At 62.9% G+C, this 55274-nt stretch carries 56 protein-coding genes, 3 tRNA genes and 1 other RNA gene (2 of these 60 cut by a window edge); 34 read left to right on the plus strand and 26 right to left on the minus strand.

What is annotated here, in order from left to right; genetic code table 11:
• Positions 1-289, minus strand: the beginning of a protein-coding gene (locus HQR01_RS06960; protein ID WP_173213808.1) for a LysR family transcriptional regulator. Its footprint begins 584 nt before the window's first position; 289 of the gene's 873 nt are visible here — the first part of the coding sequence; the start codon lies at positions 287-289; the stop codon falls past the left edge of the window.
• Positions 290-394: 105 nt separating this feature from the next.
• On the opposite strand from HQR01_RS06960, the gene HQR01_RS06965 reads away from it, so the two are divergent.
• On the plus strand, positions 395-829 hold the full coding sequence (locus HQR01_RS06965) for a PaaI family thioesterase (RefSeq protein ID WP_173213810.1): 435 nt from the start codon (positions 395-397) through the stop codon (positions 827-829).
• Between the two features lie 22 nt (positions 830-851).
• On the opposite strand, the gene ettA is transcribed toward HQR01_RS06965, so the two are convergent.
• Positions 852-2525: an energy-dependent translational throttle protein EttA gene (gene ettA, locus HQR01_RS06970; RefSeq protein ID WP_173213812.1), complete on the minus strand. Its 1674-nt coding sequence runs from the start codon at positions 2523-2525 to the stop codon at positions 852-854.
• Positions 2526-2673: 148 nt separating this feature from the next.
• Here ettA and HQR01_RS06975 point away from each other — a divergent pair, with 148 nt between their 5' ends.
• Together HQR01_RS06975 and HQR01_RS06980 are read left to right on the plus strand one after the other, a co-directional pair.
• Positions 2674-4053 carry a M20/M25/M40 family metallo-hydrolase gene (locus HQR01_RS06975; protein WP_173213814.1) on the plus strand — a complete coding sequence of 460 codons (1380 nt, stop codon included), beginning with the start codon at positions 2674-2676 and terminating at the stop codon, positions 4051-4053.
• Between the two features lie 117 nt (positions 4054-4170).
• Positions 4171-5340 carry a GGDEF domain-containing protein gene (locus HQR01_RS06980; RefSeq protein WP_173213815.1) on the plus strand — a complete coding sequence of 390 codons (1170 nt, stop codon included), beginning with the start codon at positions 4171-4173 and terminating at the stop codon, positions 5338-5340.
• Here the strand turns inward: HQR01_RS06980 and HQR01_RS06985 are convergent, their stop codons facing one another.
• The 3 genes from HQR01_RS06985 to HQR01_RS06995 are packed head-to-tail and all read right to left on the minus strand — an operon-like array spanning position 5341 to position 7710.
• Complete coding sequence (locus tag HQR01_RS06985) at positions 5341-6666, minus strand: MATE family efflux transporter (protein WP_173213817.1); 1326 nt, start codon at positions 6664-6666, stop codon at positions 5341-5343.
• A gap of 39 nt (positions 6667-6705) precedes the next feature.
• Complete coding sequence (locus HQR01_RS06990) at positions 6706-7074, minus strand: ArsR/SmtB family transcription factor (RefSeq protein ID WP_173213819.1); 369 nt, start codon at positions 7072-7074, stop codon at positions 6706-6708.
• A 15-nt stretch (positions 7075-7089) separates the two neighbouring features.
• Positions 7090-7710: a peroxiredoxin gene (locus tag HQR01_RS06995; RefSeq protein WP_173213821.1), complete on the minus strand. Its 621-nt coding sequence runs from the start codon at positions 7708-7710 to the stop codon at positions 7090-7092.
• 107 nt (positions 7711-7817) lie between these two features.
• On the opposite strand from HQR01_RS06995, the gene HQR01_RS07000 reads away from it, so the two are divergent.
• The 8 genes from HQR01_RS07000 (at position 7818) to HQR01_RS07035 (ending at position 14308) form a co-directional block, all read left to right on the plus strand.
• Positions 7818-8744 (plus strand): MBL fold metallo-hydrolase, encoded by a 927-nt coding sequence (locus HQR01_RS07000; protein WP_173213823.1) that lies wholly within the window; start codon positions 7818-7820, stop codon positions 8742-8744.
• A complete protein-coding gene (locus HQR01_RS07005; protein ID WP_173213825.1) occupies positions 8741-9184 on the plus strand; it encodes a YeeE/YedE family protein in 444 nt (147 codons plus the stop codon). Before HQR01_RS07000 ends, HQR01_RS07005 begins: the two co-directional genes overlap by 4 nt.
• A gap of 2 nt (positions 9185-9186) precedes the next feature.
• Complete coding sequence (locus HQR01_RS07010) at positions 9187-9597, plus strand: DUF6691 family protein (protein WP_173213827.1); 411 nt, start codon at positions 9187-9189, stop codon at positions 9595-9597.
• A 25-nt stretch (positions 9598-9622) separates the two neighbouring features.
• A complete protein-coding gene (locus tag HQR01_RS07015) occupies positions 9623-10846 on the plus strand; it encodes an NAD(P)/FAD-dependent oxidoreductase (RefSeq protein ID WP_173213829.1) in 1224 nt (407 codons plus the stop codon).
• A 12-nt stretch (positions 10847-10858) separates the two neighbouring features.
• Positions 10859-11632 (plus strand): sulfite exporter TauE/SafE family protein, encoded by a 774-nt coding sequence (locus HQR01_RS07020; RefSeq protein ID WP_173213830.1) that lies wholly within the window; start codon positions 10859-10861, stop codon positions 11630-11632.
• Positions 11633-11716: 84 nt separating this feature from the next.
• Positions 11717-13174: a cytochrome ubiquinol oxidase subunit I gene (locus HQR01_RS07025; protein ID WP_173213832.1), complete on the plus strand. Its 1458-nt coding sequence runs from the start codon at positions 11717-11719 to the stop codon at positions 13172-13174.
• The gene (gene cydB / locus HQR01_RS07030; protein WP_173213834.1) at positions 13164-14165 is read left to right on the plus strand and encodes a cytochrome d ubiquinol oxidase subunit II; all 1002 of its coding nucleotides are present in this window, start codon (positions 13164-13166) and stop codon (positions 14163-14165) included. The genes HQR01_RS07025 and cydB overlap by 11 nt, the downstream gene beginning before the upstream one ends.
• Positions 14165-14308, plus strand: a complete 144-nt coding sequence (locus HQR01_RS07035; RefSeq protein ID WP_173213836.1) for a DUF2474 domain-containing protein — start codon at positions 14165-14167, stop codon at positions 14306-14308. The genes cydB and HQR01_RS07035 overlap by 1 nt, the downstream gene beginning before the upstream one ends.
• A 74-nt stretch (positions 14309-14382) precedes the next feature.
• Here HQR01_RS07035 and HQR01_RS07040 read toward each other — a convergent pair whose 3' ends face one another.
• The 6 genes from HQR01_RS07040 to HQR01_RS15365 all read right to left on the minus strand — a co-directional run bounded on the left by HQR01_RS07040 (position 14383) and on the right by HQR01_RS15365 (position 17945).
• Positions 14383-15087 carry a hypothetical protein gene (locus HQR01_RS07040; RefSeq protein WP_173213838.1) on the minus strand — a complete coding sequence of 235 codons (705 nt, stop codon included), beginning with the start codon at positions 15085-15087 and terminating at the stop codon, positions 14383-14385.
• Positions 15088-15214: 127 nt separating this feature from the next.
• On the minus strand, positions 15215-15880 hold the full coding sequence (locus HQR01_RS07045; protein ID WP_173213840.1) for a DUF6680 family protein: 666 nt from the start codon (positions 15878-15880) through the stop codon (positions 15215-15217).
• Positions 15877-16929: a type I restriction endonuclease gene (locus tag HQR01_RS07050; protein ID WP_173213841.1), complete on the minus strand. Its 1053-nt coding sequence runs from the start codon at positions 16927-16929 to the stop codon at positions 15877-15879. The genes HQR01_RS07045 and HQR01_RS07050 overlap by 4 nt, the downstream gene beginning before the upstream one ends.
• Before the next feature lie 194 nt (positions 16930-17123).
• A tRNA-Pro gene (locus tag HQR01_RS07055) sits at positions 17124-17200 on the minus strand.
• 24 nt (positions 17201-17224) lie between these two features.
• A tRNA-Ile gene (locus tag HQR01_RS07060) sits at positions 17225-17301 on the minus strand.
• Positions 17302-17357: 56 nt separating this feature from the next.
• Positions 17358-17945 carry a polysaccharide deacetylase family protein gene (locus tag HQR01_RS15365; protein ID WP_325064544.1) on the minus strand — a complete coding sequence of 196 codons (588 nt, stop codon included), beginning with the start codon at positions 17943-17945 and terminating at the stop codon, positions 17358-17360.
• A gap of 105 nt (positions 17946-18050) precedes the next feature.
• On the opposite strand from HQR01_RS15365, the gene HQR01_RS15370 reads away from it, so the two are divergent.
• Entirely contained in the window at positions 18051-18281 is a 231-nt protein-coding gene (locus HQR01_RS15370; protein WP_325064545.1) for a hypothetical protein, read from the plus strand.
• Between the two features lie 99 nt (positions 18282-18380).
• Here HQR01_RS15370 and HQR01_RS07070 read toward each other — a convergent pair whose 3' ends face one another.
• The gene (locus HQR01_RS07070; RefSeq protein ID WP_173213843.1) at positions 18381-20153 is read right to left on the minus strand and encodes a sensor histidine kinase; all 1773 of its coding nucleotides are present in this window, start codon (positions 20151-20153) and stop codon (positions 18381-18383) included.
• 227 nt (positions 20154-20380) lie between these two features.
• Here HQR01_RS07070 and HQR01_RS07075 point away from each other — a divergent pair, with 227 nt between their 5' ends.
• Together HQR01_RS07075 and HQR01_RS07080 are read left to right on the plus strand one after the other, a co-directional pair.
• A complete protein-coding gene (locus HQR01_RS07075; RefSeq protein WP_173213845.1) occupies positions 20381-20845 on the plus strand; it encodes an Lrp/AsnC family transcriptional regulator in 465 nt (154 codons plus the stop codon).
• A gap of 7 nt (positions 20846-20852) precedes the next feature.
• Positions 20853-21287: a GFA family protein gene (locus HQR01_RS07080; protein WP_173213847.1), complete on the plus strand. Its 435-nt coding sequence runs from the start codon at positions 20853-20855 to the stop codon at positions 21285-21287.
• Between the two features lie 14 nt (positions 21288-21301).
• Here the strand turns inward: HQR01_RS07080 and HQR01_RS07085 are convergent, their stop codons facing one another.
• The 5 genes from HQR01_RS07085 to HQR01_RS07105 all read right to left on the minus strand — a co-directional run bounded on the left by HQR01_RS07085 (position 21302) and on the right by HQR01_RS07105 (position 24921).
• Positions 21302-22105, minus strand: coding sequence for an alpha/beta fold hydrolase (locus tag HQR01_RS07085; RefSeq protein WP_173213849.1), 804 nt, complete (start codon positions 22103-22105; stop codon positions 21302-21304).
• 131 nt (positions 22106-22236) lie between these two features.
• Positions 22237-23586: an acetyl-CoA carboxylase biotin carboxylase subunit gene (gene accC / locus HQR01_RS07090; protein WP_173213851.1), complete on the minus strand. Its 1350-nt coding sequence runs from the start codon at positions 23584-23586 to the stop codon at positions 22237-22239.
• A gap of 8 nt (positions 23587-23594) precedes the next feature.
• Positions 23595-24086, minus strand: a complete 492-nt coding sequence (accB, locus tag HQR01_RS07095; RefSeq protein ID WP_173213853.1) for an acetyl-CoA carboxylase biotin carboxyl carrier protein — start codon at positions 24084-24086, stop codon at positions 23595-23597.
• Positions 24087-24159: 73 nt separating this feature from the next.
• The gene (locus HQR01_RS07100; RefSeq protein ID WP_173213855.1) at positions 24160-24591 is read right to left on the minus strand and encodes a type II 3-dehydroquinate dehydratase; all 432 of its coding nucleotides are present in this window, start codon (positions 24589-24591) and stop codon (positions 24160-24162) included.
• 57 nt (positions 24592-24648) lie between these two features.
• Entirely contained in the window at positions 24649-24921 is a 273-nt protein-coding gene (locus HQR01_RS07105; RefSeq protein WP_173213857.1) for a metal-sensitive transcriptional regulator, read from the minus strand.
• Between the two features lie 78 nt (positions 24922-24999).
• Between HQR01_RS07105 and HQR01_RS07110 the strand changes: the two genes are divergently transcribed.
• Positions 25000-26700, plus strand: a complete 1701-nt coding sequence (locus tag HQR01_RS07110; protein WP_173213858.1) for a copper resistance system multicopper oxidase — start codon at positions 25000-25002, stop codon at positions 26698-26700.
• The gene (locus HQR01_RS07115) at positions 26700-27773 is read left to right on the plus strand and encodes a copper resistance protein B (RefSeq protein WP_173213860.1); all 1074 of its coding nucleotides are present in this window, start codon (positions 26700-26702) and stop codon (positions 27771-27773) included. The genes HQR01_RS07110 and HQR01_RS07115 overlap by 1 nt, the downstream gene beginning before the upstream one ends.
• Before the next feature lie 21 nt (positions 27774-27794).
• Here HQR01_RS07115 and HQR01_RS07120 read toward each other — a convergent pair whose 3' ends face one another.
• The 3 genes from HQR01_RS07120 to moaA form a co-directional block, all read right to left on the minus strand.
• On the minus strand, positions 27795-28208 hold the full coding sequence (locus HQR01_RS07120; protein WP_173213861.1) for a holin family protein: 414 nt from the start codon (positions 28206-28208) through the stop codon (positions 27795-27797).
• Between the two features lie 69 nt (positions 28209-28277).
• Positions 28278-29462 (minus strand): molybdopterin molybdotransferase MoeA, encoded by a 1185-nt coding sequence (locus tag HQR01_RS07125; protein WP_173213862.1) that lies wholly within the window; start codon positions 29460-29462, stop codon positions 28278-28280.
• On the minus strand, positions 29463-30491 hold the full coding sequence (gene moaA / locus HQR01_RS07130) for a GTP 3',8-cyclase MoaA (RefSeq protein ID WP_173213863.1): 1029 nt from the start codon (positions 30489-30491) through the stop codon (positions 29463-29465).
• Positions 30492-30763: 272 nt separating this feature from the next.
• Here moaA and HQR01_RS07135 point away from each other — a divergent pair, with 272 nt between their 5' ends.
• Positions 30764-32794: a TonB-dependent receptor plug domain-containing protein gene (locus HQR01_RS07135; RefSeq protein WP_173213864.1), complete on the plus strand. Its 2031-nt coding sequence runs from the start codon at positions 30764-30766 to the stop codon at positions 32792-32794.
• Positions 32795-32837: 43 nt separating this feature from the next.
• Here the strand turns inward: HQR01_RS07135 and HQR01_RS07140 are convergent.
• Positions 32838-32914, minus strand: a tRNA-Pro gene (locus tag HQR01_RS07140).
• Between the two features lie 199 nt (positions 32915-33113).
• Between HQR01_RS07140 and yajC the strand changes: the two genes are divergently transcribed.
• Genes yajC through secF form a run of 3 tightly spaced genes read left to right on the plus strand, consistent with a single transcriptional unit; the run spans position 33114 to position 36048 of the window.
• Entirely contained in the window at positions 33114-33440 is a 327-nt protein-coding gene (yajC, locus tag HQR01_RS07145; RefSeq protein WP_173213865.1) for a preprotein translocase subunit YajC, read from the plus strand.
• 18 nt (positions 33441-33458) lie between these two features.
• Positions 33459-35057, plus strand: a complete 1599-nt coding sequence (gene secD, locus HQR01_RS07150; RefSeq protein WP_173213866.1) for a protein translocase subunit SecD — start codon at positions 33459-33461, stop codon at positions 35055-35057.
• A gap of 13 nt (positions 35058-35070) precedes the next feature.
• Positions 35071-36048 (plus strand): protein translocase subunit SecF, encoded by a 978-nt coding sequence (secF, locus tag HQR01_RS07155; RefSeq protein ID WP_173213867.1) that lies wholly within the window; start codon positions 35071-35073, stop codon positions 36046-36048.
• Between the two features lie 6 nt (positions 36049-36054).
• On the opposite strand, the gene HQR01_RS07160 is transcribed toward secF, so the two are convergent.
• Both HQR01_RS07160 and HQR01_RS07165 read right to left on the minus strand, forming a co-directional pair.
• Positions 36055-37248, minus strand: a complete 1194-nt coding sequence (locus HQR01_RS07160) for a glycosyltransferase (RefSeq protein ID WP_234030282.1) — start codon at positions 37246-37248, stop codon at positions 36055-36057.
• Positions 37245-37817, minus strand: a complete 573-nt coding sequence (locus HQR01_RS07165) for a helix-turn-helix domain-containing protein (RefSeq protein ID WP_173213870.1) — start codon at positions 37815-37817, stop codon at positions 37245-37247. The genes HQR01_RS07160 and HQR01_RS07165 overlap by 4 nt, the downstream gene beginning before the upstream one ends.
• Positions 37818-37906: 89 nt before the next feature.
• Between HQR01_RS07165 and HQR01_RS07170 the strand changes: the two genes are divergently transcribed.
• Positions 37907-38386 (plus strand): DUF6456 domain-containing protein, encoded by a 480-nt coding sequence (locus HQR01_RS07170; protein WP_173213872.1) that lies wholly within the window; start codon positions 37907-37909, stop codon positions 38384-38386.
• Between the two features lie 87 nt (positions 38387-38473).
• Here the strand turns inward: HQR01_RS07170 and HQR01_RS07175 are convergent, their stop codons facing one another.
• Positions 38474-40279 (minus strand): ABC-F family ATP-binding cassette domain-containing protein, encoded by a 1806-nt coding sequence (locus HQR01_RS07175; protein ID WP_173213874.1) that lies wholly within the window; start codon positions 40277-40279, stop codon positions 38474-38476.
• Positions 40280-40321: 42 nt separating this feature from the next.
• Complete coding sequence (locus HQR01_RS07180; protein ID WP_173213876.1) at positions 40322-41890, minus strand: amidohydrolase family protein; 1569 nt, start codon at positions 41888-41890, stop codon at positions 40322-40324.
• Positions 41891-42012: 122 nt separating this feature from the next.
• On the opposite strand from HQR01_RS07180, the gene HQR01_RS07185 reads away from it, so the two are divergent.
• The 5 genes from HQR01_RS07185 to HQR01_RS07205 all read left to right on the plus strand — a co-directional run bounded on the left by HQR01_RS07185 (position 42013) and on the right by HQR01_RS07205 (position 45976).
• Positions 42013-42732 carry an SIMPL domain-containing protein gene (locus HQR01_RS07185; protein ID WP_173213878.1) on the plus strand — a complete coding sequence of 240 codons (720 nt, stop codon included), beginning with the start codon at positions 42013-42015 and terminating at the stop codon, positions 42730-42732.
• 71 nt (positions 42733-42803) lie between these two features.
• Positions 42804-43109 (plus strand): PepSY domain-containing protein, encoded by a 306-nt coding sequence (locus HQR01_RS07190; protein WP_173213880.1) that lies wholly within the window; start codon positions 42804-42806, stop codon positions 43107-43109.
• 86 nt (positions 43110-43195) lie between these two features.
• Positions 43196-43873, plus strand: a complete 678-nt coding sequence (locus HQR01_RS07195) for a response regulator transcription factor (protein ID WP_173213882.1) — start codon at positions 43196-43198, stop codon at positions 43871-43873.
• 118 nt (positions 43874-43991) lie between these two features.
• A complete protein-coding gene (locus tag HQR01_RS07200; protein WP_173216207.1) occupies positions 43992-45332 on the plus strand; it encodes a sensor histidine kinase in 1341 nt (446 codons plus the stop codon).
• Positions 45329-45976: a hypothetical protein gene (locus HQR01_RS07205; protein WP_173213884.1), complete on the plus strand. Its 648-nt coding sequence runs from the start codon at positions 45329-45331 to the stop codon at positions 45974-45976. Before HQR01_RS07200 ends, HQR01_RS07205 begins: the two co-directional genes overlap by 4 nt.
• 7 nt (positions 45977-45983) lie before the next feature.
• On the opposite strand, the gene HQR01_RS07210 is transcribed toward HQR01_RS07205, so the two are convergent.
• The gene (locus HQR01_RS07210) at positions 45984-46286 is read right to left on the minus strand and encodes a chorismate mutase (protein ID WP_173213886.1); all 303 of its coding nucleotides are present in this window, start codon (positions 46284-46286) and stop codon (positions 45984-45986) included.
• A 67-nt stretch (positions 46287-46353) separates the two neighbouring features.
• Between HQR01_RS07210 and HQR01_RS07215 the strand changes: the two genes are divergently transcribed.
• The 8 genes from HQR01_RS07215 to lon all read left to right on the plus strand — a co-directional run.
• A complete protein-coding gene (locus HQR01_RS07215) occupies positions 46354-47370 on the plus strand; it encodes a polyprenyl synthetase family protein (RefSeq protein ID WP_173213888.1) in 1017 nt (338 codons plus the stop codon).
• A gap of 48 nt (positions 47371-47418) precedes the next feature.
• Positions 47419-48435, plus strand: a complete 1017-nt coding sequence (locus tag HQR01_RS07220; RefSeq protein ID WP_173213889.1) for an aldo/keto reductase — start codon at positions 47419-47421, stop codon at positions 48433-48435.
• A gap of 31 nt (positions 48436-48466) precedes the next feature.
• The gene (gene hrpB, locus HQR01_RS07225; protein WP_173213891.1) at positions 48467-50890 is read left to right on the plus strand and encodes an ATP-dependent helicase HrpB; all 2424 of its coding nucleotides are present in this window, start codon (positions 48467-48469) and stop codon (positions 50888-50890) included.
• Between the two features lie 18 nt (positions 50891-50908).
• Entirely contained in the window at positions 50909-51187 is a 279-nt protein-coding gene (locus HQR01_RS07230; RefSeq protein ID WP_173213893.1) for an ETC complex I subunit, read from the plus strand.
• A 34-nt stretch (positions 51188-51221) separates the two neighbouring features.
• An RNA gene (gene ffs, locus HQR01_RS07235) (signal recognition particle sRNA small type) lies at positions 51222-51316 on the plus strand.
• A 63-nt stretch (positions 51317-51379) separates the two neighbouring features.
• Positions 51380-53206, plus strand: coding sequence for a DNA polymerase III subunit gamma/tau (locus HQR01_RS07240; protein ID WP_173213895.1), 1827 nt, complete (start codon positions 51380-51382; stop codon positions 53204-53206).
• Positions 53203-53538, plus strand: coding sequence for a YbaB/EbfC family nucleoid-associated protein (locus HQR01_RS07245; RefSeq protein WP_234030283.1), 336 nt, complete (start codon positions 53203-53205; stop codon positions 53536-53538). Before HQR01_RS07240 ends, HQR01_RS07245 begins: the two co-directional genes overlap by 4 nt.
• 144 nt (positions 53539-53682) lie before the next feature.
• Positions 53683-55274, plus strand: the 5' portion of a protein-coding gene (gene lon, locus HQR01_RS07250) for an endopeptidase La (protein WP_173213897.1). The gene runs 802 nt beyond the window's last position; the window shows 1592 of its 2394 coding nt (coding positions 1-1592); its start codon is at positions 53683-53685; its stop codon lies beyond the right edge, outside the window.

The following is a 55274-nucleotide window of genomic DNA, read 5'->3' on the forward strand; positions in this document are numbered from 1 at the left end:
GTATCGGCGCAGCTTTCACGCCATCGCGCAGGCTTTCCGCCACACGCTTGACCCGCAGCAATTGCTCCGAAATCGGGGCAGCGGCATCGGCAATGGCCAGCCCCTCTTGCGTCAGGCGCACGCCGTCTGCCCGGCGATCGACCAGCGGCAGGCCCAGTGCCGCCTCGAGCGTCTCGATCCGCCGCGATACGGTGGAAACGGCGACGCCGCGTGCCTTGGCCGCCGCGCTCAAAGTACCCGCGTCGCGGATCGCGATGAGGTCGCCCAAGTCTTGCGGATCGAGAGCCATGATTACGGACTTTGCAAAAACAGAAAGGTGATTTGCTGTATCGCAAGAAGGTTGCTGTTCGGCAATCGCCTATAATCACCGCCCTGCGAAAGGAGAGAGCCAAGAATGGATACTGATACACACGCGGTTCCGGCTGGCTTCGAGCGGCATTTCCGGCAGAGCCCGGCCACCGATCCGTGGGAGCCGATCTATATGCGGCGCGACGGGCAGGCGTTCAGCCTGGGCCTGACGATCGATACGCCGCACTGCAACGCCCGTGGCCTGCTGCACGGCGGGATCATCACCGCCCTGGCCGACAATGCGATGGGCCTGAGCTGCGTCCTGCAGATGGAAAGCGTTTCGGCGCTGACCGTCAACCTGTCGATGGACTTCCTGTCGATCGGCAAGATCGGGCAATGGCTTGAAGTGCGCGCCGTCCCCGCCAAGCTGGGGCGGACCCTGGCATTCGCCGATGCCGAGATATTGGCCGATGGCGAACTGGTGGCCAAGGCCAGCGCGACCTTCCGCATCGTCGCAAAACAGGGGGTCGTAAGCGCCTAAAACGCTTACGACCCGTTAGCGATCAGCGAGTCAGCTTCTTGTAGGCCAAACGTGTAGGACGATCGGCGGCGTCGCCCAGACGGCGGCGCTTGTCTTCCTCATAGGCTTCGAAGTTGCCCTCGAACCATTCGACGTGGCTGTTCCCCTCGAAGGCGAGGATGTGCGTCGCCAGGCGGTCGAGGAAGAAGCGGTCGTGGCTGATGACCACGGCGCAGCCGGCAAAGTTCTCGATCGCGTCTTCCAGCGCGGCGAGGGTTTCGACGTCGAGATCGTTGGTCGGTTCGTCGAGCAGCAGCACATTGCCGCCCTGCTTGAGCATCTTGGCCATGTGCACGCGGTTGCGCTCACCGCCCGACAGCTTGCCGACGTTCTTCTGCTGGTCCGCACCCTTGAAGTTGAAGGCGCCGACATAGGCGCGCGTCGACATGTCCTGGCCGTTGACCTTCATGTAATCGAGCCCGTCGGAGATTTCCTCCCACACGTTCTTCTTGGGATCGAGGTGGTCGCGGCTCTGGTCGACATAGCCGAGGCGCACAGTCGATCCGATTTCGATCGTGCCGCTGTCGGGCTGTTCCTTGCCGGTGAGGATCTTGAACAGCGTCGACTTGCCCGCGCCGTTCGGTCCGATCACACCGACGATGCCGCCCGGGGGCAGGGTGAAGCTGAGGTCTTCGAACAGCAGCTTGTCACCATAGGCCTTGGAGATGCCCTTGGCCTCGATCACCTTGCCGCCGAGGCGCTCGGGGACCTGGATGACGATCTGTGCCTTGCCGACCTGGCGATTGTCCTGGCTGTTCTGCAGCTCTTCGAACTTGCGGATACGCGCCTTGGACTTGGTCTGGCGCGCGGCCGGCGTTTGCCGGATCCATTCGAGTTCGCGCTGCAGTGCCTTCTGCTTGCCGCTTTCCTCGCGGCTTTCCTGCTCGAGCCGCTTGGCCTTCTTCTCGAGATAGGTCGAGTAGTTGCCTTCGTAGGGATAGTAGGAACCACGGTCGAGTTCGAGGATCCAGCCCACCACATTGTCGAGGAAGTAGCGATCGTGGGTGATCATCAGCACCGCACCCGCATACTCCTTGAGGTGGTTTTCGAGCCACTGGACGCTTTCGGCGTCGAGGTGGTTGGTCGGTTCGTCGAGCAGCAGGATGCTGGGCTTCTGGATCAGCAGGCGGGTCAGCGCGACGCGACGCTTTTCACCGCCCGACAGGTCCTTGACCGACCAGTCGCCAGGCGGGCAGCGGAGCGCTTCCATTGCGACTTCGAGCTGGTTGTCGAGCGTCCACCCGTCGACGGCGTCGATCTTGTCCTGCAATTCGCCCATTTCAGCGCCAAGCGTGTCGAAATCGGCGTCGGGTTCGCACATCAGCGCGCTGATCTCGTTGAACCGGTCGACCATGTCGGCGACGCCACGCGCACCGTCCTTGACGTTCTCAAGCACAGTCTTGCTCGCGTCGAGCTCGGGCTCCTGTTCAAGATAGCCGACGGTGATGTTCTCGCCCGGCCAGGCTTCGCCGGTGAAATCCTTGTCGATGCCGGCCATGATCTTGATCAGGGTCGACTTGCCTGCGCCGTTGGGGCCGACGATGCCGATCTTCGCACCCTGGTAGAACTGCAGGTTGATGTTCGACAGCACCGGCTTCTGCGCACCGGGGAAGGTCTTGGTCATGTCCTTCATGACAAAGGCGTATTGAGCGGCCATCGGGGCGGGGTCCTTCGTGGTCTGAATGGGGTATGCGGACAGGGCTGCCCGACAGATCTGGGGGCCAGATAATGGCGCAAGCGCAAAGGGGCAAGCGGAACGCGCAAGTCGCTGGACTTGCGGGTGGAGCGTGATAGCAGACGCGCCCATGCACAAACCGCTCTTCGCGCTTGCCGCGCTCTCGCTCGCCGTCCCTGTCCCGCTCACTGCCGCTCCCTCGCAATCGACGCTGGTAGACCATGCCGAGCGGGCTGCGGCCGAGGACAGGCTGGCGTGGGATTTCGTCGAAGGTATCACCACCGAAGTCGGATCGCGCATGGCGGGAACCGAGGCGGAGGCGCGAGGCCGCGCGTGGGCCATGCGGTGGCTGCGGGTGAACGGCTTCGCCAATGTCGTCGAAGAGCCTTACGACATGTCCACATGGGTGCGAGGGGCCGAGACGGCGATGGTCACTGCACCCTTCCAGCAGCCGATGCACATCACTGCGCTGGGCGGCAGCGCCTCGACGGGGCCTGGAGGGATCGAGGCCGAGGTCGTCTTCTTCCCGACCTATGCCGCGCTTGAGGCGGCGTCGCCAGGTAGCCTGACGGGCAAGATCGCTTTCATCAGCCACGACATGCGCCCGACGCAGGACGGATCGGGCTATGGCTTTGCCGGGCCGGCGCGCTGGACCGGCGCCTCGCTCGCCGCGAGCAAGGGCGCGATCGCCACGGTGATCCGTTCGATCGGGACCGAGAACCATCGTACCCCGCATACGGGCGGAACGACCTTTGCCGAAGGCGTCAGGCCGACCCCGGCCGGGGCCATCTCCAACCCTGATGCCGACAATCTCGAGCGAATCTTCGCGCGATCTAGCGGCAAGTCGGTCACAATGAAGTTGGTGCTGACGCCGCGCGACCTGGGCATGACCAAGAGCGGCAACGTTACCGGGGAGATCGTTGGCCGCGATCCCTCGCTGCCGCCGGTGCTGCTCGCCTGTCACTTGGACAGCTGGGACCTAGGAACGGGTGCGGTGGACGACGGCGCAGGCTGTGCGATCATCGCCGCCGCGGCCAAGCAGGTCGCCGCTTTGGGTCAACCGCTGCGCACTATTCGCGTGCTGTTTGCCGGGGCGGAGGAAGTTGGCCTGTTCGGCAGCAGTGCCTATGCCGATGCACACAAGGATGAGCACTTCATGGTTGGGTTGGAGAGTGACTTCGGCGCCGATCGCATCTGGCGCATCGACAGCAATTTTACCGAGAGCGATCCTGCTCTCTACAAACAGCTCACTACCGCAGTTGCGCGGCTGGGCGTCGCTCCGTCGAAGCAGGTTGCCGGGGGTGGGGCAGATCTTAACGTTTTGCGCGCACAGAAGGGCGCGCTGGTCGACTTGCAGCAGGATGGAACGCGCTATTTCGACCTGCACCACACGCCTGACGACACATTGGACAAGATCGATCCGGTGCAGTTGCGACAGAATGTCGCGGTCTGGACTGCCACCGTTGGAGTACTCGCCAATCACTCCGATCGGGTCGGACTTGCGAAATAAATACTCGACACCGGTCAAAGTTTTGATAATGGCGAAATAAATCTGTCGTGAAACGGGAATTTATGGGGGGCTCCCGTCCACATGGTACAAGAAGAAATCCTGGGTTTGATAACACCCATGATGGCTGCGGTCTTCATGACCGTTTTCCTTGTTATGTGGAAACGCGGGCAAATGGGGCGTTATGTCCTAGCCTTTGCCGGCGCGTATTTTTTCTTCGGTCTCGGTTTTCTAGTTACGCAGCCGCTACCGGGTTTCAGCGAAGACTTCGTTTTCCCCATTACTCACTTGCTGTTCTCGCTGGCCTGCGCCTGCGCGGTTTGGGGGGCGGTAAACCGGGTCGGGGAATCCGTCTCACTGCCTGCCATGGGCTATATCTACCTGGTTTCGGCGATCACGCTGTTGGCCACCACTGCCGCGTCGGATCAGGTCGATGCGCGTTTCTATATCGTCAATGCCGGGTACGGCCTGATGTTCACGCTCGGCACCATGGCCATGCTCCAGGCCAAGAAGCGCAGCGCCATCGATGTCCTGGTGATCGTCCTGTTCGCGATTTCGGCGACGCAATTCCTGGTGCATCCCGTCTTCGCTGTGCTTCTCGACAGTGGATCGAGCACATCCAACTACCGTGACTCGATCTATTACACGGTGCTCAACGTCGCGGTCACGATCCAGGCGCTCATCACTGCGGTCACGTTGATCGGCGCTTGCGCCTGGGATCAGGTGGTCGCTGAACGCGAACGGATGCTGTGCGATGTGCTGACTGGCCTGCGCGCGCGCCGCGCCTTCGAACAGGATTCGCTGGCGGTGATCGAGCGTGCCAAGCAGGAAGGCGTGTCGGTCAGCCTGGTCGTCGCCGACATCGACAACTTCAAGAGCGTCAACGATGTCTACGGCCACCAGGTGGGCGACAACGGCATCGCGGCCTTCGGAGCGGTAATCGCTGGGATGATCCGCAACAGCGATGTCGCTGGGCGCATCGGCGGCGAAGAATTCTGCATCCTCGCGTGGAACTGTGACGGCGTGCAGGCCGAGGCCATGGCGGAGCGTGTCCGCCGTCGGCTGAGCGACACGCCGGTCAGCGGTCTGCCGGCGGACGTGCGTCTGACGGCCAGCTTCGGGGTGGCCGAGCGGCTGGACGGCGAAGGTTACGGCAAGATGTTCGCGCGGGCCGATGTTGAGCTGTACCGGGCCAAGGAAAACGGCCGCAATTGCGTTTGCTTCTCCAGAGCTGCGGACGTTGTCGCGCCGCTTGTCTCGCCAGAGGCGAAGCGCGGCGCCGCCGGATGATCAGCCGCGCAGCAGCTGCGGCATCTGCACGGCCTGCAAGCCGGCGCGGATCAGCAGGAATGCAGTGAAGGACAGCCACAGCCCGTGGTTGCCCAGCGGCCAGGTCAGCCACAGCAGCACTGCATAGCCTAACGCCGCACCTGCCATGCTGAGCAGCAGTGCGCGCGTCCAACTGGCACCGACAAAAACACCGTCGAAGACGAAACTGGCAACACCGGCCAGTGGCATCGCGATGATCCAGGGCAGCAACAACTGGGCGGCATCTGCGACTTCGGGTGTGGCGGCGAATTCGGCAATGATCGCTCGACCAAGCACGGCGTAGACGAGGGCGAGAAGTACCGCGGCGCCAAACCCGCGAAGCATGATTGCCTGGACATAGGCGCGGAAGCCGGCGCGGTCTTCTGCGCCGATCCGCTCGCCGTTCAGCACTTGGGCGGCGTTCTCGAACCCGTCGAGCAAGAGCGCCGACAGGATGAACAGCTGGTAGGTTATGCCATTGGCCGCCAGCACTACCGGCCCTCGCTCCGCACTGAGGCGGGTCAGGGCGGCGATCGAGATCATCAGCACGACCGTGCGCAGGAAAAGGTCGCGGTTGACCTGCAGGAACGGTTTGAGCGCAGCGAGCGAAAGTGGTGCGCCCCTGCGTAGAAAACTGCGAAGTCCGGTGCCATCATGGCCGAAAACCAGAAGGGTGCAGGCAAGCAGCTTGGCGCCTTCTGCGGCAACGCTGGCCCAGGCGATGCCTTCGACCCCCCAATCCAGCCCCAGGGCAAGCGATAGCCCAAGTGCCACGTTGAGGATGTTATAGCCAATCTCGATCACGAGCACCTGGGTCATCCGCCGCCGCCCGACGAGGAAACCGACGAGCGCGAAATTGGCCATTACTGCGGGCGCACTCCAGTAACGGATACCGGCATAGGCATCGGCTGCCACGCGCACGGCATCCTGGGCGCCCAACGCATCGAGCATTGCGGGTAGCAGCAGTGGGCGCGCCAGCAGCAGCAGCGCCGCGATCGCCAGGCCGACGATCAGGCCCCGCATCAGAATGGCAAGCTGCTCCTGGCTCCCGCTTCGGGTGCCCGCCTGCGCCACCAATCCGGTGGTCCCGGTCTTGAGAAAGTTCATCACCGTGAACAGCACGGCAAACAGCTTTGCGCCGACGTCGACGGCGCCCTGTGTCGGGGCATCGCCAAGTTGGCCCACTATCCACATATCGCCGACACCGATCAGGGCGGTCGCGACATTGGTGACCATCGCGGGCAGGGCGATCGCCCATATGGCCCGGGTATCGAGTTTTACCCTGTGTGGTGCAGGCGTTGCGGTCACCCGAAGGATGTGGCCGAGCGCCTGCCGATCGGCAAGCGGTTAGCGCAATACGCGGGCGAAGGCGGCACCGCTGCCCGGCTTCGACTTGGTATCAGGCGAGCGTGGCGTATTCGATGCGTCGCGGGGGATGATCGCTCCGATCCGAGCGACGAGATCGTCGAGCACGCTTCGGTCGACGATATAGAACACCTGCTTGGCAAGTCGTTCCCCAACGACCAGGCCGGCATCGCGCAGGATGCGCAATTGCTGCGACAGGCCGGGCTGGCCGATCCCTGTCGCTTCTTCGATTTCGCCGACCGACAACCTGCCTTCGCCGATAGTGCAAAGGATCTTGAGGCGACTGGCATGTGCTAGCGCGCGCAGGGCCTCGATCGAAGGGCAGCGTTCGGGGTTGCTCGAATCCGTCATTTCGTAATTCTCTCGTCAGTCCCTGGCATAGAACCAGTCGGTAAGCCCGGAACCAAGGACGCCGATGTTGTCCATTGTCGGTTGGGGCATGGTGGGCTCACCCGGATGCCAGTCTGCCGGGCAAAGGCGATCGTCGCGGTCGGCGGCCTGCAAGGCGGCCAGTGCGCGCAGGGTTTCATCGACACTGCGACCCACGTTTGCTGGATAGAAAGTAATCAGGCGGATTACTCCGGCCGGGTCGATGAGGAAACTGGCCCTTACGGTCGATGCATCGGACGCTTCCGCATCGACCATGCCGTAGGCACGGGCAATCTCCAGCGTGGGATCTTCGATCAGCGGGAAACGAACTTCCGTTCCAGTAGCTTCCTTGATCAGCCGGATCCAGGCGAGATGGGCGAACAGGCTGTCCACGGACAGGGCCAGGATGTGGCATCCCATGCGCTCGAAGTCGTCCTGACGCTGTGCGAGCGAGACGAACTCGCTCGTGCACACTGGAGTAAAGTCGCCTGGGTGCGAGGCAAGCAGGACCCACGACCCGCGGAAGTCCGACAGGACTACCTGTCCGGAGGTCGAACGCGCGGAAAAGTTGGGCGCGGCCGTCCCGATCCTCAGAACACCACCGCCAATTCCGTCCATTGTGCCACTCGCTTACTGTGATCGCTCAAATCGCGCCGCGGTTTGCTTGACCTTACCGCTTAAGTAAAGTAATTACACGATTACAGGAAATGTGCAATGGTGATTCTATGACCGACAATGCGCTGAACCAGGCTTCGCTGCAGATTGAAGCGGCGCGGGCGGATGCCACGCGGCGGCCGACCATTGCTGCCTTCTTCGACGAGGCCACCAACACGGTAAGTTACGTCGTGAGCGATCCCGCCACCAACAAGGCGGCGATCATCGACTCGGTGCTCGACTATGAGGCTGCCTCGGGCCGGACCGACGACCGCTCGGCAAAGTTGATTATTGAATATGTGAAAACCAATAATCTGGAAGTCGAATGGTTGCTCGAAACGCACGCACATGCAGACCATCTTTCGGCGGCGCCGTACCTCCAGGAACGGCTCGGCGGTAAGCTCGCCATCGGCAAGGATATCCGCATCGTCCAGGATGTGTTCGGTAAGCTATTCAACGCGGGAACCGATTTCCAGCGCGACGGGTCGCAGTTCGATCATCTGTTCGATGATGGCGACAAGTTCGCCATCGGTACGCTCGATGCGATCGCGCTGCATGTCCCGGGCCACACCCCAGCCGACATGGCCTTTGTGATCGGTGATGCCGCCTTTGTCGGGGACACGATCTTCATGCCGGACTTCGGCACGGCCCGTGCGGACTTTCCGGGGGGTGATGCGCGTCGCCTCTACCGCTCGATCCGCCGCCTGCTCACCCTCCCGCGCGAGACCCGGTTGTTCCTGTGCCACGATTACAAGGCGCCGGGTCGCGACGAGTATGCCTGGGAGACTACGGTCGGACTGCAACGTGATTACAACGTCCACGTCCGCGACGGCGTGAGCGAGGACGAATTCGTCGTAATGCGCACCGCGCGCGACCGCACGCTGACCATGCCCGACCTCATCATGCCGTCGGTCCAGGTCAACATTCGCGGTGGGCGCCTGCCCGAACCGGAGGACAATGGCGTGAGCTACATCAAGATACCGATCAACGCCGTATGACGATCGCAGCCTTTCCCAACGCGATGCCCATCCATGGGCTGGTCGGAGGCCTCCTGATTGGCGCTGCTGCGGCAATTTTCCTGCTCGGAAGCGGGCGTATTGCAGGGGTCAGCGGACTGTTCGCCCGTGCCACCGGGATTGCTCCCGGCCGGCGCGATGGCGCTGCTGCCTTGTTCATCCTTGCGCTGATCGCGGGGGCGGCGTTGGTCAATGCCATCAGCGGCCCGATCGAGCAGACCTTCATGGATAATTGGCCCGTTCTGGCGCTTGGCGGCGCCATCGTCGGATTTGGCACGCGGATGGGCAGCGGATGCACCAGCGGCCACGGCGTCTGCGGCATGTCGCGCCTCTCTCCGCGGTCGATCGCCGCCACGCTCACCTTCATGGTGTTCGGAATGCTGACCGTCCTGGTCATGCGTCTCATCGGGCTGGGAGGATAGTCATGCGCAAGTTCGTCGCCATCCTTAGCGGCCTGCTGTTCGGCGCGGGTCTTTCCATCGGCGGGATGACCGACCCTGCAAGGGTTCGGGCCTTCCTCGACATCTTCGGTCAATGGGATCCGACCCTGGCTTTCGTCATGGGCGGTGCCCTGCTGGTCATGGCCCCCGTGTGGCTGATCCAGCGACGCATGGAAAAGAGCTTCGACGGGACCACATTCGACCTGCCGGCAACCGGCACGATCGACGGCAAGTTACTGGTCGGTTCGGCGCTGTTCGGCGTCGGCTGGGGCATTACCGGCCTTTGTCCGGGACCGGCGGTCGCCTCGCTTGCGACCGCATTCATTCCCGCAATCGTGTTCGTCGCGGCGATGGTTGCCGGGATGCTCCTTCATCGGGTCGCCATCAGGCCCTGATCCACGCTGCGCGAGGGAATACCCAATGGCCGGTACCGATTTTGACATTGTCGTAATAGGCGCGGGCTCGGCCGGCCTTGCTACCGTTGCCTCTATCCGCAAGCGTCGCCGTGACCTTTCGATTGCGGTGATCGATCCGGCCACCGACCATTATTACCAGCCGGGCTGGACTATGGTCGGCGGCGGAATCTTCGAGGCCCAGCAGACCGTGCGGCCAATGGAAGAGCTTATCCCGACCGAGGTTACCTGGCTGCGGCAGCCAGTCGCGAGTTTCGAGCCCGAAAGTAATGCCGTCGTTCTGGCTGACGGGAGCCGTGTCACCTATCGCCAACTGGTAGTCGCCACGGGCCTGACGCTCAATTGGGGAGCAATCGACGGCCTGCCGGAAGCGCTCGGGCGGAATGGCGTCACCTCCAACTACCGCTTCGACCTCGCGCCCTATACCTGGAGAATGGTACAGGGACTGAAGGAGGGCGCGGCGCTGTTCACCCAGCCGCCAATGCCGATCAAGTGTGCAGGTGCGCCGCAAAAGGCGATGTACCTGTCATGCAGCTATTGGGAGCGGGCGGGTCTCCTCAACCGGATCGATGTGCAGTTCCATAATGCAGGCGGCGTGCTGTTCGGCGTAGCCGACTATGTGCCGGCGCTGATGGGTTACGTCGAACGCTACGGCATCGAACTGGATTTGAACGAGACGCTCATTGCGGTCGACGGGTTGGCAAAGCAGGCCACTTTCCGCACCCAGGTGGGCGAGAAGACGGTCGATTTCGACATGATCCATGTTGTCCCGCCGCAGGTCGCACCCGCGGTGGTGGCGGAGAGTCCGCTGGCGGGCGAGGGCGGCTGGGTCGACGTCGACCAGGAAACGCTGCGCCATAAGCGTTACGAGAACATCTTCGCGCTGGGCGATTGCACCACCACGCCGAATGCGAAGACCGCGGCAGCGGCCCGCAAGCAGGCGCCGATCGTGGCGGCCAATCTGCTGGCCAATATCGAAAGCATGCCGCTGCCCTTTGCTTATGACGGCTATGGCAGCTGCCCGCTGACCGTGGAGCGCGGCAAGATCGTGCTCGCCGAGTTCGGTTATGGCGGAAAGCTGCTGCCGACTTTCCCCACCTGGCTGATCGACGGAACCAAGCCGTCGCGCGCCGCATGGTGGCTGAAGTCTGAAGCGCTTCCGCAGGTCTATTGGCATGCCATGCTCAAGGGCCACGAATGGCTGGCCGAACCGGCCCTTAGGAAAGACTGAGGCGCCGTACCTATGGACACGATCTACCTACTCACCGGCGCACTTTCGGGTGCTGCCGTGGGTTTCGTACTTGGCCTGATCGGTGGCGGAGGGTCGATCCTCGCAGTGCCGCTGATGGTCTATCTGGTGGGCGTGCCCAGTCCGCATGTGGCAATCGGGACCAGCGCGCTGGCGGTCGCGGCCAATGCGCTTGCCGGTCTCGTCTACCATGCGCGGGCCAAGACCGTGAAGTGGAAGTGCGGGTCGATGTATGCCGCAGCCGGTGTCGTCGGCGCCTTCGCGGGTTCGACGCTGGGCAAGAATTTCGACGGCCACAAGCTGTTGTTCCTGTTCGCACTGCTGATGATCGTAGTCGGCATATTGATGCTGCGCGGTAGAGGCGCGGAATCGGACGCAGACGTTGTATTGAGCCGCAAGAATGCACCCAAGCTCTTCGTCTATGGCATGGGAACGGGCGCCTTTTCGGGCTTCTTCGGTATCGGCGGTGGCTTCCTGATCGTGCCCGGCCTGATCGCGGCGACGCGCATGCCGATCGGCAATGCCGTTGGAACCAGCCTGGTGGCAGTCACCGCATTCGGGATCACAACTGCGGCGAACTATGCCTTTTCGGGCCTGATCGACTGGCCGTTGGCCGGCCTGTTCGTGCTCGGCGGCCTGCTGGGTAGCCAGTTCGGCACCGCCCTGTCGAAACGCCTGTCGAGTACAAATGCGCTGACCAATATCTTTGCCGGGGTGATCTTCGTGGTCGCGGCGTACATGCTGTGGCAGAGCTGGCTGGCGATGTGATGTGTGTGGTGGGTTGCATGGCGGTGCATACACCTTGCAACCCTTGCACCGCACCTTGCGGAATCTTTGTGTAAAGCGCTGACCATGTTCGACCAGCTCGACGCGCTGCTGCTCGCCCGCATCCAGTTCGCCTTCACGGTGAGCTTCCACTTCATTTTCCCGGCCTTTTCGATCGGTCTCGCGAGCTATCTCGCGGTCCTCGAAGGCTTGTGGTTGAAGACCGGAGACGACGTCTATCGGGACCTCTTCAAATACTGGCTCAAGATCTTTGCCGTAGCCTTCGCCATGGGCGTCGTGTCGGGCATCGTGATGAGTTACCAGTTCGGCACAAACTGGTCGGTCTTCTCCGACAAGGCCGGGCCGGTGATCGGACCGCTGATGGCCTATGAAGTGCTGACCGCCTTCTTCCTCGAAGCGGGATTTCTCGGCGTCATGCTGTTTGGGATGAACCGCGTGGGGCGCGGCTTGCACTTCACGGCCACGCTGATGGTGGCGCTGGGGACATTCGTATCGGCGTTCTGGATCCTCAGCGTGAATAGCTGGATGCAGACCCCGACCGGCTACGAAATCGGAGCCAACGGCCAGTTCCTGCCGGGAGAGAGCTGGGCGGAGATCATCTTCAATCCCAGCTTTCCCTACCGCCTGGTCCACACGGTGATCGCGGCCTACCTGACCACCGCTTTCGTCGTCGGCGGGGTAGGCGCATGGCACCTGCTCAAGGACAGCGCCAACCGGCACGCACGCAAGATGTTCTCGATGGCGATGTGGATGGCCGCGCTGGTCGCCCCGGTGCAGATCTTCGCGGGGGACATGCACGGGCTCAACACGCTTGAACACCAGCCGGTCAAGGTCATGGCGATGGAAGGGCACTACGAAAGTCACCCTGACGGCGCGCCGCTCTACCTGTTCGGTATTCCCGACGACAAGGAACAGCGGCTCGACTACGCCGTGGGCATTCCCAAGCTGTCGAGCGTGATCCTCAAGCATGATCCCGATGCGCCCCTGGCCGGGCTGGATACGGTGCCCGATGCGGACCAGCCGCCGGTATTCGCGGTTTTCTGGGCGTTCCGGATCATGGTCGGGATCGGCTTCCTGATGCTTGGCATCGGGCTGTGGAGCCTCGTCGCCCGTTGGCGCAAGCGCCTGTACGATTGGCGCCTGTTGCATCGCGCCGCGATCCTGATGGGCCCGGCCGGCTTCGTCGCGGTGATCGCCGGATGGATCACGACCGAAGCCGGACGCCAGCCTTTCACCGTCTATGGCCTGCTGCGCACCGCCGAGAGTGCAAGCCCTCTGGCGGCACCAGCAGTGGCCATGTCGCTGCTGGCCTTCGTGCTTGTCTATTTTGCGGTCTTTGGCGTCGGGACTTGGTACATCCTGCGCCTGATGAGCGGCGCGCCGCATGCTGGTGAGAAAGGGGTCAAACGGACCGAGAAGGGGCCGGTGCGGACCGCCGGTATCACTCCCGGACCGACGCAGAATCCGGGCAAGGATCCCGACACGCTACCCTCGAGCCAACAGGAGGCGCGCGATGGCGTTTGACCTGACCACGATCTGGGCCTTCATCATCGCCTTTGCGGTGTTCGCCTATGTGATCATGGATGGCTTCGACCTTGGCATTGGGATCCTGTTTCCCTTTTTCGAGGTGGGCGACGAACGCGATCAGGCGATGAACTCGATCGCCCCCGTGTGGGACGGCAATGAGACCTGGCTGGTACTGGGCGGGGGCGGGCTCTTCGCGGCATTCCCGCTGGCCTATGCCATCATCCTGCCCGCGACCTATCCCCTGATCATCGCCATGCTGTTGGGCCTCGTGTTTCGCGGCGTCGCCTTCGAGTTCCGCTGGCGCGACCCGGGGCACCGCGCTTTCTGGGACTTCGCCTTCACCGCGGGGTCGCTGGTCGCCGCTCTGGCCCAAGGCATGGTGCTGGGCGCGCTGTTGCAGGGCATCGAAGTTGCCGACCGGGCCTATGCCGGAAGCTGGTTCGACTGGCTGACGCCCTATACGCTGCTGACCGGGCTGGGCGTGGTTGCAGGCTATGCCCTGCTCGGTGCGACCTGGTTGATCATCAAGGTAGAAGGGCGTGCCCTGGACCACGCCTATCGGATTGCACGGCCGGCCTTTGTGGCGACCCTGATCCTGCTCGGCGCCGTGAGCCTCTATACCCCCTTCCTCGAAGGACAGTATTGGCAACGCTGGTTCACCATGCCCAGCTTCCTGTTTGCCAGTCAGGTGCCGCTGCTTACCGCGATTCTCGCCTATGCCCTGATGCGCGCACTCGCGAAGCGGAGGACCTATGCACCCTTCCTTTTGGCGCTGGGGCTGTTCCTGCTCGGCATGATCGGCCTGGGCGTTTCGATGTGGCCCTATGTCGTGCCCGACCAGGTTACGATCTGGGATGCCGCGGCGCCGGAACGCAGCCAGGTCTTCATGCTGGTCGGCACCGCCATCATCCTCCCTGTCATTCTCGCCTATACCGGCTGGGCCTATTGGGTCTTCCGCGGCAAGGTAGGATCGGAAGGTTACCACTGATGCGGTTGGCCCCCCTCGATGGCGGTGAAGACGCCGAAACCAAGCCCCTGTGGCAGCGACTTGGCTGGATGGTAGCTATCTGGCTGGTGAGCGTGACCGCACTGGGGGCAGTGGCCTATCTATTGAGGTTGTGGCTGGCCTAACATCGACCGCGTTATCGCTCGACGCCTTCTCACTTGATCCGCAGAGAAAGGGGCCTGGTTGAAGGCCTTGGAACTCAGCGTTCCTCGTCGCTGCCCAGCGGGCCGTATCTCACATTGGCAAAGTGGGCATCGGTCCCCGATGCTATCCAAAGGCCGATTGCCCCTTCGCTCGCGTCGGAAAGCAGGTCGTTTACGATCAGGACCGGCTGTTCGTTCTGGTTCACGAAGAATCGGGCACGATCGCCTTCCACCTCCACACGCAGGCTCGTCCAGGTACCCAGTTCGATATCGACGTAACTCTCGTAGTGTCCCGGCTTTTCTTCGCGAAGCCTGAACCAGGTATAGTCGGGATGAGAGATGTACTGGGTCGCGTGGTTGCGGCGGATCTGTTCTTCGGCCCGGCCATTGCCAGGGCGGATATAGAACGCGTCGTAGCGGTGCAGGTCAGGCTGCACCCGGAACGCGATCCCGGCGAAGCCTCGCGAGCCTGCGGGAGCATCCGGAACCAGGTTGCTGTTCACTTCGACCTCGACGAAACCGTCGGCCATGCTGATCGGCAACAGCACAACGCCATCGCCGGTGGTCGTCGAGATGCGCAGCGTCTTGCGCCCATCCAGCTCGCTGTTCGCCACATCGATGCTGGGATCGTGTTCGAGATCGGCCGATGCGGTGATCTCTAGCGCCATGCCATCCTGCGCCACAGCGGGCCACGCGGAACAGGCGAGCAGGAAGGCGCCGACAAACCCATGCAGGGAACAGTGCGATTGCTTGGTCATCATTCTCTCTCTGGGTTCCATCTGCGCAAGGTGAAGGGCGAGGGGATGGGCGCGAGTACTATCGCCAAGGAACTCGGGATCGCCCGGAGTAGTGTCTATGAGGCACTGAAGGGGGTACTGAGGACACTGCTCAGCCTCCGGTCGGATCGCTCTTCTTCTTGCGAGGCCCTGCTTTTTTGGTGAGCGGCGCGGCATCCTTCTCGACCTTCAGCGTGGGGAGTGCCCCGTACCCGTTGTCCTCCGCAAGAACTTCCTTTCGCTCCACTTCATTCGCGAGGTCGAAGACCCCTGCGACCATGTGAAGTGACCTTTCTCCTCTCAGGACTTCAATGAACCGCTGTCGGACTTCCGCTTGTTCGTTCATCTCGTTCACCCAAGCGACGGGCGCGTAGCCCAAGCGGTGTTCCTCCCTAATCGGAAGTCGCGCACCGACAACCTCCCCAATCCGACGGATGAGGTTGTGCCGGGCGTCCCCTGATCGAGTAATGAGACCAAGCCGAACGTTATCGTCCGCCGAGTTCCAACTGGGATCGTTGAGAGAATCCATCAGCTTCCCCCATTCCTCCATGGCCTCCTTGTCGTGTGAGAATAGGACTGGAACCATGTTGACCGCAGCGACGTGGTCGGGAGAAAGCTCTAGGCCGCGTGTCCTGCGCAGCGTCACGAACAGTTCCCAGCGGCGGTTCTTCTGTTCCTTCGAGGCGTCAATGAGGCGCGTGACCCAGATGCCAACCAGTGGACCACAGAAGATCGCTGCAAGCACCAGCCAGTCGTAATAGTCGGGAGCTTGGCTCATCCCGCCGCACCCAACTCGTCAAGGCGCTTCAAGATCGCCTTTTCGAACTTGTAGATATCGACAGGCTCCCCGACGGAGTGCCGGGTCTCTTCCTTGCCCTCAAAGGTCCCGAAGTGGCGACTTGTGGCGCTATTGAAGTGCAGCCGGGCGATGCTCTTCCGGTTGTTGTCGTCCAGGAGGATGGCGCAGTAGGATTTTGCATCCCGCATGATAACTCGCGTTGGATCCACCTTCCGGGCCGCGATAGCGCGCACGATATTGAACCCTTCGATCTCCTCTGGGGTCGTCTCTATGTCCTCGCCGCTGCTTTCCTCAATATCTTGCGGTTCATCTCCGCCCTTTTCGAGAGCCGAAGTCAGCCTTTCGTTGACCCGATCTCTGATGAGCGCGCTCAAAGAGGAAGAGATGAGTGAGGTGAATGTCTCCCTCACCGAGGCTGTGAAGCGTCCCGGGTTAACGCGTTGAGCAATCAAACGAACGAAGTCTTCTGACGGCTCGGCGAACTCCTTCTCAAGCTCCCCGTACACCAGCGTCTGTAGTTTGAGCTTCCCGGCCTCGCGCACAATCTGATCAATGTCGAAGCTTCCCTTGACGAACTTCTCAAGCGTCCGGATATCCTGCTTTCGGAGGTTCTCTAGATCGAGCGTGAAGAAGGGGCGATCATCCATCCGGTTGGGCGACTCGGTATCGGAGAAGAACTTGAACACCACGCCGTTAGTCAGGATCGCCACCCGCGCATCCGTCACGCTGAAGTAGCGATAGAGCTGGGACGCGTGATTAATGCTGAGCACGGAGTTGGACGGTTTACACTCCAGCAGCATGGCGAGCCTCCCGCGATCAAACACGGCGTAGTCGACCTTCTCGCCCTTCTTCGTGCCCACGTCGCAAGTGAACTCAGGGGTTACCTCAGTCGGGCTGAAGACGTTGTAGCCTAAAGCTTGAATGAACGGCATCACTAGCGCGTTCTTTGCCGCCTCTTCGGTTAATAGGACTTCCTTGTGATCGCGAACCGTCTTCGCGAGTTCAGCGAGCCGTACCTCCAAGTCCATAGTCACCCCCAACAGTTGTAGGGCCAGACTATCGCACAACGGTTCCTACGCAAGGGATCATTGAGTTGATTGGTGAAACTACGGGGTTGTTAATCCTGTAGGCCAGTTCCTAAGCGCCATTGACCCCGCAAACCTGCCCCACAATCGTGGGTGCCTGTGGGTTAGGTGACGAATATATATACGAAAAATTGAAATGGTCGGGGAGACAGGATTCGAACCTGCGACATCCTGCTCCCAAAGCAGGCGCGCTACCGGACTGCGCCACTCCCCGACGCTGTTTCATCGCTGCTGCGACTGGTGGGCCCGGCAGGACTCGAACCCGCGACCTAGCCGTTATGAGCGGCCAGCTCTAACCAACTGAGCTACAGGCCCCGCCTGTCGCATGCAGAGCAGAGCGCCTAGCCGCGCGCCTGCCGACTGGCAAGCGGCTATACGAGAGCTTTCTCCATGATTTCCGCAACGGTCGTCGATTGCACCCCGCGGCGGTCGAGATAGGCATAGATCTGGCGCAGCCAGTCATAGAATGCGTCGAGTTCCTCCTCACTGCGGACATAGGGGGTGTAGCCAGGCGCGAGCGACGGGCTGTGGAAGCTCAGCACCAATATGGGAAGGCCGTCGTCGAGGGCGATGTCGATGCCGCGCAGGGCCTCCTCGGCCGTGACTCCCTCCGGGGTAAGCGCGATTCGCTCGAACAGGCCCAATCGTGACAGGGCACCGCCAAGGCCTGGGTGGCGCCTGACAAGGGGGGCCAGCAGCCCACCCTGTTTGCGCAACATGCCCCAATAGGTCGTGGTCAACGGCAGCTCAATCAGCTTGCGCTCCGTATCGGTCCAATAGGGATTGACCGGATGGTGGCTGTAATCGGGGCCGTGCCCCGCGCTGTAGTCGAAGCGGGCGCGAACCGAACTGTCGATGGCGATGCCGGTTTCGGACAGCATTTGCGCGCTGTTGGGCCCGAGACCGTAACGCCCGGCGCGATAGATCCTCGGAACGACCTCGAAGTTGGTCTCTATCAAATTGCGCAGGCGCAGGAATTTCTCGCGTTCCAGCGAAAACGGCAGGTTGCCGGCGAAGCTGTTCTCGATCGAGACGTCTTCCGAATAGGGTGGGTTGACCCAGGGGTGCAGTTGTACGCCTATCTCGGCCTTGCCGGCTTTGACCGCACTGCCGATGATGTCCCGTGCAAGTTCCGATTGCGCAACCGGCCAGTCGACCAGATAGACCGGCGAAACCCCTATTCCTTCGCAGAACTGCTGGAACTTGGCGATCCGGCGGAGATGGTCGAGACCATAGCCATCCCGACTGAAGGGGGCGCTCCAGTCGAATTCCTCTTCGGTGTCGACGGTCAGTAGGGAGCGCTGGCCAAAGTCCTGTGTGAAGCGAACCAGATGCGGTGACGCAGGCGGTTCGCGGAGATTGGCGTGTGCGATGACGATTCCCCCTCAGCGGGGTCAACCAGCCGCCCGCCCCGGTTCATCGACAGGGCTAGGCAGCGCATCGACGGGGGTCAAGAGTGGCAGCGACAGCACCAGCCACCCGCTATCGCGCCGCAGTTCGCCGCCAGCAGCACGGGCTTCGGCCCGGGCCAAACGGAGCGAAAAGCCTGCGCCGAATATTCCCGAACTGACCGTGCTGCCGCCCGACCGCGCTTCTGACGAGAACACATCCTCGGCCGACGCGAGCATTGCGGGCAGTTGCGCACGCAGCGCGACCTGATTGCCCTCGCTGCGCAGATCGAGCTCGATTGTTTCCCCAGCACCGGTTGCGCCGGCCAGCGTTGCCAGCACTCGCCAGGCGAGCATTTCCGCCTCGTTCTTTGCCAGCGGCAGCAGTGCGTCCCAGTCGCCCAGGTCGGCCTCGAAGCGCGCCACGCGCGGGCTGAGCACGGACTGCAATTGCTTGATCTGCTCGCGGGCGATCGCCGCGAAATCGCTCGTGCCCTGCTCGAGTTCGAGCGCCCCGGTTTCAAGCTTGGCCAGCCTGTCGAGCTCGTCGAAACCGGCGAGGATGCGCGCGCTATCTCCAGCGATCGATGCGGCCAGTGCACGGTATTCGTGCGGTGTCGGCCCGAACACCTGCTGCTGGATCACTTCGGCATAGCCTTGCATGGCGTTGACCGGGGTGCGCAGTTCATGGAGCAACTGACGCAGCCGATCGGCGCCGGCGTGGCGCTGGTCCTCAGCCGGGGTGACCGCACGCCGAAAGCGACCGACAAAGCCGAAGAAACGTCCCTCGTTTCGGGTGAACCGGGGCGCGGCATCGACGATCCAGTCGCCAGCGATAGCCTCGGCCCCGTGGAGTGCGAGGTGGGCGCCACGAACCGGTCGGCGATTGATGAAGGCCGCGGCGAAGCCGTCGCCATTCTCGTTACGCTCAGCGCGCACTGCCAGCTCGATGCCCACGACCATCGGCGCGATTTCGCCTTCCGCCCAGTCGATCCGGCCTTCGGAATCGGTGCTGAAGATGAAGGCGTCGACCGGTTTGCGCGGTGCGACCGCTTCGAGGCCCGCCATCGGTAGCGAAGGCGCCTCGCCAGGCAGGGTAGTACCGCGATTGCGCTTGAAGGCCTCGATGCGTTCGACCAGCGCACGGATGCCTTCACCATCGGTTGTGGCGCGCCGCCGGGAAGGCGGCTCTTCGGTCGGTTTCGCGTGCTCTTCCGCGGCCGGCACGGCCTCGTCGGTCATTGCCGCGTGACCTTCGATATCGTTTGCGGGCGTGAGGATCAGCGGCTCGGGCGCGTCCGGAATGGCGGATTCCTCCACCAGCATTTCGACCATGTCGGGCAGTGGCAGGGCGCGATCCTGCACGCCGAGCCTGTCGAGCACGCTGACCGCTTCCGGGGGAAGGTCCCGGCGGTGCCGCAGGAATCCGCGGGCCCGGATCGGCAGGCGCGGAATGAGCTCTTCCCATTCGGCCCCGGTCAGGTGCGCACGATAGAGTGCCGCCGCGGCAATGGTGGGGTGGGCTTCACCGAACCAGCGAACAAGCTCGGGATTGCGGAACCGCCAACCATTCTCGCCAACGATTGCGGCGCGCTCCTTGACCGGGATCGCTTCCGCCAGCGCGATCAGCCGCAAGTACGCGGCCGCCTTCAATGCCGGGTCGCCCGCCTGGGGCCGTTCACCGAGCAGGTCGATCAGCTGCCGGAACTGTGTTTTGGCCGCACGCTCGCCCTGCGCGCGAAGGCGCAATACGGTGGCAAGGCGGTCGTCAAAATGCATTATTACTCCGGAGTGCGGCAATTTGCGGGTAGCAAACCTTGGCAGCTCCGCGTTTCTATCTGTGAAAAACTTGTGATGAACGAGAAGTTGCCTGTGCGTTGCAAAGCGGGACAATTGCTGGCAAGCATAATAATGTTAGCCAAGAGGCTGCGCATGCGTTGTCAACATTTCGCCTGACGCTGCCTTGGTTTCGACACAAAGCATAGCATGATGAGGGCAACAGCGTGATGGCCAATCTCGATGAAATCGACCGCAAACTGCTGGCCGAATTGCAGGCAGAAGGTCGAATCACGAATGTCGAGCTGGCCAATCGGGTTGGGCTGACGGCACCTCCGTGCCTGCGCCGCGTCCGCGCGCTCGAGGAAGAAGGCGTGATCCGCGGCTATCACGCCGAACTGGAGGCCGGGAAGCTCGGTTTTTCGATCACCGTCTTCGCGATGGTCAGCCTGAAGAGCCAGGCGGAGGATTCGCTGCGCGAATTCGAGGCGGCGATGAAGGGACTGCCCGAAGTGCGCGAAGTGCACATGCTCAATGGCGAAATCGACTTCATCCTCAAGATCGTGGCGCGCGACCTGCAAGGTTTCCAGGAATTCCTCACCAGCAAGCTCACGCCCGCACCCAATGTGGCGAGCGTGAAGACATCGCTTACGATCCGCACCAGCAAGAACGAACCCGGCGTTCCGCTGGGCTGATTTTACGATGGCCGAACGCGAGACGATCGAAGGTAATTGCCTTTGCGGCGCGGTCCGCGTCGAGATCGACAATCCGACGCACGAGGTCGAGCTTTGCCAATGCTCCATGTGCCGCCGTTGGGGCGGGGCCTTCTACAGTGCGCAGACGGGCGAGGCGACAAGGGTACTTGGCGAGGAGAATGCGCGGGTTTTCCGCTCGAGCGCCTGGGCTGAGCGGGCCTTTTGCGCAACCTGCGGCAGCAATTTGTGGTTCCGCTTCCTGCCTACGGGCAACCGCAGCTTTTCGGCCGGTCTGTTTGACGCGTCCGTCAGCTATGCTGTTGAAAAAGAGATATTCTCAGATGAGGCGGCCGACTGGTGCCGGATTGCGGGCGACCACCCCCGCCAGACCGGTGAAGAAGTGATCGCAGAAGCAAAGGCCGCGGGTTTCAACTTCGACTGAGGCGGCGCGCGCGGTCAGCCAACGCCTACCACGATATTTTCCTCGAACCAGCCGCGAAGCAGTGCGGTTACGACGTCTGGGCGTTCCATTATGGAAAGGTGTCCGGTACCCTCCAACACATGAAACCGTGAGTTTGGAAAATCGTGGCTCATCTCTTCTAGCCAGGCGATTGGTGAACTTTCGTCCAGTTCGCCTGCAACCACCAAGGCCGGCGCAAGGATGCTTGGCAGGAGTGGGGTCATGTCATCCCGATCTCGCAATAGTTTGATGCCCGCGATCACGCTTTCCTCAGAACTTCGAGCCATAATGACACGAAGGCGTTCGATGATCGACGCGTCGGTACCTTGCGGAAAGAGTCGGGGTGCGAAGCTCGAAACAAATGCTTCGACACCGCTTTCGCGCACGAACTGTATCTGATCGTCGCGGCGAAGCTTGGATTCAGCATCGTCCGGCAAGGCCTCCGAGTGCATCACCACGACGGATCGAGTCAGGTTCGGGTGCCTTGCAGCGAACGTCATGGCCAGCATTGCTCCAAGTGAAGCGCCGACGATATGGGCAGAGGGCAAGCCAAGCGATTTGATCAGTTCAGCCACATCGTCCGCCAGAACGTCGAACGTGAGCCTTTGATCGCTGGATTCACTGCGGCCAAATCCGCGTAGGTCCGGCACGATGCAACGAAATTCGGATTGAAGTTCGGCTACCTGGTCGGCCCACACTTTGTGGCTCATCGGAAAGCCATGCAGGAAGACTATAGGCTCGCCCTTGGAACCGGTGTCCTGAAAGCACAGCTGGACACCGTTGACCTTTATCGAGTCCACGCTCGAACACCTCCGTTCCGCAGTCCATCAAAGTAATCGACCACTGCTGGTTCGATTGCCTTCTTCAGATAGTTACGGACCGCAGGAAATCGAACGGGTCAGCTAGACCTCCGCAAGGAAGGGATGAACTGTCAGCCCTCGCGCTTAGCCAGCCACTCTTCCAGCCACTTGATCGTATAGTCGCCGCTTTCCACGTCGGGCTGGCGCAGCAGTTCCTGGTGCAGCGGGATGTTCGTCTTCACCCCTTCGACGACCATTTCCTCTAATGCGCGCTTGAGGCGCATCATGCAGCCGTTGCGGCTGCGGCCGTAGACGATCAGCTTGGCGATCATGCTGTCGTAATAGGGCGGGATCTTGTAGCCAGCGTAGAGCCCTGAATCGACACGTACGTGCATGCCGCCCGAAGCGTGGTAGTAGGTCACCAGGCCGGGCGAGGGGGCGAAAGTCCACGGGTCTTCGGCGTTGATGCGACACTCGATCGCGTGGCCCTTGAACTCGATCTCTTCCTGCTTGACCGACAGCGGCTGGCCATCGGCAATGCGGATCTGTTCGCGCACCAGGTCGACCCCGGTGATCGCTTCGGTCACCGGATGCTCCACCTGCAGGCGGGTGTTCATCTCGATGAAGTAGAACTCACCGTTCTCCCACAGGAATTCGATCGTGCCCGCGCCGCGATAGCCCATCTTGGCCATGGCATCGGCGCAGATGCCGCCCATGCGCATGCGCTCTTCATGGCTGAGTACCGGCGAGGGCGCTTCTTCGAGCACCTTCTGATGGCGGCGCTGCAGCGAACAGTCGCGTTCGCCCAGGTGGATGGCGTTGCCATTGCCGTCGCCGAACACCTGGAATTCGATGTGGCGCGGATTGCCAAGGTACTTCTCGATATAGACGGTAGCGTCGCCAAAAGCGGCCTTGGCCTCGCTACCGGCCTGCTGCATCAGAGTTTCAAGCTGATCTTCGGAGTTGCAGACCTTCATCCCGCGACCGCCGCCGCCGCTGGCGGCCTTGATAATCACCGGATAGCCGATCTCCGCCGCAATCTTGCGCGCTTCGTTGAAATCGGAGACGGCCCCATCGGATCCGGGGACCAGCGGCAGGCCCAACTCGCCCGCAGTCTTCTTCGCCTGCACCTTGTCACCCATGGTGACGATATGTTCGGGCTTGGGGCCGATCCACTTGAGGTCGTGCGCTTCGACGATCTCGGCGAACTTGCAGTTCTCCGACAGGAAGCCGTAGCCCGGGTGGATCGCGTCCGCGTGCGAGATCTCCGCCGCGGAAATGATGCTGGCGATATTGAGGTAGCTGTCGGTCGCGTTGGGCGGTCCGATGCACACCGCGTGATCGGCCAGGCGCACATGCATGGCATCGGCATCGGCAGTGGAGTGCACCGCGACCGTCTCAATACCCATTTCATGGGCAGCGCGGTGGATGCGCAGCGCGATCTCGCCGCGATTGGCGATGAGGATACGTTGGATAGCCATGCCTGCGCTCAGCCGATAACGACCAGCGGCTGGTCGAACTCGACGGGCTGCGCGTTCTCGACCAGGATCGCCTTGATTGTGCCCGCCTTGTCGGCCGCGATCGGGTTCATCACCTTCATCGCCTCGACGATCAGCAGAGTTTGGCCTTCCTTGACCGTATCGCCGATCTTGATGAAGTCCGCCGCTCCCGGTTCGGGGGCGAGATAGACCGTGCCCACCATCGGCGACTTGAGCGCGTTGGCAGCATCGGCAGCGGCCTGAACGTCGGGAGTGGGGGCTGCAGCTGGCGCCGGGGCCGTCGGTGCCGCGGCCGCGGTAGCCGGCATGGCGAACTGTGCGGCCATAGCCACGCCTCCGCGTGCAACGCGGATCTTGCGGTCGTTGTCTTCGACCTCGATTTCGGTGAGACCGGTTTCGCCAAGCAGCTCTGCGAGTTCGCGAACGAGCTTGATGTCGACGTTCATGCCGGACTTGCCGGCGCTGCCCTTGTTGTCGGCCATGGGTACCCTTGTTGATAGTTCGGTTGCGCCTATGCGCTGCCCCGCGCCGCGTGACAAGGGGCGGACGGGGGTTTTAGAGCGCCGCTGCCTTGGCCAACGCCACCGAATAGCTGCGCGGGCCAAGGCCCTTAACTTCATCGATCGCAGCCATTCCGACATAGGAAATGTGCCGAAATTCCTCGCGTTGCGATGGATCGGACAGGTGCACTTCGATCACGGGCACTCCGATCGCCTTGATCGCATCGAGCAATGCGATCGAAGTATGGGTATAGGCCCCCGCATTGAGCAGCACCGCCTTTGCGCCGACCTCGCGCGCCTCGTGCAGCCAGTCGACCAGCACGCCCTCGTGATTAGTCTGACGCATGTCGATCGTTACCCCGAGTTTCTTCGCCTGCTCGTCAAGCATGCGCGCGATATCGTCGAGCGTGTCGGAGCCATAGATCTCCGGTTCTCGCGTGCCGAGCAGGTTGAGGTTGGGGCCGTTGAGGACGAAGATGGTCTGCATGGTCGCGAGGTAGCGCGATCGGAACTATGAAGAAAGCAGAAGGTCGACGGCGCTCGCCTACCGGCGCTGCCGCTCCATCAGTTCGACGAGTTCCTCGAACTTGATGCGCTGCTGTTCGGCATCACCGCTGGCAATCGATTCGGCGATGCAGCAGGCGGCATGGTCCTTCAAAACCTGGCTTTCGACCTTTGCGAGGGCGGATTTTATCGCCTGAATCTGGTGCAGGATGTCGATACAGTAGCGGTCGTTTTCGATCATCTTGGCAACACCTTGCACCTGGCCGGCAATGCGGTTGAGCCGGTTGATCTTGGCGACGGTTTTGTCGGTCATAGAGAAACACCCTTCCAAATACCCCGGTGGGGTATATATAAGCACCCGAAACCCGAAGCATCAAGATGTGATTTTCCTATGTCGATTTCGCTGTCTCGCAGGCACCTGATCGTAAGTACAGCCGGGCTTGCCGCCGCTGCTTCACTGCCCATGCCCGCCTGGGCAAAGGGCGTATCGCTGCCGCATGCAAGGCGCGGCTTTGGTGAACTGTCGGGGGAAGACCTCCATCTCACCATCGCCGACCATCACTTCGCCACCGGCGCGCGGACGGGGCATGCCATTGCAGTCAACGGAACCGTTCCCGGGCCCCTGATTCGCCTGCGGGAAGGGCAGAACGTCCGGCTGCACGTAAAGAACGATTTGCGCGAGGATTCGTCGATCCACTGGCATGGGTTACTCTTGCCGTTCCAGTTCGACGGGGTGCCGGGTGTCAGCTTCCCGGGAATCAAGCCGGGCGAAACCTTCACTTACGAGTTCCCGATCCGGCAGAGCGGCACCTATTGGTGGCACAGCCATTCGGGCCTGCAGGAACAGGCGGGGCATTATGGCCCGATCGTGATCGAGAGCGCGGAGCCCGATCCGCGATACGACCGCGACTATGTGGTGGTGCTGTCCGAGTTCACGCCGATCCACCCGCATGAGATCATGCGCAAGCTCAAGGTCGGCGAGGACTATTTCAATCGCCAGATGCAGACAGCCACGGATGGCGACATGAGCGGGGCCGAACGCCGCATGTGGGGCCAGATGAGGATGAACCCGCGCGATATCGCGGACGTATCCGGATCCACCTACACCTACCTTATCAATGGCCATGGCTTGGCGGATAACCTTGAGCTGGCCTTCAGGCCTGGTGAGCGGGTGCGCCTGCGCTTCATCAACGCCGGTGCAATGACCTTCTTCAACATCCGCATTCCCGGAGTGCCGATGACCGTGATCGCGGCCGACGGGATGGACGTTGCACCGGTATCGGTCGACGAATTCCAGATCGGAAGCGCCGAAACCTACGACGTGATCGTGACCCCGCCCGAAGGCAGCCATGCGCTGGTGGCGGAGGCGATGGATCGCAGCGGCATGGCCGTGGCCAGCCTGACTTCGCATCCGGGCCACATTGCCACCCCGCCGCCGCTTCGCGAAATCCCCACGCTGACCATGGTCGACATGGGCATGGGGGCCATGGACCATTCGGCCCACGGCGGTGGTCACACGATGGAGCACAGCATGCGCGACACCTCGCGCCTGCCCGATGACGTCGAGGTCGGCCCCGGGATCGACATGATCGCGCCGATGCCGGTCGACCGGATGAACTTTCCCGGCTTGGGGCTCGACGATGTGCCGCATCGCGTGCTGCGCTACACCGACCTCAGGGCTGCGCGGATGAATCCGCACCGCGAGATCGAGCGCGAACTGGAGATCCATCTCACAGGGAACATGGAACGCTACATGTGGTCGTTCGACGGCAAGGCTTTCTCCGCCGTCACCGACGACCCGATCCGCTTCGGCTTTGACGAGCGGGTGCGGGTGAAGCTGGTCAACCAGACCATGATGGCGCACCCGATCCACCTGCACGGCCATTTCTTCGAACTCGTCAACGGCACGGATCACATGCATCAGCCCTTGAAGCACACCGTCATCGTGCAGCCAGGCGGCACGGCGACGTTCGACCTTACGGCGAACGAGCCGGGCGACTGGGCTTTCCATTGCCACCTGCTCTATCACATGCATGCCGGGATGATGCAGGTCGTGACGGTCAGGCCCTTCCCCGAAGGAGGGCAAAGCTGATGCGGCTCGCTCTGCTTCTCGGCGCTGCCTTGTGGGCATACCCCCTCGCGGCGCAGGACCATTCGGCGCATGAATCGACCGACCAAACCAACAGCATGGAGCAGGTCCAGACGGAGCCGGCGTCCGCCGCAATGGATCATTGCGCCATGGGGCACCTACCGCCCGAGCAATGCCCTCCCGAGGAGGAGGCCCATGACCTTGACGCGATGGTGGACAGTGGCGCAATGGACCCCGACGCCATGGACCACAGCCAGATGGGCCATGACGAAATGGATCATTCGCAGCACGGCGCCCAGCCCGACAAATCCGCTCCAGGCGCAGCACCCGAAGAGGCCGTGCCGCCGCGCGCGACCGAGGGCCCGCTTCACGCCGCCGATGCCTTCTGGGGCGAGGCGGCAATGGCCGCAGCCCGTGAGGAAGTGCGCCGCATGCATGGCGGCATGACGACCGGGACGATCATGGTCGAACGGCTCGAGGCGCGTATCCCGACGGAAGGCGGCGAAGACGGCTGGCTGTGGGACCTGCAGGGCTTCTACGGCGGCGACATCGACAAGTTCGTGCTCAAGTCCGAAGGCGAGGGCGAGCTTGGCGGAGCGGTCGAGGATGCCGAAATCCAGGCGCTGTGGAGCCACGCGATCGGCCCCTTCTTCGACCTGCAGGGAGGCGTGCGGCTGGATATCGAGCCAGAAACCCGCAGTCACCTCGTGCTCGGTGTGCAAGGCCTCTCTCCCTATATGTGGGAAGTCGACCTTGCTGCCTTTCTCAGTGACCGGGGTGACCTCACCGCACGGTTCGAGGGTGAATACGACCAGCGCATCACGCAAAAGCTGATCCTGCAGCCTCGTATCGAGCTGGAGCTGGCGGCGCAGGATATTCCCGAGCGTGGTATCGGGGCGGGCCTGACCAAGATCGAGCCGGGGCTGCGTCTGCGGTATCAGTTCGTGCCCGAATTCGCGCCCTATGTCGGCGTCGAGTATGAGGCGAAGCTGGGCGAGACTGCGGACATCGCACGCGCAGAAGGCGAAGATGCGGCGGGCTGGAAGATCCTGTTCGGTGTCAGGGCCTGGTTCTAGGCACCTCCCGCCGACGCTGGCCTATTGGTCCGTGCCCTTTGCCTTACCCCACTGACGCGCTGCCGTGTAACCGAGGTAGCCGGTACCGAAGAGCGCGTAGAGCGAATCCGGCAATGCCGCGAGGTATGCAGTCATCCCTTCGCCGATTGCACGTGCGGCGATAGGATCAAAGGCGGCGATTACACCCATCGGGACGCTGAACAGGATCAGCGTGTACATGACATAGAGAAAGCTGGGGCGCGCGCGGCTGGTCCAGGGATCGGCGCTCTGTGCCTCGGCAACGATGGCGGAAAGTCGGGCCTCGATCTGCCTCAGTTCTTGCGAGCCTTCGAGCGCCAACAACTCGAGCTTGGCCTTGGCCCGGGCCTCCTTGTCGGGGATCACCTTGTCGATGAGCGAAGCGAGCGGGCCGATGAGTGTTTCGATGAGCGGCATGATGGTCTCCTGCGAGTCGATTTCGCGGAATAACCAAATCGGTTCTTGTAGGAGAATTGGCGAACCGTTTTAGAAAGCCAATGCCTGAACCAGCTCGCCCGCCTCGCAAGCAGGCGCGCCAGCCGCGCGACGGATCAGCCAGTCGGCGGCAAGCAAGGGAGATTGCGCGCCGCTTTCCTGGTTGCCGACGGGAACCAGCCCGTCTGGCCCGGCGGACGCGCGGATAAAGGTTTCGCGCGCACCGGCTTCCGGTATCGCTGCGGCAAGGGGCATGGCTGTGGAAACCAGCTCGGCATCGACTGACCCGTCCTGCAGCCCCGCCAGCAACGGCCGCAGGAACAGGCGCGCGGTGACCATTGCCGAAGTCGGGTTTCCGGGGAGGCCGAGCACCCACTTCCCTTGCGCCCGGCCCAGCCAGACCGGGCGACCCGGACGGATATCGAGCCGCGAGAACACCAGCTCAAGGCCGTGCGCGGCGAACATCGGCTTGGCGAGATCGTGGTCCCCGACAGAGGCTCCCCCGATCACGACCACGCAATCGGCATCAGCGAGAGCCTGCGCCGCAAGCGCCTCCAATTCGCCCATGTCGTCAGGTCCGGTGCAACGGGCAACTACCGTTGCCCCGGCGCATTCAGCCAGCGCGGCCACCCCGAAGCTGCCGGATTCGGGCAGGGTGTTCGGCTGGTCGAAGGAACTGCCGGGCGCTGCGAGTTCGTCTCCCGTGGCGATGATCGCGACCGAAGGCGTCAGGGATACTTCGACATGTGCAAGGTCGGCGGCTGCAGCGGCGACCATTCCGCGGGGAGTGAGTCGGGTACCGGCGGGCACTAGAACTTGTCCTGCGCGAAAGTCGCTCCCTGCCAGGCGGAGATTGTCGCCTGGCCCGAAGCCCGGCGTAAACTGGACCCGCTGCCCCTCGCGAACGGCGTGTTCCTGCACGATCACGTAGTCTGCGCCTGCCGGAAGCGATGCGCCGGTAAAAATCCGCACCGCCTGTCCGCTGGCAACGGTGCCGGCATAGGGACCGCCCGCCCGGGATTCCCCGATGACGTCCAGCCAATGACCGGCTTCGGTCGTGGCTTTGACCACCGCATAGCCGTCCATCGCCGACACCGTGTGGCGCGGGGCGTCGGTGCGGGCATGCAAGGGAGCTGCAAGAAAGCGCCCGCCTGCGTCACTCAGCGTGACCGTTTCGCGCCCCAGCGGCTGTACCGCCTCCGCCAGCAGGGCGATGGCTTCGTCGAAACTGGGCATTCAGCCGCCGATCGAGGCGAGGTGCGGTGTACTTCCGCTAATGCCTTCGCGCAGGCGGTGGCCGCGCGCCTTGACCGGCATGGCCGCGAGGATGCGTTCCACCAACTCGTCGTGCTGGTCATCGGACTGCAGCAGGTCGCGCAGGTCGAGCCCGCCTTCGCCGAAGAGGCACAGGTGCAGCTTGCCCCGGCTCGACAAGCGCAGGCGGTTGCAACTGTCGCAGAAACCGGGTGCGTAGGGTGCGATCAGGCCGATCCGTCCGACAAAGTCTGGATGCGCATAGTCTATCGACGGACCCGCGCCGATTTCGCGTGCGAGCGGCTGCCAGCCCGCCTCTTCCAATCGCAAGCGAATGACCTCGCCCGGCGTACGCTGCTCGGCATGAAAGGCGGCGTTGTCGTTGGTGCGCATCAGCTCGATGAAGCGCCAGGCAACGGGGCGCTCCGCAACGAAGGCGAGAATGTCGGACCAGTCGCCATCGGTCAGGCCGCGCATCAGCACGCTGTTGACCTTCACTGCATCGAATTTCGCATCCAGCGCGGCATCGACCCCGGCAACGACTTCGTCGAGCCTGTCGTGCCCCGTGATCCGCGCGAACTCCGCAGGATCAAGTGTGTCGATCGAGACATTGATCGCGTCGATTCCCGCCGCGCGCCAGTCTGCCGCACGCTCGGCCAGGCGATAGCCATTGGTGGTCATCGCCAGTCGCCGAATTCCGGGAATCTGCCCGATATCCCGCGCGATCTCGTCGAAATCGGACCGCACCGTCGGCTCACCGCCGGTTAGGCGCAGCTTCCAGAGGCCCACATGTGCGAAGGCGCGAACTGCGCGAACCATCTCGTCGCGCGCCAGCTCAGCCGGCAGGCCGGGTTGCTTGCGGAAGCCGTTGGGCAGGCAATAGGTGCAGCGGAAGTTGCAGCGTTCGGTCAGCGAAAGCCGCAAATAGGCGAAGCGTCGGCCGTACCCGTCTTCAAGTACGAGCGGGTCCTTGCCCGGTGCGACGGGGAAGGGCTGGTGGGGGGGATCCATGAGCGCCATCGCTATCCTAGCTATCCGGTTTCGCGGGCGCTGGCCATAATCGCCCGCAATGTTTTGCTTCTCCGCCGAGAAGCGAGATATGCAACGGTCGGCTTCGACCCTAGCTCGCCATTTGCTGCGACCGGCGCGGCGGCCCACGGCATTGCGTGGACTTCTTGTCTCCCGCACTTGGTCAGCAGGCGAAGCGCACTATGGTCATGCCATATCCGGCGGCAGTGATCCTGCATCCGTCAGCGAGGTTCGAGAGGTTACAGACTGGTCCGATGCCAGAGGGAAAACATCTAACAGCCATAGTAGCCCCCACGGTCGCGCTGCTGCTTGGGGTACCGGCTCATGCCGAAGACCGGCCGAACGACACGTCGGGTCCGGTCATCGTCGTTACCGGTCGGGGGCTGGATGAGACGCCGGCAACCCCTGCCTACGACACGCAGGAGATCGGACGTGAATCGATCTTGTCCGCTCCATCGGGCCGGATCGAGGATGTGCTGTCGTCAGTTGCCGGGTTCCAGCAGTTCCGGCGGTCGGACAGCCGTTCGGCCAACCCCTCGGCGCAAGGAGCGACGCTGCGGGCGCTGGGCGGCAATGCCTCCAGCCGGGCGCAGGTCTTGCTCGACGGGGTGCCGATGACCGACCCGTTCTTCGGCTATATTCCCTTCAGTGCCATCGCGCCCGAGCGACTGGCGTCGATCCGCGTAACCCGCGGCGGGGGATCCGGGCCCTTCGGCGCAGGTGCGCTAGCCGGAACTATCGAACTTACCAGCGCCGATGCCGACACGCTCGGCACGTTTGGCGGGCAATTACTCGCCAACGACAGGGGTGAGACTGAAGCGAGCGCGACGCTGGCATCTAACCTGGGCAGTGGTTTCGGCGTGATTTCAGGCCGCTGGGATAGGGGCAAGGGCTTCTGGACCACGCCCCGCGACCAGCGCGTGCCGGCGAGCGCGCGGGCGGCCTATGACGCCTGGTCGGTGCAACTGCGCGGGGTGGCGCCGCTGAGCGATTCGGTAGAGTTGCAGGCGCGCGGACTGGCCTACCGCGATGAGCGGACACTGCGCTTCGACGGTGCAGACAGCAGTATGGAAGGGCAGGACGCCAGCTTGCGGCTGGTCGGCCGGGGCGACTGGCAGTTTGAAGTGCTTGGCTATGTCCAGGCGCGCAATTTTACCAATGTCGTGGTCAGCTCGACCCGCTTCGTCCCCGTACTCGACCAGCGCAACACGCCCGCGACCGGGCTCGGTGGCAAGATCGAACTGCGCCCGCCCGTGGGTGACGGCCACGTGCTTCGGCTCGGCGTCGACTACCGCAAGTCCGACGGCGAACTCTATGAGACAGCGCTGAGCGCCTTCAGCGGTGCGGTCACCGCACGGCGCAATGCGGGTGGAACCAACACGGACCTCGGTCTCTTCGTCGAGCACGACCTGACGCTGGGCAATCTGGTGTTGACCGCGGGGGGGCGAGCGGATCGCTTCACCATCCGCGACGGTTTCTACACCGAGCGCAATGGGGCGGGCGCATTGGTGGTCGACAACAGCTTCGCCAATCGCTCGGGATGGGATGCCTCGTTTCGCGGCGGCGCCCTTTACAAGGTCAGCGAAGAGGTGAGCTTGCGCGCCGCAGCCTACAGCGGCTTGCGCTTGCCTACGTTGAACGAGCTCTACCGCCCCTTCGTGGTCTTCCCCGTGACGACGCAGGCGAATGAAGGCCTGCGCAACGAACGGCTCGAGGGCCTCGAGGCCGGGCTTGATATCGTCGCGGGAGACGGCCTCCGTTTCGCGCTGACCGCCTTTGACAACAAGGTGAAGCACGCAATTGCCAATGTCACCATTGGTACCAACTTGCGGCAGCGGCAGAATATCGACGCGATCCGTTCGCGCGGCGTCGAGGCGAATGCGGCCCTGCGTTTAGGTGCCGTGAGTCTCGATGGCGCGATCGCCTATACCGATGCGGAGGCGCAGGGTTCGGGCTTTGCCTCCGCGCTTGACGGCAATCGGCCCTCGCAGACACCGAAATGGGTAGCGGGCGGGACATTGGCCTGGCGACCGGCGCCTGAATGGCTGTTGTCGGCAACCTTGCGCCATGTCGGTGCGCAATTCGAGGATGACCTCGAATCCGATGTCCTCCCCTCGGCCACAACGCTTGATGTGTTCGCCCAGGCGCCTCTGGCCAAGGGCGTGATGCTGGTGCTGCGTGGGGAGAACCTAGCAGGCGAGACCATCGTGACGCGGAATCAGGCTGGATCGACCGACCTCGGAACCCCCCGCACGGTCTGGGCCGGGATAAGGCTTGGCTTCTGAAGGCGCCGCACGACGGCAGCTGCGAATTTGGGGGAAAGGCCACTGGTCGGGACGAGAGGATTCGAACCTCCGACCCCCACACCCCCAGTGTGATGCGCTACCAGGCTGCGCTACGTCCCGAGACCAGTGGAGGGCGGCCCTATAGGACCGGCTTTGCAGCATGGCAAGCGCCCGTCGCACCCAATTCGTTGCCCTTGTCGGGCATTGCTGCTAACCGCGCCGGCACTTCGGCCGGAAGGGAGGCGTCGGGTGCTTGAAATCGCCTGCATGAGTCCCACCTGCGGCCGGTCGCGCCATTCAAACGACAGGTATTTCAATAATGATCGACCTTCTCGCCGCTGCCGGTTCCGCCGCGAGCCAGCCGCCCGCATGGACCAGCTTCATTCTTCCGGCAGGTATGCTGCTGATCCTGTGGTTCCTGATCATCCGCCCGCAGATGCGCCAGCAGAAGCAGCATCGCGAAAAAGTGGAGCGGCTTCAGAAGGGTGACGAGGTAGTCACTGCCGGCGGCCTCGTCGGCAAGATCACCAAGGTTGAAGAACACTTCGTCCATGTCGAGCTGGCCAAGGGCATGACCGTCAAGGCGGTCAAGAATACCATCGGCGACGTGCTCAATGCGCGCGGCAACGCCGCCGCCAACGACTGAGGCGAGGGCCTTCTCCAAATGCTCGATTTTCCAACCTGGAAGAAAGCGTGGCTCTGGCTGATCGTTGCGGTCGCCAGCCTCGCCGCGCTTCCGTCGATCTTCTCGCTCGCCAATACCCGCTGGCCCGACCAGCTGCCGGAGCCGATGGTCAATCTCGGCCTCGACCTTGCGGGCGGTAGCCATATCCTGCTCGAAGCAGACGGCAGCCAGGTTGCCGGGCAGCGCCTCGAGAACATGGAAGAAAACGTCCGCGGCCTCATGCGCAATGCCGAACCGCGCATCCGCATTGGCGACGTTTCGACGCGTGGCGGGCGCCTCAGCTTCATTCTCGACGATCCTTCGCAGATCGACCGGGCGCGTGAGCTGTTGCTGCCTTCGATCAATGGCAATGGCCTTGTCCGTGAATGGGACCTGGCTGTCGAAGATGGCAACCGCATAATCCTCACGCCCACCACGCAGGGCGTCAACAAGGCCGTTTCTGATGCGATGGACAGCGCGACGGAAGTCGTGCGCAAGCGTATCGACGCGCTGGGCACGCGCGAGCCGACGATCATTCGCCAGGGCGAAACGCGCATCGTTGTGCAGGTCCCGGGCTTGCAGGATCCCGAACAGCTCAAGGCGCTGCTGGGCCAGACCGCCAAGCTCGAATTCAAGCTGGTCGACCAGAGTGCGTTGCCGAGCGACGTCGCCCAGGGGCTCGCCCCTCCGGGGAGCGAGATTTTCCCCTATGTCGACACCTCCGCATTTGCCGGCAGTTCGATCGCGGTGAAGCGCCTTGGCGGCATTCGCGGCGACAATTTGACCGGTGCACAACAGAGCTTCGACCCGCAGACCAACGAACCGGTAGTCAACATCCAGTTCGATACTGAGGGCGGTCGCCGCTTTGCCAAGCTGACCACTGAAAACGTCAACAAGCCTTTCGCCATCATCCTCGACGGAAAGGTCCTCTCGGCGCCGAACATCAACGAGCCGATCCGCGGCGGCACCGCCCAAATTTCGGGCGGCTTCACCGTCGAAGCTGCGAACCAGCTGGCGATCTCGCTGCGCTCGGGTGCGCTGCCGGTCGACCTCAAGGTGATCGAGGAACGCACGGTCGGGCCGGACCTCGGAGCCGACTCGATCAAAAAGGGCATGATCGCGATGGGCGTCGGCACGCTGCTGGTGCTGCTGCTGATGGTTGCCACCTACGGCCGCTTTGGCCTCTACGCCAACGTCGCGTTGGTTCTGAACGTGCTGATGATCATCGGCATCATGGCAATCCTGAATACGACCATGACGCTGCCGGGCATTGCCGGCCTCGTGCTGACCATCGGCGCGGCGGTCGACGCCAACGTACTGATCAACGAACGCATCCGTGAGGAACGCAAGCGCGGGCGCAAGGTCGTGCAGGCGGTCGAGAACGGTTACAAGGAAGCGAGCCGCGCGATTTACGACGCCAACATCACCAACGTGATCGCGGCGACGCTGCTGTTCTTCTTCGGCCAGGGGCCGGTCAAGGGCTTCGCTGTCGTCCTCGTCATCGGTGTGATCACCTCGGTGTTCACGGCCGTCACCATCACCCGCATGTGGGTCGCCGGTTGGCTGCGCAAGGCGCGCCCGGCGGACCTCAACATTTAAGGGAGTGCGTCAGATGCGCCTGCTCAAGCTGGTCCCCGACGACACCAACATCAAGTTCCTGAAATGGCGCGTGCCCTTCTTCGTGGTCAGCGGCCTGCTGATCGCGGCCAGCTGGGCGCTGGTGCTGACTCAGGGCCTCAATCTCGGCGTCGATTTCGTTGGCGGCCAGATGATCCGTACGACCTTCACCCAGGAAGCCGAGGCTCCGGTGGCAGAGATGCGCGAAAGCATCGCTTCACTCGGTTACGGCGATCCGATCATCCAGCGCTATGGTGCACCGAACGAGGCATCGATCCGCATGAAGTTGCCCGAAGGGGCGGACAGCAAGCCAGAGCTTGCCAATGAAATGGCGGAGAAGATCACCTCGCGGCTCAAGGCTGACCATCCTGATGTGCGCATCGATGGCGTGGACTCGGTTTCGGGCAAGGTTTCGGGCGAATTGTTTCGCACCGGGATCCTCTCGCTGCTGTTCGCGATGATCGCGATTTCGATCTACATCTGGGTCCGTTTCGAGTGGCAGTTCGGCGTGGGAGCACTGTTCGCGCTGTTCCACGACGTGTCGCTGACGCTGGGGATGTTCGCGCTGACCCAGCTCGAGTTCGACCTCAACATCGTCGCCGCGATCCTGACGATCATCGGCTATTCGCTCAACGATACAATCGTGGTCTACGACCGCATCCGCGAGAACCTGAAGAAGTTCCGCAAGATGCCGGTGCCCGAACTGCTCGATCTTTCGGTCAACGAGACGCTGGCCCGCACCGTGATGACGTCGCTGACGTTGTTGATCGCGCTGATCCCGCTCGTGTTCTTCGGCCCGACGAGCCTGTTCGGTATGACCGCGGCCATCGTGCTGGGCATCTTCGTGGGTACCTACAGCTCGGTCTACATGGCTGCACCGATCCTGGTCTGGGCTGGGGTCAAGAGCGACAGCTTTGTACCGACCGAGTCGGGGATTGACCGCCAGGAACGCATCGCGCGCGGGGAAGTCTAGGGCGCGTCAGACCAGGCTGTCGTAATAGGCAGCCAGCGACGCGCCGTTGGCTTCCCAGCTGAAGGCCGCAACCGTCCTCGCCACATCAGCGGTGGGCCGGGGGCGGCCAGTAACCTGGCGGATGCCCTCCGCAATGCCGCGCACGCTGCGCGTGGCGATAACCCCGGCGTCGGCACTGCGCATGACTTCGCGTGCGCCGCCGGCATCGGTGATTACCAGCGGCGTTCCGCAGGCCAGCGATTCGATCCAGGCATTGGCCAGTCCCTCGCTGGCAGAAGGCAGGACCATGGCGTCTGCCGCGGAATAGAGCGGCGGCAGCGACGTCGGATCGAGACTGCCGAGGAAATGCACCCGATCCGCCACCCCGCACTCACGCGCCAATTTGGCCAGCGAGGCGCGATCGTCACCGCGGCCGACCAGCAACAGGCGGGCATTGGGAACTCCGCCCATCGCCTTGATCACCAGCGCCTGGCCCTTGCGTTCGATCAGGGCACCAACCGTCAGCAACAGTGTGTCGCTGCGGGCAATGGGGATATCGAAACTGCTCGCGACCCGTCCGCGCAAGCCGACATGGTCCAGCGGACGGAACAGGTCATGGTCGAGCCCGGTGTAGTGGACGGTGACCTTGCTCCGCTCCATGCCCAGCGTAGCCATGTCATCGGCCAAGGCTTCGCAGACGGCCAGTACACCGCCGGCTTGCTGCGCCGTCTCCAGCAGCGCTGCGCGGCCATAGTTGCGGGCGCCCCAGTAATGCACATCCGCGCCGCGCGCCTTGACCGAAAAGGGCAGGCCAAGCGCCTTTGCGACCTGCATCGCCGCCGGGCCATCGGGGTAGAAGAACTGGGCATCGACGAGATCGAAGGGCTGTTCGGCATGCAGCCGCCGGGCCAGCGGGATCACCGATCGTGCGATTACTCCGGGGTTGAGCCGTCCGCCTACCCTGGGAATCAGGCGAAAAGTGGGACGATGTACCGCCAGCCCGAAATCGCGCCCGTCCTGCGCGGCCTGCGCGATCGGCTTGTAGCGGCCGAAGGCAATCGGCGGCACACCAATCGGATTGACCACCACCGCTTCCCAATGCGTGTCTCGCTGCAGGGCCTCCAGCGACTTGGCGACGAATATCCCGAAGCGCGGTTGCGCGGCGTTGGGAAACAGTGTCGAAAGCGAGAGGACGCGTCGTGTCTTGATCGACCCGCTCACAGCTTGCGAACCAGCATCTCGGCGACTGCTATCCATGGCGGCCCGTCGATCACCTGCTGCTTCTCGCCATGGCCGGGGGGGAGCACGCCGACGAGCGAACCTTGGCGATCGATCAGGCGCCCGAAGGCAAAGCGACCGCCTTTGCGGGGAACCAATACATCACGGTTGACCGCGCGGCCGGCGTCTTTCGGTGCCAGCTGGCGCAACCAGAGCTGGTCGCCGGGGCGGTATTCGCCGTGGGGATATTCGATCGCGAGAACGATCAGCGCGCCATCATTGCCGAGATCGGTGACGAGGATGGCATCGCGCGGCCTGGTCAACGGCTCGGGCCCCGACGACCCGAGCGATGCGACCACCTTTGGGTGTTCGTTCGCCTCGGAGCGCACCAGCACTTCAGGATCGACGCCCAGTGCACCGGCAATACGGTCCATCCATTTGAGCGAGAGATTGCGCATGCCGGTTTCGAGCCGGCCGATGGTTTGCGGGGTGGTGGGCGGACTGCATGCCTCCGCCAGTTCGGCGAGCGTCCAGCCCTTTTCCAGCCGGATATCGCGGATGCGGTTGATCAAGGCCCTCTCCCTGTAACCAAATCGGTAATTCGGCTTTCCTACACTAACCACACTTCTGCAAGCGTTTCCTGCAATTGAAGGAGACGCCCATGCAGCGCCAGCTAGTCGAACGTGAACTCACCGAAGAAGGCCCGCGCCGGGGGGTAGGCGCCCGCGGCAAGCGCCGCAGCGTCACCGTGAACCTCGCCGAAAGCCCGCTATCCTGGCTCTTTTCGCGCGGTCACCTGAGCGAGCGTCAGTTCGAGGCCGGCGAACGGCTGCGCGCAGATTACGAGCGCGCGCAGATAGCCCCGTCGATCACCATGCGCTGGGATCCGGTGAAGGTCGATTGTGGCGGCGGGCGGGACCATGGCTTAACGGCGTCGGAGCGTCAGATCGCCGCTAAGTCACGCTTCGATGACGCCATGGCGGAAGCGGGCAGGGGACTGACCGATATCCTGTGGCGGGTGGTCTGCGCCTGCGAGGGGTTGCCCGATGCGGAAAAGGCGCTCGAATGGCCTGCGCGCAGCGGCAAGGTGGTGCTGCGCATCGCACTCGACCGGGTGGCCGATTTCTACCGGATCAGGTGAGCGGGAATTCTTTCGTCAGGACCCTGTTCCATGTGTTCCATCCTGCAGGGATGGCCCGGAGGTAATCCTAGATTCGTCCTACAGGGATCAGCCTTCGACCAATTCGGCCAGCGCCAACCAGCGCTCTTCAGCCGCGTCCTTCTCGGCACGGGCGTTCTCGATACCCTTGGAGATATTGGCAAACCTCTGAGGGTCCGCGGTGTATAGGCTGGGATCGGACAGGATGCTCTCGCCTTTGGCGATGGCCGCTTCGAGTTCCTCGATGCGTGCGGGGAGCAGCTCGTAATCGCGCTTGTCCTTATAGGAGAGCTTGGTCGATTTGGGCGCGGGCGGAGGAGGTGGTGCGGGCTTCTCTTCGGCCTTCGCCGCCTTCGCTTTGCCCACAACAGGCTGCCGACGCTTGGCTTCCCAATCCTCGTAGCCGCCTGCCACGACATCGACTTTGCCGGTCCCATCGAGACCGAGCGTCAGCGTTACCGTACGATCGAGGAAGTCGCGATCGTGGCTGACAATCAGCACGGTGCCTTCATAGTCGGCAATGACCTCTTGCAGCAGGTCGAGCGTTTCGAGATCGAGATCGTTGGTTGGCTCGTCGAGCACGAGCAGGTTCGAAGCTTTGGCGAATTCACGCGCGAGCAGCAGCCGGCTGCGTTCACCACCCGAAAGGACCGCGACCTTCATGTCGACGATCTTCGGATCGAACAGGAACTCCTTGAGATAGCCCTGCACATGCTTGCGCACGCCGCGCACGTCGATCCAGTCGCCGCCTTCGGCGAGCACTTGTCGCACGGTCTTGTCCGCGCCGAGCAGCTGGCGTTGCTGGTCGATCATCACTCCGGTCAGCGTCTTGGCGATCTCCACTGTCCCGCTATCGGGCGCGAGCTCGCCGGTGAGCATCTTGAGCAAGGTCGTCTTGCCCGCGCCGTTCGCACCGACGATGCCGATCCGGTCGCCGCGCTGGATGCGCAGGCTAAAGGGTTTGATGATCGGCCGGTCGCCGAAGCTCTTGGCAATATTCTCGGCGACGATCACCGACTTCGACTTGAAATCTTCTTCGGTCGCCAGCTTGAGCTTGGCGGTACCCGCGCTGGCGATCATCGAGGCACGCTGGGCGCGCATCTGCCACAGCTTCTCGAGCCGCCCCTGGTTGCGCTTGCGCCGTGCGGTCACCCCCCGTTCGAGCCAATGCGCTTCGAGCTTGAGCTTGGCATCGAGCTTCTCAGCCGCGCGCGCCTCTTCAGCGTATACCTGTTCTTCCCACGCCTCGTAGCCGCCAAAGCCCACTTCCTTGCGCCGCAGATTGCCGCGATCGAGCCACAGTGTTGTGCGGGTAAGGCGCTTGAGGAAGGTACGATCGTGGCTGATCACCAGGAACGCGCCCTTGTAGCGATCGAGCCAGCTTTCCAGCCAATCGATTGCACCGAGGTCGAGGTGGTTGGTCGGCTCGTCCATCAGCAGCAGATCGGGTTCCTGCGCCAGCGCACGTGCGATCGCGGCGCGGCGTCGTTCACCACCGCTCGCGCCCTCGGTGCCGCGGCTGAGATCAATGCCGAGCTGGTCGGCAATGGCTTCGATCTCGTGTTCGGCCGGAGCGTGTTCGCCGGCCAGCGCCCAGTCGAGCAGCGTGGCATAGCCCGACAGGTCGGGATCCTGTTCGAGCAACACGATGCGCGCACCTGGCTTGACCTTGCGCATGCCGCGATCGGCCTCGATCCGGTCGTCGATCAGCTTGAACAGCGTCGTCTTGCCGACCCCGTTGCGGCCGATCAGCGCGATGCGGTCGCGCGGGCCGATGTGGAGGTCGAGCGGGTCGTTATCGGGCCCGCCGAACAGCCAGCGACCGCCCTGTTGCAGGGCCATGCCTTCGAGGCTGAGGATGGGGGGCTGTGCCATAGGCCGCGCGACGTAGTCGCGCGCGGCCCCTATCGCAAGCTCCTAGCGTTTGGCCTCCTGCGCCTCGACCATGGCTGCCACATCGGCCAGCAGCTGGTGTGCGTCGTAGACCACGCCATCCTTGATCGTCCAACGCACCCCGCCGACCTGTTCGACTGCGCCGGTTTCACGGTTCATCCGCGTATGGCCGGTGCCGTAAAGCACCTTGAGATTGGCCAGTGGGTTCTCCGGCACGATTACCAGGTCGGCGAGCTTGCCTACGGCGATGCGGCCCATCGGCGGTTCTTCGCCGCGTGCTGCATAGAGTTCGCGTGCACCGTCGAGCGTGGCGGCGCGGATCACCTCAAGCGGGGTCAGCCCGGCCTCGCGCAGCATTTCCAGTTCGCCGATATAGGCGAAGCCCCACGTCTGGTAGATGTAGCCGGGGTCGGACCCGGCGGTGATCCGGCCGCCCTTGTGGTGGAAGTCGCGCATCAGGGCGAACCACTTCTGGTAGAAGTTCCGCCAGGCGACCTCGTCTTCGGTCGACCAGTCCTTGTAGTAGCTGCCGTGGTTCGTCGCGCTAGGGGCGTAATAGTCCATCAGCGAGGGGAGCGTGTACTTTGCGTGCCAGTCGAAGCTGCGCGCGCGCATGACGTCGCGGCTGGCGGAATAGATGTTGAAGGTGGGGCTGAGGGTCACGCCGCTTGCGACGAGGAAATCCACGTAGTCATTCCATTCGTCGCTCCCCGGCTCGACCGTCTGGTCGGCCAGCCGCGCGACCCATCCGAACCGCGACTGCTCGTCGAAGTAATTGTAGTTCGGGGGATACCGAACCAGCCGGCCGTCCTTGAGCAGGCTTTCGAAATGGCCGTAGAAATGCGTGACGCCGTCAAGCCCGAGTTCGACGGCCTTGTGCGCAGTGACTTCGGCAACACCGGTTTGCGCCAGGTGGGCGACGGTGCCCATCTTCTGCGTTTCGGCTTCGTCGAGCGCGGCCTTGAACACTTCGGGGGTCGCATCGTTGAAGAACTTGATTCCCCAATATCCCTGCGCCTTGGCCCAGCGGACCCATTCGCGTGCCTTGGTGGGGGTGTCCGGGTTTCCTCCGGTCCACTTGTCGCCAAACACGGCATAGGGGATCAGCCGCGGCGCAACGATGGTGTTCGCATTGCTGCGCGCCGCGTCGGACAGGTCGGGAGTGCCAGGGCCAAAGTAGAAGCTGACGCCGCGCACCGTGGTCACACCGTGTGCCAGCCACAGCTTGTAACCGTAGGAGGGTTGGGGCGCCTTGTCCGGATCGCCATTGTGCCCATGGACGTCGACGAAGCCGGGCAGGACAAACATGCCGCGCGCGTCGATTTCGCGCGCCGCACCCCGGGTTGCGCTTTCAGGCGCGGCGCCTGGAAAAAGGCCGGTAATACGATTGCCTTCGACCACAATATCGACCGGGCCGGCAGGCGGCGCGCCGCTGCCTTCGATCACGTTGGCGCCGCGGATCACCAGCTTGCCGAATGGGCCTTCGCCCTCGGCGGTTTGGCGCGCGGGCACAGGCTCCATGCCGTCCTGCGCCGCGGCCGATGGGCCGACTGCAAGCGCAAAGGCAGCAAGCAAGATACTGGCGGTCTTCATGGAATTTTCCCCCAAACCCGGGTCTATCGATTGCCGTGTCCGCTGTTAATCGGGAACGACGCGTTCAGCCAGCCGTAAAGCGGGACGGGCGAAAGAGTATCCGTCCATCAAGGAGCAGACACATGAATCGCATTGCCATTCCCCTGATCGCCCTGTGTGCCGCGACCGCGCCGCTGCAGGCTGCAGAGATCCAGATCTCATCGCCGGGGCCGGTGGTGGAACTGAACGTCAACGAGGTGGTTCACTCTGCCCCGGACGTGGCCCAGATCGGGGCCGGTGTCACTACGAGGGCCCCAACCGCGCAAGAAGCGATGCGCCTGAACGCCCAGCAAATGGAACGGCTGATCGCGCGGATCAAGGCTTTGGGGATCGACAGCAAGGACATCCAGACAGCCAATCTCAGCCTCAACGCGCAGTATCGGTACAACAATGACGGAGGCCAGCCGACTTTCATTGGGTACGAAGTGAGCAATCAGCTCAACGTCAAACTGCGCGACCTCAAGCGTGCGGGTGAAGTGCTCGATGCGCTGGTAATTGCTGGCGCGAACAACCTTTACGGGCCGAACTTCATGTTGGAAGACGATGCCGCCGTGAAGGCCCAGGCACGTAAGGCCGCCTTTCAGCGCGGACAGGCGATGGCCGAGGATTATGCCCGCATGGCGGGATATTCCGGTGTGCGATTGCTGGAGGTTTCCGAAAGCGTTCAGAGCTTCGGCCCGATGCCGCTGGAGCGTGGGGTGATGGCCGTCGCTGCGCCTCAGGCCGATGCGAAAACGCAGATCGAGCCGGGCGAAGTGGGCACCGGGGTCAACATCACCGTGAAGTATGAAATGACCCGTTAAGATTGCTGAATGCCCGTCGCTGCGAACATTCACACCTTGTTCAATGCGACGGGCTTAGGCAGGACGGCATTATGAAACGCGCTCTCGCTTCGATCCTGGCATTTGGCTTGGTTGCCACGCCGTTGCTGGCGGAGCCCGCTTTTGCCCAGCAGCGGAGCGAGCAGGGTGAGGCGCGACGCGAGATGAACGCGGGCAATATCATGCCCTTGCGCCAGATCGAGGCGCGCGTGCTGCCGACCATGAAGGGTGCCGAATATCTCGGCCCTGCCTATGATCCGGCCGCCATGGCCTATCGCCTCAAGTTCATCCGCGACGGTCGGGTGCTGTTCGTCGATGTCGATGCGCGCACCGGTCGGATCCTGCGTCGCAGCAACTGAGATTGCGGTGGGAGAAACCCCGTTCAGGTTGACGCGTTCATCTACATGAACGAAACCCGCCACAAACTATCCGAGGACGGAACTTCATGCGGATCCTGATCGTCGAGGACGAGCCCACGCTTGGGCTGCAACTCAAAACGACGCTCGAACAGAACGGCTATGCGGTGGACCTGTCCACCGACGGCGAAGACGGCCACTTCCTCGGTAGCACCGAGGATTACGACGCGGTCATCCTCGATCTCGGCCTGCCCGAGATCGATGGCCTTACGGTGTTGGGAATGTGGCGTCGCGAAGGACGCAGCTTCCCCGTGCTCGTGCTGACCGCGCGCGACAGCTGGAGCGACAAGGTCGCCGGGCTCGATGCAGGGGCGGACGACTACCTTGCCAAGCCGTTCCAGACCGAAGAGCTGATCGCGCGCTTGCGTGCGTTGATCCGGCGCGCTTCGGGCAACACCTCTTCCGAGCTGATTGCCGGCGACGTCCGGCTGGACACGCGGTCGGGCCGGGTCACGCTTGCAGGCGAGCCGGTCAAGCTGACAGCACAGGAATACAAGCTGCTTAGCTACCTCATGCACCACAAGGGCAAGGTGGTAAGCCGCACCGAACTGATCGAGCACATCTACGATCAGGATTTCGACCGCGATTCGAACACGATCGAGGTCTTCGTAACCCGCATTCGCAAGAAGCTGGGTGCAGACGTGATCACGACGATCCGTGGACTTGGGTACAGCCTCGACGACCCCGCCGACCAGCCGCGCGCCTAAGCCCGAATCTTCCGTAAGGGGAGACCAGGCCAAGGCGGCGCCGGCGACGGCGGAGCCAGTCCTGGCGGCAGTGACCGAGTCTGCCCAACCGCCTGCGCGGCGCAGCCTCGCCGCGCGCATGATGGCGATTGCGGCGATCTGGATCGGTGTGCTCCTGCTTGGGGGCGGTTTCGCGCTCGACCGCACGCTTACGCGACTGGTCGAGAGCAATTTCGACGACCAGCTCGAATACCTGCTCAATGCGATGATCGTCACCGCCGAGATCGGACCGGACGGGGAAGTCTATTTCAATCGTCCGCTGGGTGAGCCGCGCTTTCTCGAACCGAACAGCGGTCTCTACTGGCAGATCAGCGCCAAGGGGCAGGAGGATACCCCGTCCTATTCGTTGCTGAACAAGCCTTCGCGCTCGCTATGGGACACGCCGCTCAAGCTGCGCGAAGATCACTTCGACACCGAGCCGCATTTCTACGATTCGTATCAGTTCGAGGACGAGCCGCTGCGGATCGTGGAACGGACTGTGATCCTGCCTGATAGCGACACCAGGTGGACCTTCGCCGTGGCCTCGGCGCGCGAGGAACTCGACTTCCAGATTAACCGTATCCGTTCGATCCTGGTGTGGAGCTTTGCCCTGCTCGGCCTGGGTCTCTTCGCCATGGCGATGGCACAGAGCTGGTATGGCCTCTCCCCATTGCGCAGGGTCCGCGCGGCGATCCAGTCGATGCGTTCGACGGGCTCCAATCGCATTTCAGACCCGCTCCCGCTCGAAGTCGAGCCGTTGGTCGAAGAAATCAACGCGCTGCTCGCGCATACCGAAAAGCAAGCCGAAGAAGCGCGCACGCACGCCGGCAATTTGGCGCATGCGCTCAAGACGCCGCTGACCGTGCTCACCAATGCCGCGACCGCACGGGACCCTCAACTGGCCGACCTCGTCTTCCGCGAAACCAAGACGATGCAGCGCCATGTGGAGCACCACCTTGCCCGCGCCCGCGCGGTGGGGCGGCGGGCGAGCGGGCACAGCCGCGCGGAAGTCTGGCCAAGCGCACAGAGCGTCCTGCGTGCGGTGACCCGCATCTACGAGACCACACGCTTCGATCTCGACGGCAACAAGTCGGCGACGGTCAGTGTGGAACGTCAGGACCTCGACGAAATTCTTGGCAATTTGATCGAGAATGCCGCCAAGTACGGAGGCGGTAGCGTGTTCGTGACGATCGACGCCGAAGCCGATGCGGAGATGTGCGTCATTTGGATCGAAGACGACGGGACCGGCATTCCCGAAAGCGAGCGAACCCGCATATTCGACCGCGGTGCTCGGCTTGACACGGGCAAGCCGGGCACGGGACTGGGCCTGGCGATCGTGCGCGATGTAGCAGAGATATATGGGGGCTCAGTCGAACTGGGCGAGAGCGAAGACTTGGGGGGACTGCTAGTGAAACTGATCTTGCCGAGAACCGCGCAATGAGTGCGCTGCGCAAGCTGGCGCTGCTGTCGGGATCGATCCTGCTGGCGGGGTGCAACATGGTCGTGTCGGACGAGCCGTGGCTGACGCGTGGGCCTGACACGCCGGTTATGAAGCCAGGCATTTGGGTCAGTGAGGGCAAGCCTGATTGCGAGTACGATCTCGCCACTCCGGTCGAAAGCTGGCCCGAATGCGCCGACCCCGCGATCATTCGGGCAGACGGTGCGTTTCTCACCCTGAACAAGGAAACCGCCAAATGGCGGGTGAATGAAGTCATTCTTGGCACCGATGATCCGATTGTCGCCCAGGTGGCATTGCCCGAGCAAATAACGACAACCGAAGCCGACGCCCCGAAGTATATCTACCTCGCGATGCGCCCCACCGGGCAAAATGCTGGAGGAGAGATCACCGCGATCGAGACCTGGATGATGCAATGTGGCCCGATCGACAGGGTCAAGGTCAACTCGGGCGACCAAAATGCGATGGTGACGAAAGAACCCTTCGACGGGCTTACTGTCGTAGGTAGCAATTGCCACGCTGACAGCATAGCGGCACTGACCAACGCGGCCTCGCAGAGCGAAGCACTCGCGGACAGCAAGGGCGCGGCGCGTTGGGTAAAGGAAGCTGGTGCCGTAGAGGTCGAGTAGGGCGGGCTTAGCCCGCCGCCGTCTTTTCGTGGTGGCGGATGACCTCGTCGATGATGAAGCGGAGGAACTTCTCGCTGAACTCGGGGTCGAGTTCGGCTTCTTCCGCGAGCTGCCGCAAACGGGCGATCTGCGCCTGTTCGCGCCCCGGGTCGGCAGCGGGAAGGGCAGTCTTGGCTTTGTGCTCGCCCACCGCCTGCGTGATGCGGAATCTCTCCGCCAGGATGTGGATCAGCGCGGCATCGATGTTGTCGATGCTCTTGCGGTAGGCGGCCAGCACCGGATCGGGCGAGGGTTGCGCGGATTGCGTCATCGCTTGCCAGATTAGCGGCAATTGCGCCCTTGCCAAGAAAGCATCTCCAGCGCATGGCCAAGCCGAAATGACAGCTACCGTAGTACCCCTGCCGCGCAAGGAACCCGAGGGCTCGATCGAGCCGATGCTGGCGCTCACTGCGCCCGGCATGAACCAGGTCAACCAGGTGATCCTCGATCGGATGCAGAGCGAAGTGCCGCTTATTCCGGCGCTTGCAGGACATCTGATTTCAGGCGGCGGCAAGCGCTTGCGGCCCATGCTGACGCTCGCCGGTGCGGAAGTCGTGGGGTACAACGGCGCGCGCCATCACAAGCTCGCCGCAGCAGTCGAGTTCATCCATACCGCCACATTGCTGCACGACGACGTCGTCGATGGCAGCGACTTGCGGCGCGGCAAGGCAGCGGCCAACATCATTTTCGGCAATCCGGCGACGGTGCTGGTGGGTGACTTCTTGTTCAGCCGCGCCTTCGAGCTGATGGTTGAGGACGGCAGCCTCAAGGTTCTCAAAATCCTCTCCGGCGCCAGCGCGATCATTGCCGAAGGCGAGGTCGATCAGCTCACCGCGCAACGCAAGATCGACACCAGCGAAGAGCGCTATCTTCACATCATTCGCGCCAAGACCGCGGCGCTGTTCGCCGCAGCCAGCCGCATCGCTGCGGTCGTTGCCGAGTGCGACGATGCACAGGAACGCGCGCTCGATGAGTATGGCCGCAATCTCGGCGTCGCTTTCCAGCTGGTCGACGACGCGCTCGACTATGACTCGAACGCGGCCGCGATGGGCAAGGATCGCGGCGACGACTTCCGCGAAGGCAAGATGACGCTCCCGGTTATCCTGGCCTATGCGCGCGGCAACGAGGAAGAACGCGAATTCTGGAAGTCCGCGATCGGCGGCTACCGGACGAGCGACGATGACCTCGAACACGCGATCATGCTGATCGACCGCCACAATGCGGTGGACGATACACGCGCTCGTGCGCGGCACTTTGCCCAGCGCGCGATCGATGCCCTGTCGATCTTTCCCGACGGAAAGGCGCGTCAGGCGATGACCCAGGCGGCACTCTTCGCCGTCGCTCGCGGCTACTGAACCCCATCAGCCGTTCCCGGTCGAATTCGGACAAGGAGACCCGTTACCATGCAAACCAAGCGTCTTGGCACATCGGCCATCGTTGTTTCGGATATCTGCATGGGCACTATGACCTTCGGCAGCCAGACCGACGACGCTGAAGCGCTCAGGATCCTTGACCAGAGCTTCGATGCTGGGATCAATTTCTACGACACGGCCGAAGGCTATCCCGTGCCGCCCGACCGCAAGTGGGTTGGCCGGACTGAGGAGATCGTCGGCAAATGGCTTAAGACAAAGCCGCGCGACGCGATCATCCTGGCTACCAAGGTATCGGGCCCCAGCCATGTCTGGTTCCGCAGCCCCAAGCGCGAAGGGATGACGGCGCTTGACCGGCGCAACATCATGGTCGCTGTCGAAGACAGTCTCAAGAAGCTGGGGACCGACTACATTGACCTCTATCAGACCCACTGGCCCGATCACGACACGCCTTATGACGAGACTATGGGAGTTCTCGACGAGCTGGTCCGCGCAGGTAAGGTGCGGATCGTCGGTTGCTCGAATGAAACAAGCTGGGGGTTGATGAAGTCGATCGCTACGGCAGAGCGGTTGGGGACGGTGCGCTACCAGACCATCCAGAACAATTTCAGCCTCAACAATCGCCGTTTCGAGGACGAGCTGGCGCAGGTCTGCCGCAAGGAAGGCGTCAGCCTGATCCCCTATTCGCCGATCGGTGGTGGGGTCTTGTCGGGCAAGTATGCCGATGGCGCCCGTCCAGAAGGCGCACGCTTCTCGCGCTATCTCGAGATTGGCGGACGGCAGGCGGCGATGGCGCGGCGTTTCGTCAATGAAAAGTCGCTGGCCTCGACCGCGCGATTTGCGGAACTTGCCGCCGAACTGGGGATGAGCCCCGTGACGATGGCGGTGATCTGGTCGAAGCAGCACGATTTCGTCGCCTCGACCATTGTCGGGGCCAGCCGTGAGGAACAGCTGCCCGAGATCCTTGCGGCGGCCGACCAGGTGTTGAGCGACGAAACCTTGAAGGCGATCGACGCAATCTCGCGCGAAATCATGTATCCGATGGGTTGATGCGCGCCGCCTTCGTCCGCATCACGCTTGCGTGACCCGGCTGCCGATCCATTCCGTGCTTCCCGACCTGCTCGCCGCATTGCGCGAGCGGAGCGGTGCGGTGCTGGTTGCGCCTCCAGGTGCGGGCAAGACCACGGCTGTCGCACCGGCTCTGCTCGACGAACCATGGTGCACGGGCACGATCATCCTGACTTCGCCACGCCGTGTCGCCGCCCGAGCTGCTGCCGAGCGTATGGCCGAGATGCTCGGCGAGAAACCGGGGGAAACGGTAGGGTATCTTACGCGCCTCGACAGCAAGCGGTCGGCCAGGACGCGAATTCTCGTCGTTACCGAGGCGATTTTCGTGAACACGATCCTTGCCGATGCAGAACTGGCGGGCATTTCCGCGGTCCTGTTCGACGAGGCGCACGAACGACATCTCGATAGCGACCTTGGCCTTGCCCTCGCGCTAGAGACGCGTACCGTGTTGCGTGAAGACCTGCGCGTGCTGGTCATGTCGGCGACCATCGATGGACAACGCTTCGCGCGACTCCTCGACCCGGAGTGCCCGACGATCGAGAGCGAGGGGCGGGCCTATCCCTTGAGGATCGAGTGGCTTGGGTCTTCGCCGCAGGTCTCAATAGAGGAAGCAATGACCGCGGCTGTTGCCCGCGCTTGGCGCGAAGGGCAGGGTGATATCCTCGCCTTCTTGCCCGGCGTGCGTGAGATAGAGCGGACGCGTGAACGGCTTGAGGGCCGATTGCCGGAGGCGCTGGTGTTGCCGCTTCACGGGCAGGTCGAGCCCGCAGGCCAGCGCGCTGCGATCCGGCGCGACCCGGAAGGTCGCAGGCGAGTGGTGCTGGCAACCGCGATTGCCGAGACCTCGCTCACGCTCGACGGTGTTTCGGTGGTGGTCGACAGTGGCTTGTCACGCCATGCGGAGTTCGATCGAGCTGCGGGTACAACTCACCTCGTCACACATCGTGCCAGCCAGGCAGCCGCGGCGCAGCGCGCCGGTCGTGCCGCGCGGCAGGGCCCAGGCGTGGCCTACCGCCTCTGGGAGGAGGCAGGGCACGCCGGGCGGGCACCATACGATCTGCCAGAGATGCTGACCGCGGACCTCGCACCCCTGGTGCTTGGTCTGGCCCGGTGGGGCACCACCGATCCGGCAAGCCTGCAATGGCTTGATCCCCCGCCGGAAGCCTCTGTCTCGGCAGCGCGGAGGACGCTTCAAGCACTGGGGGCACTCGATGATCAGGGACGCATCACGCCGCGCGGAGAGCAGCTCGCGCATTTACCGCTCGATCCCCAGGGGGCTGCCACGGTGCTGTTCGGGGCCGAGCATGGCGTGGCAGAGAATGCCGCGCAGCTCGCGTTGCTCTTGCAGGAACGTGGGCTGGGCGGAAGTGGAGACGATCTTGAACAGCGCCTCTCGCGCTGGAATGCCGACCGGGGTGCGCGCGCAGATGCGAGCCGCAGGCTGGCGGCGCGCTGGGCCCGCAGCGCCGAGCAACTGGTATCGAGAACTGGCGAGAGGAACCCTTCACTGGGCATCCTCCTGGCCGCGGGGAGGCCCGAATTCATCGCCAAGCGACGCGACGCGCATGGCGAGAACTGGATTGCCGCCGGGGGCAGGGGATTCATCCTCGACCCTACATCTCCGCTGGCCCGGTCCGAATTTATCGTGATCGGCGACGCGCAGGGCCAAGCGAAGGGCGCGCGGATCACCGCGGCGATCGCTCTCGATGAAGCAGAGCTCGAACGTTGGCTGCCGGAAAGGATTGAACGCCACAAGAGACTGGACTGGACGGGTGATCGAGTGGAGGCGTCGCTCGAACGCCGGCTTGGGGCGATCAACTTGGCGAGTGGCTCCGACCCTGCGCCCGATCCGCAGGCGATTGTGGATATCCTTGTGGAAAAAGCACTGGAAAACCCGGCAAAACTTCTTCCGAGGGATCTTCTGGCGCGTGCCCGATATGCCGGGATCTCGGCTCTTTCGCCCGACAAACTGGCCGAGAATGCGGCGCTCTGGCTCGTGCCTTTGCTCGCCGGTCGGCGCGACCTTGATCTGCCGCGGTCGCGCCTGGTCGACGCTTTGCTCTCCCAACTCGATTGGGACGCACGTCAGCGGCTGGACCGGTTCGCGCCTCGCGAGTTCGTTTCGCCTGCCGGAACCAGCCATGCGATTGACTATACGGGTGAAGACGCTCCCAGCGTCGAAGTTCGCGTACAGGCACTATTCGGGTTGGAGCAGCATCCGATGGTCGGGGACACGCCACTTCTGCTCAAGCTCACCAGCCCTGCAGGGCGTCCAATCCAAGCCACGCGCGACCTTCCCGGCTTCTGGCGCGGCAGTTGGGCGGATGTGCGTAAGGACATGAAGGGAAGGTACCCCAAGCACCGCTGGCCCGAAGAACCCTGGGCGGAAAAGCCCAGCCTGAAGACCAAGAACGCCTTTTCTCGTTCGGAAGGTTGAATTAGAGGCACATCCACTATGGCAGCACGAATCTATCAGCGACCGAAGAACGCCATGCAGTCGGGCAAGGCTCGCACCGATGAGTGGGTACTCGAGTTTGAGCAATCCGAAGCCCGTCGCGCGGACCCGCTGATGGGCTGGACAGGCAGTGGCGACACGCAGGCTCAGGTCCAATTGACCTTCGCGAGCAAGGATGAAGCCAAGGCCTATGCCGAGAAATACGGCATCGTCGCACGCGTCCACGCGACGCCCAGCAAGACGCTCAAACTGCAGGCCTACGCCGACAATTTTCGGTAATTGATTTTTCCTGTTCCGGTCGCCATATGCGCGGCCGGGAGTCGGTCGGACGTTTGCGTTCGCTCACCGGGTCAGGTCCGGAAGGAAGCAGCCCAGGTGGATTGCGGCGGGTCGACCGGCTCCTTTTGCTTTCACCCACAATTCGACGAAGCGCGGCATGACTTTTGCGGCGCCAGTGCCTACCTACCGGTCATGGGTGATTCACCGGACAATCCCGAAGGCCTCCCCTGGGAAACCGAGGTCGAGAAGGTCGACGCGCCGACCGCTGCCGAGCTTGAGGCAGCGGGGCAGGAATCCATGTTTGGTAACCCGGCGCCGGAGCCAACACCCTCCCATCCACCGGTTCCCGAAGCTCCTGCCGTTGAGGCGCCTAAGCCGGCACCGTCTGCTGGTACGCAGCCCTATCGCGTGCTTGCACGGAAATATCGCCCGCAGACCTTTGCCGAGCTGATCGGGCAGGATGCCATGGTCCGCACTTTGGCCAATGCCATCGCGCGCGACCGACTGGCGCACGCCTTCCTGATGACCGGCGTGCGCGGGGTGGGCAAGACCTCGACTGCGCGGTTGATCGCAAAGGCGCTCAATTGCGTCGGGCCGGACGGGCAGGGCGGGCCGACGATCAGCCCATGCGGCGAGTGCGAGCCTTGCCGGGCGATCGCCGAGGGCCGCCACATCGATGTGATCGAGATGGACGCCGCATCGCACACGGGTGTCGACGACGTTCGCGAGATCATTGAAGCAGTACGCTACGCCGCTGTCAGTGCGCGTTACAAGATCTACATCATCGACGAAGTCCACATGTTGTCTCGCAATGCATTCAATGCTTTGCTCAAGACACTTGAGGAGCCGCCCGCGCATGTGAAATTCCTCTTCGCCACGACCGAAGTCGACAAGCTGCCGGTCACCGTACTCAGCCGCACGCAGCGTTTCGACCTGCGTCGCATCCCCGTGGAAATGCTCCAGGCCCACTTCGCCGAGATTTGCCACAAGGAGGGTGTGGAGGCCGAGGATGAGGCCTTGCATATCGTCGCGAGCGCGGCGGAAGGGTCGGTTCGCGACGGCCTGTCGATTCTCGACCAGGCGATCGCGCACGCCGACCTCGACACTGAAGGTCGTGTGACGGCTGCACGCGTTCGGGACATGCTGGGTCTCGCCGACAAGTCGGCTCAGCGTCGCCTGCTTGGCTACGTGCTGGCGGGTGATGGCAAGGCCTTGCTGGCTGCGGTCGACGAACAGTATGCCTTGGGTGTCGAACCACTGGCTTTGATGCGCGCGCAGATGGACCTCGTTCACCGGATCGCGCTTGTGCAGGTATCCGGAGGCGAAGTGGATGCGCCGACCGCTGAGGAGCGGAGCGCGCTGGCCGAATGGGGTGAGCGCCTTGAAGTCGGGCAGGTGCATCGCCTGTGGCAATTGCTGCTCAAAGGGCATGAAGAAGTGCGGCTCGCGCCCGATCCGCTGGTATCGCTGCGCATGGCTCTCTTACGCGTGCTGCACGCCGGGCAGATGCCCGATCCCGGCCGGCTGGCCAGGCAGCTCGAAACCATGGCTGAGCGCGCGCCTGCTGCGTCGGACCAATCCGCTCGATCGCCGCAAGGCGGCGAGGCCCCTTCGGCACAGACCGGACCCGACTGGCGGGCTCTGGTGGAAGCGATCGATGCCAGGGGGATGATGCAAGAGGCCAGCGTCATGCGCCTGCAGGTACGCGTGGTTGAGCTGGACGATGGCCTGCTACGCTATGGCCGCGACCCAAAGTTCACAGAAGACATCGCACCAGTTATCAAGGACACGCTCTACCGGCATACTCAGAGCCGTTGGACAGTCGAGGAACTGCCCGGCGGGGTTGGCGCGCCATCGCTGGTGGAACAGGAGCAAGCCGCGCGGGACGCCGCTTCGGCGGCGATTCGTGCACATCCCCTGGTGAAGGCGGCCTTTGAGGCATTCCCGGATGCCGAACTTGTCGAGGACGGCGGCGCTACCCCCACGCGCCGCGAAATCCCATGGAGTAGAAACGCATGAATATGGAAGAAATGCTCGCCCAGGCCCAGAAGGCGGCCGAGACGATCCAGAAGCAGATGAACGATGCCCAGGCCAAGCTGGACACGCTCGAAGTCGAGGGCAGTGCCGGCGGTGGCTTGGTCAAGGTCCGTGCTACTGCACGCGGGCGCATTCTCGGTGTGGCTATCGACGACAGCTTGATGAAGCCGGAAGAGAAGCAGATGGTCGAAGACCTCGTTACCGCGGCCTTCAACGATGCACGCGATCGCGCGGACCGACTTTCGGGCGAGGAGATGGCGAAGATCCAGCAGGGCATCGGCCTTCCGCCGGGGATGAAACTGCCAGGTATGTGAGGCGGATCGGCCCCACTCATTGAGGAAGCCTGTGGGGTTCGAAGCGGGTCTTCCACACCCCATTTCGGACCCCGCGTTGCACGGGTCGTAGGTGATCCCCATATTCGTTCCAACACCGGGCCAAATGCCCGCCGGAATCATATTATGACACCCAACTTCCCCCTCCTTCCGTTGCGCGACATCGTCGTCTTCCCCGGCATGATCGTGCCTTTGTTCGTTGGCCGAGCCAAGTCGGTCGCAGCGCTCGAAGTGGCGATGGAAGGATCGAAGGACATCTTCCTCCTGGCACAACTCGATCCGGGCTGCGACGACCCTGATCGCGACGATCTCTATGACGTCGGCGTAGTGGCGCAGGTGCTCCAGCTGCTCAAACTGCCGGACGGGACCGTTCGTGTGCTGGTGCAAGGCACCCGTCGCGCGACGCTGGAACGCCTTACGCCCGAGGGCGAGCACGTGCTCGCCGGTGTTTCCTACACCGATACCGTGACTGCATCGGGCAGCGAAGTGCTGGCGATGATGCGGCAGGTGATCGAGCAGTTTGGCGAGTACGCCAAGCTGAACAAGAAGATCGGCGATGATGCGGTCGAGAAACTCGCAGACATCGACGACGCGGGCGAACTGGCCGATACCATTGCCGCCGCGCTCAATGCCAAGGTCTCCGACAAGCAGGCGCTGCTGGTCGAGCACGATCCGCTGAAGCGGCTCGAAATGGTGATGTCCTTCATGGAAGGCGAGTTGTCGGTGCTCCAGGTCGAACGCCGCATTCGCGGCCGTGTGAAGCGGCAGATGGAGAAGACCCAGCGCGAATATTACCTCAACGAGCAGCTCAAGGCGATCCAGAACGAGCTGGGCGGCGGCGACGAGGATGGCGGCAACGAGATCGCCGAGCTGACCGAGAAGATCGGCAAGACCAAGCTCAGCAAGGAAGCGCGCGAAAAGGCCGAGGCGGAACTCAAGAAGCTCAGGAGCATGCAGCCGATGAGCGCGGAGGCCACCGTCATCCGCAACTATCTCGATGTCTTGCTCGGCCTGCCGTGGGGCAAGAAGAGCAAGGTCAAGAAGGATATCGCCAAGGCCCAGGAGGTCCTCGACGCGGATCACTATGCGCTTGAGAAGGTCAAGGACCGGATCGTCGAGTATCTCGCGGTCCAGGCGCGCACGCGCAAGCTGAAGGGCCCGATCCTGTGCCTCGTCGGACCGCCGGGTGTGGGTAAGACCAGCCTTGGCAAGTCGATCGCCAAGGCGACCGGACGCGAATTCGTGCGCCAGTCACTGGGCGGCGTGCGCGACGAAGCAGAAATTCGCGGTCACCGGCGGACCTATATCGGTTCGCTTCCGGGCAAGATCGTCACCAACCTGCGTAAGGCGGGCAAGTCGAACCCGTTGTTCCTCCTCGATGAGATCGACAAGCTTGGTCAGGATTTCCGGGGCGACCCTGCTTCGGCCCTGCTCGAAGTGCTCGACCCCGAACAGAACAGCAAGTTCCAGGACCACTACCTCGAACTCGACATCGACCTGTCTGACGTGATGTTCGTGTGTACCGCGAACAGCCTCAACCTGCCGCAACCTTTGCTCGATCGCATGGAGATCATTCGTCTCGAGGGGTACACCGAGGACGAGAAGGTCGAGATCGCGACCCGCCACCTGCTGCCCAAGCAGGTCAAGGAGCACGGCCTGAAGAAGGGCGAATTTGCGCTGGAAGAGGCCGCATTGCGCGACCTCGTACGCTACTATAC

It is taken from the genome of Erythrobacter mangrovi (genome assembly GCF_013260645.1).
GTDB classification, from domain to species: Bacteria; Pseudomonadota; Alphaproteobacteria; order Sphingomonadales; family Sphingomonadaceae; genus Qipengyuania; species Qipengyuania mangrovi.

What these genes read in the sequence shown, in the direction of transcription:
- HQR01_RS07000 (WP_173213823.1), top strand. Translation starts at nt 7,818, where the DNA reads ATGACCGACAATGCGCTGAACCAGGCTTCGCTGCAGATTGAAGCGGCG.
- HQR01_RS07125 (WP_173213862.1), bottom strand. Translation starts at nt 29,462, where the DNA reads ATGCCCAGTTTCGACGAAGCCATCGCCCTGCTGGCGGAGGCGGTACAG.
- HQR01_RS07040 (WP_173213838.1), bottom strand. Translation starts at nt 15,087, where the DNA reads ATGATGACCAAGCAATCGCACTGTTCCCTGCATGGGTTTGTCGGCGCC.
- HQR01_RS07105 (WP_173213857.1), bottom strand. Translation starts at nt 24,921, where the DNA reads ATGACCGACAAAACCGTCGCCAAGATCAACCGGCTCAACCGCATTGCC.
- accC (WP_173213851.1), bottom strand. Translation starts at nt 23,586, where the DNA reads ATGGCTATCCAACGTATCCTCATCGCCAATCGCGGCGAGATCGCGCTG.
- HQR01_RS07205 (WP_173213884.1), top strand. Translation starts at nt 45,329, where the DNA reads ATGAGTGCGCTGCGCAAGCTGGCGCTGCTGTCGGGATCGATCCTGCTG.
- secD (WP_173213866.1), top strand. Translation starts at nt 33,459, where the DNA reads ATGCTCGATTTTCCAACCTGGAAGAAAGCGTGGCTCTGGCTGATCGTT.
- HQR01_RS07075 (WP_173213845.1), top strand. Translation starts at nt 20,381, where the DNA reads ATGGCCAATCTCGATGAAATCGACCGCAAACTGCTGGCCGAATTGCAG.
- HQR01_RS06965 (WP_173213810.1), top strand. Translation starts at nt 395, where the DNA reads ATGGATACTGATACACACGCGGTTCCGGCTGGCTTCGAGCGGCATTTC.
- HQR01_RS07015 (WP_173213829.1), top strand. Translation starts at nt 9,623, where the DNA reads ATGGCCGGTACCGATTTTGACATTGTCGTAATAGGCGCGGGCTCGGCC.
- HQR01_RS07120 (WP_173213861.1), bottom strand. Translation starts at nt 28,208, where the DNA reads ATGCCGCTCATCGAAACACTCATCGGCCCGCTCGCTTCGCTCATCGAC.
- HQR01_RS07215 (WP_173213888.1), top strand. Translation starts at nt 46,354, where the DNA reads ATGACAGCTACCGTAGTACCCCTGCCGCGCAAGGAACCCGAGGGCTCG.
- HQR01_RS06990 (WP_173213819.1), bottom strand. Translation starts at nt 7,074, where the DNA reads ATGACGGATTCGAGCAACCCCGAACGCTGCCCTTCGATCGAGGCCCTG.
- HQR01_RS07080 (WP_173213847.1), top strand. Translation starts at nt 20,853, where the DNA reads ATGGCCGAACGCGAGACGATCGAAGGTAATTGCCTTTGCGGCGCGGTC.
- HQR01_RS07240 (WP_173213895.1), top strand. Translation starts at nt 51,380, where the DNA reads ATGGGTGATTCACCGGACAATCCCGAAGGCCTCCCCTGGGAAACCGAG.
- HQR01_RS06975 (WP_173213814.1), top strand. Translation starts at nt 2,674, where the DNA reads ATGCACAAACCGCTCTTCGCGCTTGCCGCGCTCTCGCTCGCCGTCCCT.
- moaA (WP_173213863.1), bottom strand. Translation starts at nt 30,491, where the DNA reads ATGGATCCCCCCCACCAGCCCTTCCCCGTCGCACCGGGCAAGGACCCG.
- HQR01_RS07170 (WP_173213872.1), top strand. Translation starts at nt 37,907, where the DNA reads ATGCAGCGCCAGCTAGTCGAACGTGAACTCACCGAAGAAGGCCCGCGC.
- HQR01_RS07050 (WP_173213841.1), bottom strand. Translation starts at nt 16,929, where the DNA reads ATGGACTTGGAGGTACGGCTCGCTGAACTCGCGAAGACGGTTCGCGAT.
- HQR01_RS07175 (WP_173213874.1), bottom strand. Translation starts at nt 40,279, where the DNA reads ATGGCACAGCCCCCCATCCTCAGCCTCGAAGGCATGGCCCTGCAACAG.
- HQR01_RS06995 (WP_173213821.1), bottom strand. Translation starts at nt 7,710, where the DNA reads ATGGACGGAATTGGCGGTGGTGTTCTGAGGATCGGGACGGCCGCGCCC.
- HQR01_RS07020 (WP_173213830.1), top strand. Translation starts at nt 10,859, where the DNA reads ATGGACACGATCTACCTACTCACCGGCGCACTTTCGGGTGCTGCCGTG.
- HQR01_RS07035 (WP_173213836.1), top strand. Translation starts at nt 14,165, where the DNA reads ATGCGGTTGGCCCCCCTCGATGGCGGTGAAGACGCCGAAACCAAGCCC.
- HQR01_RS07070 (WP_173213843.1), bottom strand. Translation starts at nt 20,153, where the DNA reads ATGCATTTTGACGACCGCCTTGCCACCGTATTGCGCCTTCGCGCGCAG.
- yajC (WP_173213865.1), top strand. Translation starts at nt 33,114, where the DNA reads ATGATCGACCTTCTCGCCGCTGCCGGTTCCGCCGCGAGCCAGCCGCCC.
- HQR01_RS07115 (WP_173213860.1), top strand. Translation starts at nt 26,700, where the DNA reads ATGCGGCTCGCTCTGCTTCTCGGCGCTGCCTTGTGGGCATACCCCCTC.
- ettA (WP_173213812.1), bottom strand. Translation starts at nt 2,525, where the DNA reads ATGGCCGCTCAATACGCCTTTGTCATGAAGGACATGACCAAGACCTTC.
- HQR01_RS07245 (WP_234030283.1), top strand. Translation starts at nt 53,203, where the DNA reads ATGAATATGGAAGAAATGCTCGCCCAGGCCCAGAAGGCGGCCGAGACG.
- HQR01_RS07010 (WP_173213827.1), top strand. Translation starts at nt 9,187, where the DNA reads ATGCGCAAGTTCGTCGCCATCCTTAGCGGCCTGCTGTTCGGCGCGGGT.
- cydB (WP_173213834.1), top strand. Translation starts at nt 13,164, where the DNA reads ATGGCGTTTGACCTGACCACGATCTGGGCCTTCATCATCGCCTTTGCG.
- accB (WP_173213853.1), bottom strand. Translation starts at nt 24,086, where the DNA reads ATGGCCGACAACAAGGGCAGCGCCGGCAAGTCCGGCATGAACGTCGAC.
- HQR01_RS07230 (WP_173213893.1), top strand. Translation starts at nt 50,909, where the DNA reads ATGGCAGCACGAATCTATCAGCGACCGAAGAACGCCATGCAGTCGGGC.
- HQR01_RS07110 (WP_173213858.1), top strand. Translation starts at nt 25,000, where the DNA reads ATGTCGATTTCGCTGTCTCGCAGGCACCTGATCGTAAGTACAGCCGGG.
- HQR01_RS07045 (WP_173213840.1), bottom strand. Translation starts at nt 15,880, where the DNA reads ATGAGCCAAGCTCCCGACTATTACGACTGGCTGGTGCTTGCAGCGATC.
- HQR01_RS07025 (WP_173213832.1), top strand. Translation starts at nt 11,717, where the DNA reads ATGTTCGACCAGCTCGACGCGCTGCTGCTCGCCCGCATCCAGTTCGCC.
- HQR01_RS07220 (WP_173213889.1), top strand. Translation starts at nt 47,419, where the DNA reads ATGCAAACCAAGCGTCTTGGCACATCGGCCATCGTTGTTTCGGATATC.
- secF (WP_173213867.1), top strand. Translation starts at nt 35,071, where the DNA reads ATGCGCCTGCTCAAGCTGGTCCCCGACGACACCAACATCAAGTTCCTG.
- HQR01_RS07180 (WP_173213876.1), bottom strand. Translation starts at nt 41,890, where the DNA reads ATGAAGACCGCCAGTATCTTGCTTGCTGCCTTTGCGCTTGCAGTCGGC.
- HQR01_RS07135 (WP_173213864.1), top strand. Translation starts at nt 30,764, where the DNA reads ATGCCAGAGGGAAAACATCTAACAGCCATAGTAGCCCCCACGGTCGCG.
- HQR01_RS07185 (WP_173213878.1), top strand. Translation starts at nt 42,013, where the DNA reads ATGAATCGCATTGCCATTCCCCTGATCGCCCTGTGTGCCGCGACCGCG.
- HQR01_RS07200 (WP_173216207.1), top strand. Translation starts at nt 43,992, where the DNA reads ATGATGGCGATTGCGGCGATCTGGATCGGTGTGCTCCTGCTTGGGGGC.
- HQR01_RS07190 (WP_173213880.1), top strand. Translation starts at nt 42,804, where the DNA reads ATGAAACGCGCTCTCGCTTCGATCCTGGCATTTGGCTTGGTTGCCACG.
- HQR01_RS07210 (WP_173213886.1), bottom strand. Translation starts at nt 46,286, where the DNA reads ATGACGCAATCCGCGCAACCCTCGCCCGATCCGGTGCTGGCCGCCTAC.
- HQR01_RS07195 (WP_173213882.1), top strand. Translation starts at nt 43,196, where the DNA reads ATGCGGATCCTGATCGTCGAGGACGAGCCCACGCTTGGGCTGCAACTC.
- HQR01_RS06980 (WP_173213815.1), top strand. Translation starts at nt 4,171, where the DNA reads ATGATGGCTGCGGTCTTCATGACCGTTTTCCTTGTTATGTGGAAACGC.
- HQR01_RS07100 (WP_173213855.1), bottom strand. Translation starts at nt 24,591, where the DNA reads ATGCAGACCATCTTCGTCCTCAACGGCCCCAACCTCAACCTGCTCGGC.
- HQR01_RS07005 (WP_173213825.1), top strand. Translation starts at nt 8,741, where the DNA reads ATGACGATCGCAGCCTTTCCCAACGCGATGCCCATCCATGGGCTGGTC.